The 52,796-nt window shown below is 58.7% G+C and carries 61 protein-coding genes, 2 tRNA genes and 1 pseudogene; 36 read left to right on the top strand and 28 right to left on the bottom strand.

Features of this window, described 5'->3' with window-relative positions:
• The first annotated feature begins 81 nt into the window (after positions 1 to 81).
• Complete coding sequence (locus tag ATY79_RS04385; protein WP_088694958.1) at positions 82 to 723, top strand: DUF47 family protein; 642 nt, start codon at positions 82 to 84, stop codon at positions 721 to 723.
• The gene (locus ATY79_RS04380; protein ID WP_088694828.1) at positions 723 to 1,727 is read left to right on the top strand and encodes an inorganic phosphate transporter; all 1,005 of its coding nucleotides are present in this window, start codon (positions 723 to 725) and stop codon (positions 1,725 to 1,727) included. The genes ATY79_RS04385 and ATY79_RS04380 overlap by 1 nt, the downstream gene beginning before the upstream one ends.
• Here ATY79_RS04380 and ATY79_RS31260 read toward each other — a convergent pair.
• On the bottom strand, positions 1,724 to 2,023 hold the full coding sequence (locus ATY79_RS31260) for a hypothetical protein (RefSeq protein WP_088703139.1): 300 nt from the start codon (positions 2,021 to 2,023) through the stop codon (positions 1,724 to 1,726). The two genes, ATY79_RS04380 and ATY79_RS31260, sit on opposite strands and share 4 nt — an antisense overlap.
• A 117-nt stretch (positions 2,024 to 2,140) precedes the next feature.
• Here ATY79_RS31260 and ATY79_RS04370 point away from each other — a divergent pair.
• Positions 2,141 to 2,215 (top strand) — tRNA-Asn (locus ATY79_RS04370).
• Between the two features lie 221 nt (positions 2,216 to 2,436).
• Complete coding sequence (locus tag ATY79_RS04365; protein ID WP_088694768.1) at positions 2,437 to 2,676, top strand: hypothetical protein; 240 nt, start codon at positions 2,437 to 2,439, stop codon at positions 2,674 to 2,676.
• Positions 2,677 to 3,477: 801 nt separating this feature from the next.
• Here ATY79_RS04365 and ATY79_RS04350 read toward each other — a convergent pair.
• Together ATY79_RS04350 and ATY79_RS04345 are read right to left on the bottom strand one after the other, a co-directional pair.
• Complete coding sequence (locus tag ATY79_RS04350; RefSeq protein ID WP_088694767.1) at positions 3,478 to 4,311, bottom strand: SDR family NAD(P)-dependent oxidoreductase; 834 nt, start codon at positions 4,309 to 4,311, stop codon at positions 3,478 to 3,480.
• A gap of 99 nt (positions 4,312 to 4,410) precedes the next feature.
• Positions 4,411 to 5,073 (bottom strand): ChrR family anti-sigma-E factor, encoded by a 663-nt coding sequence (locus ATY79_RS04345; protein ID WP_088694952.1) that lies wholly within the window; start codon positions 5,071 to 5,073, stop codon positions 4,411 to 4,413.
• Between the two features lie 216 nt (positions 5,074 to 5,289).
• On the opposite strand from ATY79_RS04345, the gene ATY79_RS04340 reads away from it, so the two are divergent.
• The 5 genes from ATY79_RS04340 to ATY79_RS04320 all read left to right on the top strand — a co-directional run bounded on the left by ATY79_RS04340 (position 5,290) and on the right by ATY79_RS04320 (position 9,082).
• Entirely contained in the window at positions 5,290 to 6,330 is a 1,041-nt protein-coding gene (locus ATY79_RS04340) for a cysteine synthase A (protein ID WP_088703138.1), read from the top strand.
• Between the two features lie 6 nt (positions 6,331 to 6,336).
• Positions 6,337 to 7,074, top strand: coding sequence for an alanyl-tRNA editing protein (locus ATY79_RS04335; RefSeq protein ID WP_088694765.1), 738 nt, complete (start codon positions 6,337 to 6,339; stop codon positions 7,072 to 7,074).
• 17 nt (positions 7,075 to 7,091) lie between these two features.
• Entirely contained in the window at positions 7,092 to 7,961 is an 870-nt protein-coding gene (gene sseA, locus ATY79_RS04330; RefSeq protein WP_088694764.1) for a 3-mercaptopyruvate sulfurtransferase, read from the top strand.
• 4 nt (positions 7,962 to 7,965) lie between these two features.
• A complete protein-coding gene (locus ATY79_RS04325) occupies positions 7,966 to 8,529 on the top strand; it encodes a GNAT family N-acetyltransferase (RefSeq protein WP_088694763.1) in 564 nt (187 codons plus the stop codon).
• Positions 8,530 to 8,614: 85 nt separating this feature from the next.
• Positions 8,615 to 9,082, top strand: coding sequence for a DUF1203 domain-containing protein (locus ATY79_RS04320; RefSeq protein ID WP_088703137.1), 468 nt, complete (start codon positions 8,615 to 8,617; stop codon positions 9,080 to 9,082).
• A gap of 62 nt (positions 9,083 to 9,144) precedes the next feature.
• On the opposite strand, the gene ald is transcribed toward ATY79_RS04320, so the two are convergent.
• A complete protein-coding gene (gene ald / locus ATY79_RS04315) occupies positions 9,145 to 10,263 on the bottom strand; it encodes an alanine dehydrogenase (protein WP_088694761.1) in 1,119 nt (372 codons plus the stop codon).
• Between the two features lie 153 nt (positions 10,264 to 10,416).
• On the opposite strand from ald, the gene ATY79_RS04310 reads away from it, so the two are divergent.
• From ATY79_RS04310 to ATY79_RS04295, 4 genes and pseudogenes are all read left to right on the top strand, one after another.
• On the top strand, positions 10,417 to 10,878 hold the full coding sequence (locus ATY79_RS04310) for an Lrp/AsnC family transcriptional regulator (protein ID WP_088694760.1): 462 nt from the start codon (positions 10,417 to 10,419) through the stop codon (positions 10,876 to 10,878).
• 88 nt (positions 10,879 to 10,966) lie between these two features.
• Positions 10,967 to 11,863 carry a DMT family transporter gene (locus ATY79_RS04305; RefSeq protein ID WP_088703136.1) on the top strand — a complete coding sequence of 299 codons (897 nt, stop codon included), beginning with the start codon at positions 10,967 to 10,969 and terminating at the stop codon, positions 11,861 to 11,863.
• A gap of 70 nt (positions 11,864 to 11,933) precedes the next feature.
• Positions 11,934 to 12,260: pseudogene (locus ATY79_RS04300) on the top strand (PilZ domain-containing protein); the annotation flags it as partial.
• Between the two features lie 100 nt (positions 12,261 to 12,360).
• Positions 12,361 to 14,349 carry a bifunctional 2',3'-cyclic-nucleotide 2'-phosphodiesterase/3'-nucleotidase gene (locus ATY79_RS04295; RefSeq protein WP_088694757.1) on the top strand — a complete coding sequence of 663 codons (1,989 nt, stop codon included), beginning with the start codon at positions 12,361 to 12,363 and terminating at the stop codon, positions 14,347 to 14,349.
• A gap of 38 nt (positions 14,350 to 14,387) precedes the next feature.
• Here ATY79_RS04295 and ATY79_RS04290 read toward each other — a convergent pair whose 3' ends face one another.
• A complete protein-coding gene (locus tag ATY79_RS04290) occupies positions 14,388 to 15,356 on the bottom strand; it encodes a LysR family transcriptional regulator (RefSeq protein WP_088694756.1) in 969 nt (322 codons plus the stop codon).
• A gap of 141 nt (positions 15,357 to 15,497) precedes the next feature.
• On the opposite strand from ATY79_RS04290, the gene ATY79_RS04285 reads away from it, so the two are divergent.
• Positions 15,498 to 16,112, top strand: coding sequence for an FMN-dependent NADH-azoreductase (locus ATY79_RS04285; RefSeq protein WP_088694951.1), 615 nt, complete (start codon positions 15,498 to 15,500; stop codon positions 16,110 to 16,112).
• A gap of 47 nt (positions 16,113 to 16,159) precedes the next feature.
• Here the strand turns inward: ATY79_RS04285 and ATY79_RS04280 are convergent, their stop codons facing one another.
• Positions 16,160 to 16,738 (bottom strand): TetR/AcrR family transcriptional regulator, encoded by a 579-nt coding sequence (locus tag ATY79_RS04280; RefSeq protein ID WP_088694755.1) that lies wholly within the window; start codon positions 16,736 to 16,738, stop codon positions 16,160 to 16,162.
• Between the two features lie 104 nt (positions 16,739 to 16,842).
• On the opposite strand from ATY79_RS04280, the gene ATY79_RS04275 reads away from it, so the two are divergent.
• Positions 16,843 to 17,619, top strand: a complete 777-nt coding sequence (locus ATY79_RS04275; protein ID WP_088694754.1) for an SDR family oxidoreductase — start codon at positions 16,843 to 16,845, stop codon at positions 17,617 to 17,619.
• Positions 17,620 to 17,622: 3 nt separating this feature from the next.
• On the opposite strand, the gene ATY79_RS04270 is transcribed toward ATY79_RS04275, so the two are convergent.
• The 3 genes from ATY79_RS04270 to ilvA form a co-directional block, all read right to left on the bottom strand.
• The gene (locus ATY79_RS04270; protein ID WP_189637261.1) at positions 17,623 to 18,894 is read right to left on the bottom strand and encodes a GGDEF domain-containing protein; all 1,272 of its coding nucleotides are present in this window, start codon (positions 18,892 to 18,894) and stop codon (positions 17,623 to 17,625) included.
• 199 nt (positions 18,895 to 19,093) lie between these two features.
• Entirely contained in the window at positions 19,094 to 19,420 is a 327-nt protein-coding gene (locus ATY79_RS04265) for an HlyU family transcriptional regulator (RefSeq protein WP_088694752.1), read from the bottom strand.
• Positions 19,421 to 19,456: 36 nt separating this feature from the next.
• Positions 19,457 to 20,707, bottom strand: coding sequence for a threonine ammonia-lyase (ilvA, locus tag ATY79_RS04260; protein WP_088694751.1), 1,251 nt, complete (start codon positions 20,705 to 20,707; stop codon positions 19,457 to 19,459).
• A 179-nt stretch (positions 20,708 to 20,886) separates the two neighbouring features.
• Here ilvA and ATY79_RS04255 point away from each other — a divergent pair, with 179 nt between their 5' ends.
• The 3 genes from ATY79_RS04255 (at position 20,887) to ATY79_RS04245 (ending at position 22,326) form a co-directional block, all read left to right on the top strand.
• Positions 20,887 to 21,234 (top strand): VanZ family protein, encoded by a 348-nt coding sequence (locus ATY79_RS04255; RefSeq protein ID WP_088694750.1) that lies wholly within the window; start codon positions 20,887 to 20,889, stop codon positions 21,232 to 21,234.
• A 115-nt stretch (positions 21,235 to 21,349) separates the two neighbouring features.
• A complete protein-coding gene (locus ATY79_RS04250; RefSeq protein ID WP_245306921.1) occupies positions 21,350 to 22,174 on the top strand; it encodes a glycosyltransferase family A protein in 825 nt (274 codons plus the stop codon).
• Between the two features lie 66 nt (positions 22,175 to 22,240).
• Positions 22,241 to 22,326: transfer RNA gene (locus ATY79_RS04245), tRNA-Leu, on the top strand.
• Positions 22,327 to 22,670: 344 nt separating this feature from the next.
• Here ATY79_RS04245 and wrbA read toward each other — a convergent pair.
• On the bottom strand, positions 22,671 to 23,267 hold the full coding sequence (wrbA, locus tag ATY79_RS04240) for an NAD(P)H:quinone oxidoreductase type IV (protein WP_088694748.1): 597 nt from the start codon (positions 23,265 to 23,267) through the stop codon (positions 22,671 to 22,673).
• A 213-nt stretch (positions 23,268 to 23,480) separates the two neighbouring features.
• Here wrbA and ATY79_RS04235 point away from each other — a divergent pair, with 213 nt between their 5' ends.
• From ATY79_RS04235 to ATY79_RS04210, 6 genes are all read left to right on the top strand, one after another.
• Positions 23,481 to 24,257 carry a competence/damage-inducible protein A gene (locus tag ATY79_RS04235; protein WP_088703135.1) on the top strand — a complete coding sequence of 259 codons (777 nt, stop codon included), beginning with the start codon at positions 23,481 to 23,483 and terminating at the stop codon, positions 24,255 to 24,257.
• 107 nt (positions 24,258 to 24,364) lie between these two features.
• Entirely contained in the window at positions 24,365 to 25,207 is an 843-nt protein-coding gene (locus ATY79_RS04230) for a universal stress protein (RefSeq protein ID WP_088694746.1), read from the top strand.
• A 182-nt stretch (positions 25,208 to 25,389) separates the two neighbouring features.
• Positions 25,390 to 25,887: a xanthine phosphoribosyltransferase gene (gpt, locus tag ATY79_RS04225; RefSeq protein ID WP_088694950.1), complete on the top strand. Its 498-nt coding sequence runs from the start codon at positions 25,390 to 25,392 to the stop codon at positions 25,885 to 25,887.
• Between the two features lie 194 nt (positions 25,888 to 26,081).
• Positions 26,082 to 26,669, top strand: coding sequence for a hypothetical protein (locus ATY79_RS04220; protein ID WP_088694745.1), 588 nt, complete (start codon positions 26,082 to 26,084; stop codon positions 26,667 to 26,669).
• Between the two features lie 591 nt (positions 26,670 to 27,260).
• Complete coding sequence (locus tag ATY79_RS04215; RefSeq protein WP_088694744.1) at positions 27,261 to 31,082, top strand: vitamin B12-dependent ribonucleotide reductase; 3,822 nt, start codon at positions 27,261 to 27,263, stop codon at positions 31,080 to 31,082.
• Positions 31,083 to 31,236: 154 nt separating this feature from the next.
• Positions 31,237 to 31,620 carry a hypothetical protein gene (locus ATY79_RS04210; protein ID WP_088694743.1) on the top strand — a complete coding sequence of 128 codons (384 nt, stop codon included), beginning with the start codon at positions 31,237 to 31,239 and terminating at the stop codon, positions 31,618 to 31,620.
• A 324-nt stretch (positions 31,621 to 31,944) separates the two neighbouring features.
• On the opposite strand, the gene ATY79_RS30725 is transcribed toward ATY79_RS04210, so the two are convergent.
• Positions 31,945 to 32,088 carry a hypothetical protein gene (locus ATY79_RS30725; protein WP_189637248.1) on the bottom strand — a complete coding sequence of 48 codons (144 nt, stop codon included), beginning with the start codon at positions 32,086 to 32,088 and terminating at the stop codon, positions 31,945 to 31,947.
• Here ATY79_RS30725 and ATY79_RS04205 point away from each other — a divergent pair.
• Positions 32,087 to 32,917, top strand: coding sequence for an alpha/beta hydrolase (locus ATY79_RS04205; protein ID WP_088694742.1), 831 nt, complete (start codon positions 32,087 to 32,089; stop codon positions 32,915 to 32,917). The genes ATY79_RS30725 and ATY79_RS04205 overlap by 2 nt on opposite strands.
• 142 nt (positions 32,918 to 33,059) lie before the next feature.
• On the opposite strand, the gene ATY79_RS30720 is transcribed toward ATY79_RS04205, so the two are convergent.
• On the bottom strand, positions 33,060 to 33,233 hold the full coding sequence (locus tag ATY79_RS30720) for a hypothetical protein (protein WP_189637247.1): 174 nt from the start codon (positions 33,231 to 33,233) through the stop codon (positions 33,060 to 33,062).
• A gap of 212 nt (positions 33,234 to 33,445) precedes the next feature.
• Here ATY79_RS30720 and ATY79_RS04200 point away from each other — a divergent pair, with 212 nt between their 5' ends.
• Both ATY79_RS04200 and ATY79_RS04195 read left to right on the top strand, forming a co-directional pair.
• Positions 33,446 to 33,700, top strand: coding sequence for a DUF2188 domain-containing protein (locus ATY79_RS04200; RefSeq protein WP_088694741.1), 255 nt, complete (start codon positions 33,446 to 33,448; stop codon positions 33,698 to 33,700).
• Positions 33,701 to 33,702: 2 nt separating this feature from the next.
• Positions 33,703 to 34,029, top strand: coding sequence for a hypothetical protein (locus ATY79_RS04195; protein ID WP_007531928.1), 327 nt, complete (start codon positions 33,703 to 33,705; stop codon positions 34,027 to 34,029).
• Positions 34,030 to 34,220: 191 nt separating this feature from the next.
• Here the strand turns inward: ATY79_RS04195 and ATY79_RS04190 are convergent, their stop codons facing one another.
• The 3 genes from ATY79_RS04190 to ftsZ all read right to left on the bottom strand — a co-directional run bounded on the left by ATY79_RS04190 (position 34,221) and on the right by ftsZ (position 36,532).
• Positions 34,221 to 34,418: a hypothetical protein gene (locus tag ATY79_RS04190; RefSeq protein ID WP_088694740.1), complete on the bottom strand. Its 198-nt coding sequence runs from the start codon at positions 34,416 to 34,418 to the stop codon at positions 34,221 to 34,223.
• 82 nt (positions 34,419 to 34,500) lie between these two features.
• Complete coding sequence (locus ATY79_RS04185; protein ID WP_088694739.1) at positions 34,501 to 35,349, bottom strand: oxidoreductase; 849 nt, start codon at positions 35,347 to 35,349, stop codon at positions 34,501 to 34,503.
• A gap of 157 nt (positions 35,350 to 35,506) precedes the next feature.
• Entirely contained in the window at positions 35,507 to 36,532 is a 1,026-nt protein-coding gene (ftsZ, locus tag ATY79_RS04180) for a cell division protein FtsZ (RefSeq protein WP_088694949.1), read from the bottom strand.
• 198 nt (positions 36,533 to 36,730) lie between these two features.
• On the opposite strand from ftsZ, the gene ATY79_RS04175 reads away from it, so the two are divergent.
• Positions 36,731 to 36,946 carry a hypothetical protein gene (locus ATY79_RS04175; protein ID WP_088694738.1) on the top strand — a complete coding sequence of 72 codons (216 nt, stop codon included), beginning with the start codon at positions 36,731 to 36,733 and terminating at the stop codon, positions 36,944 to 36,946.
• Between the two features lie 88 nt (positions 36,947 to 37,034).
• Complete coding sequence (locus ATY79_RS04170; protein WP_088694737.1) at positions 37,035 to 38,042, top strand: 2-dehydropantoate 2-reductase; 1,008 nt, start codon at positions 37,035 to 37,037, stop codon at positions 38,040 to 38,042.
• An 85-nt stretch (positions 38,043 to 38,127) separates the two neighbouring features.
• Here ATY79_RS04170 and ATY79_RS04165 read toward each other — a convergent pair whose 3' ends face one another.
• Complete coding sequence (locus ATY79_RS04165; RefSeq protein WP_088694736.1) at positions 38,128 to 39,285, bottom strand: aminotransferase class I/II-fold pyridoxal phosphate-dependent enzyme; 1,158 nt, start codon at positions 39,283 to 39,285, stop codon at positions 38,128 to 38,130.
• 211 nt (positions 39,286 to 39,496) lie between these two features.
• Here ATY79_RS04165 and ATY79_RS04160 point away from each other — a divergent pair, with 211 nt between their 5' ends.
• The 5 genes from ATY79_RS04160 to aat all read left to right on the top strand — a co-directional run bounded on the left by ATY79_RS04160 (position 39,497) and on the right by aat (position 43,314).
• Complete coding sequence (locus tag ATY79_RS04160) at positions 39,497 to 40,255, top strand: DsbA family protein (RefSeq protein WP_088694735.1); 759 nt, start codon at positions 39,497 to 39,499, stop codon at positions 40,253 to 40,255.
• 144 nt (positions 40,256 to 40,399) lie between these two features.
• On the top strand, positions 40,400 to 40,837 hold the full coding sequence (gene aroQ / locus ATY79_RS04155; RefSeq protein WP_088703134.1) for a type II 3-dehydroquinate dehydratase: 438 nt from the start codon (positions 40,400 to 40,402) through the stop codon (positions 40,835 to 40,837).
• Between the two features lie 22 nt (positions 40,838 to 40,859).
• Positions 40,860 to 41,336, top strand: a complete 477-nt coding sequence (accB, locus tag ATY79_RS04150; protein ID WP_088694733.1) for an acetyl-CoA carboxylase biotin carboxyl carrier protein — start codon at positions 40,860 to 40,862, stop codon at positions 41,334 to 41,336.
• A gap of 10 nt (positions 41,337 to 41,346) precedes the next feature.
• Entirely contained in the window at positions 41,347 to 42,693 is a 1,347-nt protein-coding gene (accC, locus tag ATY79_RS04145) for an acetyl-CoA carboxylase biotin carboxylase subunit (protein WP_088703133.1), read from the top strand.
• 6 nt (positions 42,694 to 42,699) lie between these two features.
• A complete protein-coding gene (gene aat / locus ATY79_RS04140) occupies positions 42,700 to 43,314 on the top strand; it encodes a leucyl/phenylalanyl-tRNA--protein transferase (protein ID WP_088694731.1) in 615 nt (204 codons plus the stop codon).
• Between the two features lie 3 nt (positions 43,315 to 43,317).
• On the opposite strand, the gene ATY79_RS04135 is transcribed toward aat, so the two are convergent.
• From ATY79_RS04135 to gatB, 5 genes are all read right to left on the bottom strand, one after another.
• Positions 43,318 to 43,749 carry a DUF2155 domain-containing protein gene (locus ATY79_RS04135; RefSeq protein WP_088694730.1) on the bottom strand — a complete coding sequence of 144 codons (432 nt, stop codon included), beginning with the start codon at positions 43,747 to 43,749 and terminating at the stop codon, positions 43,318 to 43,320.
• A 108-nt stretch (positions 43,750 to 43,857) separates the two neighbouring features.
• Entirely contained in the window at positions 43,858 to 44,256 is a 399-nt protein-coding gene (locus ATY79_RS04130; RefSeq protein WP_007792741.1) for an NADH:ubiquinone oxidoreductase subunit NDUFA12, read from the bottom strand.
• A 104-nt stretch (positions 44,257 to 44,360) separates the two neighbouring features.
• Positions 44,361 to 44,822, bottom strand: coding sequence for a GNAT family N-acetyltransferase (locus ATY79_RS04125; RefSeq protein ID WP_088694729.1), 462 nt, complete (start codon positions 44,820 to 44,822; stop codon positions 44,361 to 44,363).
• Positions 44,823 to 44,828: 6 nt separating this feature from the next.
• Positions 44,829 to 45,332: a GNAT family N-acetyltransferase gene (locus ATY79_RS04120; protein WP_088694728.1), complete on the bottom strand. Its 504-nt coding sequence runs from the start codon at positions 45,330 to 45,332 to the stop codon at positions 44,829 to 44,831.
• A gap of 5 nt (positions 45,333 to 45,337) precedes the next feature.
• Positions 45,338 to 46,840 (bottom strand): Asp-tRNA(Asn)/Glu-tRNA(Gln) amidotransferase subunit GatB, encoded by a 1,503-nt coding sequence (gene gatB / locus ATY79_RS04115; protein ID WP_088694727.1) that lies wholly within the window; start codon positions 46,838 to 46,840, stop codon positions 45,338 to 45,340.
• A 140-nt stretch (positions 46,841 to 46,980) separates the two neighbouring features.
• Here gatB and ATY79_RS04110 point away from each other — a divergent pair, with 140 nt between their 5' ends.
• On the top strand, positions 46,981 to 47,280 hold the full coding sequence (locus tag ATY79_RS04110) for a DUF1294 domain-containing protein (RefSeq protein WP_088694726.1): 300 nt from the start codon (positions 46,981 to 46,983) through the stop codon (positions 47,278 to 47,280).
• Here the strand turns inward: ATY79_RS04110 and ATY79_RS04105 are convergent.
• Positions 47,272 to 47,784, bottom strand: a complete 513-nt coding sequence (locus ATY79_RS04105; protein ID WP_088694725.1) for a GNAT family N-acetyltransferase — start codon at positions 47,782 to 47,784, stop codon at positions 47,272 to 47,274. The two genes, ATY79_RS04110 and ATY79_RS04105, sit on opposite strands and share 9 nt — an antisense overlap.
• Positions 47,785 to 48,077: 293 nt before the next feature.
• Here ATY79_RS04105 and ATY79_RS04100 point away from each other — a divergent pair, with 293 nt between their 5' ends.
• Positions 48,078 to 48,335: a YjhX family toxin gene (locus ATY79_RS04100; protein WP_088694724.1), complete on the top strand. Its 258-nt coding sequence runs from the start codon at positions 48,078 to 48,080 to the stop codon at positions 48,333 to 48,335.
• 43 nt (positions 48,336 to 48,378) lie between these two features.
• Here the strand turns inward: ATY79_RS04100 and ATY79_RS04095 are convergent, their stop codons facing one another.
• The 6 genes from ATY79_RS04095 to ATY79_RS04070 form a co-directional block, all read right to left on the bottom strand.
• Entirely contained in the window at positions 48,379 to 48,654 is a 276-nt protein-coding gene (locus ATY79_RS04095) for a hypothetical protein (RefSeq protein WP_088694723.1), read from the bottom strand.
• A 24-nt stretch (positions 48,655 to 48,678) separates the two neighbouring features.
• A complete protein-coding gene (locus tag ATY79_RS04090; protein WP_088703132.1) occupies positions 48,679 to 49,143 on the bottom strand; it encodes a GNAT family N-acetyltransferase in 465 nt (154 codons plus the stop codon).
• Positions 49,144 to 49,163: 20 nt separating this feature from the next.
• Positions 49,164 to 50,645: an Asp-tRNA(Asn)/Glu-tRNA(Gln) amidotransferase subunit GatA gene (gene gatA, locus ATY79_RS04085; RefSeq protein ID WP_088694721.1), complete on the bottom strand. Its 1,482-nt coding sequence runs from the start codon at positions 50,643 to 50,645 to the stop codon at positions 49,164 to 49,166.
• A gap of 54 nt (positions 50,646 to 50,699) precedes the next feature.
• Positions 50,700 to 50,987, bottom strand: a complete 288-nt coding sequence (gene gatC / locus ATY79_RS04080; RefSeq protein ID WP_088694720.1) for an Asp-tRNA(Asn)/Glu-tRNA(Gln) amidotransferase subunit GatC — start codon at positions 50,985 to 50,987, stop codon at positions 50,700 to 50,702.
• Positions 50,988 to 51,107: 120 nt separating this feature from the next.
• Positions 51,108 to 51,812, bottom strand: coding sequence for a metal-dependent hydrolase (locus ATY79_RS04075; protein WP_088694719.1), 705 nt, complete (start codon positions 51,810 to 51,812; stop codon positions 51,108 to 51,110).
• Positions 51,813 to 52,084: 272 nt separating this feature from the next.
• Positions 52,085 to 52,796 (bottom strand): IS110 family transposase (locus tag ATY79_RS04070; RefSeq protein WP_141105692.1); only part of this gene is annotated, 712 nt, incomplete at its 5' end.

Below are 52,796 nucleotides of genomic sequence, written 5' to 3'. Positions count from 1 at the left end.
GCCGGTGCAATTGTGACACTTTTATTGCAAGCCCTGCTAATTTATGACGGGCTCCTAAAAATTCTCAAACGGATGGATGGAATGCTCGGCTGGTTTCGTAAACTTCTACCGCGTGAAGACCGCTTCTTTGACCTCTTTTCCCAGCATTCCCAGACGATCGTAGGGGCGGCGGAAGCGCTGAACGAATTGCTTGCCGGCAAGGACACCGAGCGGCATTGCGATCGGATCGTCGCACTCGAAAACGATGCCGACGAGATCACCCGCGAGGTGCTACTCGCGGTTCGCCGAAGCTTCATCACGCCTTTCGACCGTGTCGATATCAAGGATCTGATCCAGTCGATGGATGACGCGATCGATATGATGCACAAGACCGTCAAGACGATCCGGCTCTTCGAGCAGACCCAATTCGATCCCCGCATGCAAGAAATGGGGGCGGCCATCGTGCAGGCTGCCCATCTCATCGGCGAGGCGATCCCCCTGCTCGACCGCATCAACGCCAATGCCCCGCGGCTCATGGCGATTGCGGAGGAGGTCACCCGCGTCGAAGGGCGCTCGGACGAGTTGCACGACCACGGCCTGAAGGAGCTTTTCCTTCGTCACGGTGCGTCAAATGCAATGGCCTACATCGTCGGCAGCGAAATCTACGGTGAACTGGAGAAGGTCGTTGATCGCTTCGAAGACGTTGCCAACGAAATCAGCGGCATCGTGATTGAGAACGTTTGATGGACGCCACCCTCGCCTTTCCGGTGCTCGCCGGCCTGATCGCGGTTGCGCTGTTCTTCGACTTCCTGAACGGCCTTCACGATGCCGCGAATTCGATCGCAACGATCGTCTCGACGCGGGTGCTCCGACCTCACTATGCAGTTGTCTGGGCAGCTTTCTTCAATTTCATTGCGTTTCTGTTCTTCGGTCTCCACGTTGCCGAAACCCTCGGTACCGGCATCATCGATCCCAATATCGTCACACCGCTGGTCATCTTTGCGGCACTGATGGGTGCGATCATCTGGAATATCGTCACCTGGATCTTCGGTATCCCGTCCAGTTCTTCGCACGCGCTGGTGGGCGGGCTGGTGGGAGCCGGCCTCGCAAAAGTCGGCTTCAGCTCAATCGTGTGGAGCGGATTGCTGAAGACAGCGAGCGCCATCGTCATGTCGCCGTTCATCGGCTTCATGTTGGCGCTCTTCCTCGTGCTTGCCGTCTCCTGGATCTTCGTTCGACAGACACCCTTCGCTGTCGATCGCACATTCCGCGTCCTGCAGTTCGTATCCGCCTCTCTCTATTCGCTTGGTCACGGCGGCAATGATGCACAGAAGACGATGGGCATCATTGCCGTGCTCCTCTATTCGCAGGGTTATCTCGGGGGAAGCTTTCACGTACCACTCTGGGTCGTGCTCTCCTGCCAGACGGCGATGGCGCTTGGGACACTCTTCGGCGGCTGGCGAATCGTCCACACCATGGGGTCGAAGATCACCCGACTGAACCCGATGCAGGGTTTCTGTGCGGAGACCGGCGGCGCGCTGACGCTCTTCGGAGCCACATGGCTCGGGATTCCAGTGTCCACGACCCACACCATCACCGGTGCGATCATAGGGGTGGGTGCTGCACGCCGCGTCTCGGCAGTCCGTTGGGGCCTGGCAGGCAACATCGTCGTTGCCTGGGTAATCACGCTTCCGGCGGCTGCGCTTATCTCGGCGCTGTTTTATTGGACCGCAGGTTTGTTCAGCTAATCAAGGGGCGGTTTCCGCCTCTTGCTCCACCAGACAGAGACTCGCCGCCGCATCCGGCGAACGAGATGCAGATCGTGCGACAGCACGATGAATCCCAGCGGGAGCATCCAGAAGCCTAAAATGGGCAAGAATCCCAAAACGCCACCCAGGATCAGCAGAATGCCGATCGTCATTCTACCGAGGCGCGACCGTGGAAACGGAATGCTCACGGAGCCTAGAACGAGATGGCCGGTGTTGTGATTGATGCCAAATCGCTTGGCGCCCGATTTTCCAGTGGTATCATGTGCTTCAGTCATCCACAGGAGATGGGGTTATTCAGAGCGAATACAAGCGGATGTCATTTTTTTGAAAAAACCGCTTGGCAAATCGGGCAAGCATTTGTATTAGGCCACTCACACCGCGGCGAGCGGTGATCCCTGGTAGCTCAGCGGTAGAGCATTCGACTGTTAATCGACAGGTCGCCGGTTCGAATCCGGCCCGGGGAGCCAGTTTCAAAGATAAGCGCCTGCTTTTGTTGATATTCCAAAAGCAGGTGTTTTCTTTCCCCACTTTTGAAATGCTTTCGAACGGTCGGCGCCTGGGATATTCGCACCGACGGCCGTGCGCTGTAGTGTTGCCCAGATTTAGCGCTTTGAACTCTTCACGTCCCAATTGTATCCTGAGGTTCGACGCATTGCGTGTCTCAGGGAATTGGAGAGGGGCAATAGCAATGAAACGCATGTTCCTTCTGGCCGCGGCGCTATGTGCGGTCGCTGCGCTGGCCGGCTGTCACAGTCCGACTCCCGATACCGATGTCAGACGGCCGGAAATTCCTGCGGGGAGTGCAACGGTGAGAGCCGGCTTGCTCCACGCGAAGCAGCAGCAACAGAAACAACAGCAGCCGCTGACCAATTTCCAGACCCGTTGCCAGCGAATGAACGACACCACGCATTGCCAGACGTCGAACTGAGCATCTTTCGATCATGGCTGGCTAACCATGAGAATCTCTTTTCCCACTCTCAGGTGTATCGCTAGATCAGCACCTTGCTCTTCGCCGACCAAGACCCTGCAGCCGTTCGGCCCAACGAATGGCGGCCCCACAAATCCCAGCTCCAGCACCTACGCGGGCGACTATACGAGCGGCGATAACGGCAAACCCGATCACTGTCGCCCCGGTTAACCCAACGCATCACGCCCCAGCCAAAGGCCATGGATTGCCGGGTGCGGCACATGCAAATTCGGGCGTTGATACCCCTGGCGGCGAGAGTGGCGCATCAATCAATGACGCTTGCCGCGAATACGATAACTGATCGGGCCGATATAGATGGCCTCCAAAAGGGCCGGGATAACCGGCCCTCCTCTTGCGCTGGAACCTCTCGAAAATTCTCCGACGACGGCCGAAACGTCTGTTCCGCGCGAGCCCCTGTTTCGTCGCAGGAGCAAAATGCCAATGCGAGATCGCCTAGCCGAATTTGGCGAATTTGTCACTGGCCAGGGACTTCGATTTCAGGTTAGACTATGCTGGTACACTTGCCGAAATGGCGCGAGCGCTTTTGGTCGGCACAGGAGCGTGTTCGCCCATTGGGCTTCGATAAACGCTTCGAACGCCTCTTGGAATTCTGTTTATTGTGAGCAGGCTTCCGCGGCTAGAAATATAGACGTCCGCCAGGTCGTCTTTGTCGCGGAGCTGACGAGAGCGGGTGGCGGCCTGTTGACAGATGACCTCCTGTCTGGCCGCCATCCGCCTCGTCTCTGCCTCAGACAGCAACGGCTACTCTGCCGGATGCGCCATACCTGGCCGTGGGTGCTTTTCCAACGGCCGCTCCCGCCAGCCGGTCGAGCGATTCACCAGCCAGAAATAGAGATTATAAGGCAGCAGATTGACGAGCTTCATCGTGTAGGTGAAACGCTTCGGGAAGGTAATCTCGAAACGCTGAGACTTGAGTCCCGCCGAAATCTGTTCGGCAGCCTCCTCGACCGAGACCAGCGAGGGCATGTGAAATTGGTTTCTCTTCGTTGCAGGCGTATCGACGAAGCCAGGATTGATGAGTTGGATGCGGATGCCCATCTTGTCGAGATCGAATTTCAGGCTCTCCGCCATGTTAATCAATGCGGCTTTCGTAGCGCCGTAAGCGGCACCGGTCGGCAGCCCGCCATAGCCTGAAACCGACGAGACGATGGCGATTTGCCCCTGCCCCTTCACCTTCATGTGCCTTACGGCCGGGACAAGGCAATTCACAACACCCTGCAGATTGACAGCAAAGCTCCGCTCAAAATCTGAAAGCTTCAACTCTTCCGCGTGGATAGGCAAATAAACGCCGGCGTTGAAGACCGCCAATGCCAGCGCACCGTACTCGTATTCGATTGAAGCAAGCACATGCTCCATGTCCTCGGGATTGGTGACATCACCATCGAGCACGATGATGCTGCCGGGCAGATCGGAAGCCTCAACCTGCAATTCGGCAAGCTTTTCATGATCGCGAGCGGTGACAGCCACCTTGTATCCGTCCCCCGCAAGCTTCAGTGCCAAGGCTCGCCCAATTCCTGAACTCGCGCCGGAAATCCAGGCTATTCCATGTTCAGGACGAGCGACGAAATCTTGCATGGCACATATCCTCCGGGCTGTGTTCTGAACGTCAAAACAGGTCCGGGAGTTCCTCGCCATCTCCCGGATTTAAGGCATATCACGCTATTGTGGCTGCTTTCAGCCGATCAGGTCGCCGATGATTTGGCGGAAGGAGCCTGTCAGCTTGATCGGCGCGTCGAGGACCGAAAACGCGACGCATGGACGGTTCTTTTCGGCAATCGGTCGATGGTCAACGCTCTCGTCGGCGACCGAGATATCACCGGGTCCGAAACGGCCGCGGCTGTCGCTGAATGCGCCATCCAGGATCAAGGTGAGTTCCATGCCCTTATGAGTGTGCGCTGGCAGCGCGCGGCCAGCCTTGATCCACATCAGGCTGACTTCGCAGCCATCGAGGTCGGTTGAGTATTGCTTGAAGCCCGGAAGCTTCGTTTTCCAGGGCACAGTGTCCAAGTCATAACCGACGAGATCGCGAATCGCTTTCGGGAAGAAACCTTTTTCCATCCGCAGATTCGTTGCTGTGTGGTTTTCGGCGGGCGGCGCGGAGGAGAAGACGGCCGCGAGCCGCGTAGCGCGGTCACCGATCGCAGCCTCCGGCATCTGCTCGAGAGCCTCGCCGGCCAGAGATTCGAGATCACTCACCAGCAAGCGATGATCCGGCTTCATTTCGAGATGCGATTCCACCAGCACTCGCGCCGGCTGAGGAAGAGATCCGGCGACATAGTGCGCCATCAGTACATCGACCGTGTCGATATGCTCGTGAACCATGACGGTTTCGGTCATTTCCGCTTTTAGAGATTGCTTTGTTGTCATCCGTACGTTGAAAGTCAATCTCCGGATCACAAGGGGCGCAGACGGCTCCGGTTCAATGCCCCTCGACCACGACGAAGTCTAATTTTATCGCTGCGCTCAAAGGGATGGAATAGCATTTCTTGCCAACCTAGCCTTGTGAAGGGAAAAGACCGTTCTTAAACTAAGCGTTCAAAAGAGGCAGAGTCCATGACCGTCCATCCGTCCGTTCTAGAGGCAATCGGCAACACCCCCCTGATCAAGCTCAAGGGCGCGTCGGAAGCGACCGGCTGCACTATTCTCGGCAAAGCGGAGTTCCTCAATCCGGGCCAGTCGGTCAAGGATCGCGCGGCGCTCTACATCATTCGCGATGCAGAGAAGAAGGGCTTGCTGAGGCCGGGCGGCGTTATTGTCGAAGGAACTGCCGGCAATACCGGTATCGGCTTGACCGTCGTTGCGAAGGCACTTGGCTATCGAACCGTCATCGTCATCCCGGAAACCCAGAGCCAGGAAAAGAAGGACGCCCTGAAATTGCTCGGTGCCGAGCTCGTCGAGGTGCCCGCCGTTCCCTACAAGAATCCGAACAATTATGTGAAGGTGTCCGGAAGGCTCGCCGAGCAGCTGGCGAAGACTGACCCGAACGGCGCGATCTGGGCAAACCAGTTCGACAACGTCGCCAACCGGCAGGCCCATATCGAAACGACGGCCCGCGAAATCTGGAACGATATGAACGGCAACGTGGACGGTTTCATCTGCTCGGTCGGCTCGGGCGGGACGCTTGCCGGGGTGGCAGCCGGCCTCAGGGCGTTCAGCAAGGACATCAAGATCGGCATCGCGGACCCTGATGGCGCCGCGCTCTACGAATTCTACAAGAACGGCGAACTCAAGTCGGCCGGCTCCTCAATTACCGAAGGAATCGGTCAAGGCCGGATCACGGCCAACCTGGAAGGCTTCACACCCGATTTTGCCTATAGCGTTTCGGATGCGGAAGCCCTGCCCTACCTCTTCGACCTCGTCGAGCATGAAGGTCTGTGCCTGGGTGGATCGACGGCGATCAACATCGCCGGCGCGGTGCGCCTTGCCAAGGAATTCGGCCCCGGCCATACCATCGTTACAATCCTCTGCGACTACGGCAACCGCTATCAGTCCAAGCTCTTCAATCCTGACTTCCTAACCTCCAAGGGCCTGCCCGTTCCGGCGTGGCTCGCCAAGACGCAAGACATACAGATCCCATACGAACCAGCAGCGTGAGACCCCATGCCCGTCAATGCCCTCTATCGTGACGATTTCTATCTTTCGACATGCGAGGCGGAGGTAACCGCCGTTCACGAAGACGGGGGCATCGAGCTGGATCAGACCTGCTTCTATGCGACGTCAGGCGGGCAGCCGGGCGATACCGGCTTTCTCGAGCGCGCCGACGGCAGCAAGATCACGCTCGGACAGACGAAGCACGGAGCAACCAAGGACATCGTCGTGCATGTGCCGTTCGAGGGCCAGGAACAGCCGGTCGTCGGTGAAAAGCTGGTGCTGCACGTCGACTGGCCGCGCCGCTATAAGCTGATGCGAATGCACACCGCCTGTCACCTGCTCTCCGTCGTCTGCTCCTATCCGATCACCGGTGCGGCTGTCGGCGAAGATGAGAGCCGCGTCGACTTCGACATGACAGAGACGATCGACAAGGACGACGTCACCGAAAAACTCATGGAGCTGGTACGGCAGAACCACCCGGTTTACCTGCAGTGGATCGCCGATGAAGAACTGGCGACCAATCCCGGCATCGTCAAATCCAAGAATGTTCGCCCGCCGATCGGGCTAGGCCGGGTCAGCCTTGTCTGCATCGGCGAGAACTCGGCGATTGACAGTCAGCCTTGTGGCGGCACACATGTCTCCGAAACTCAGGAAGTCGGTCAGATTCACATTGCCAAGATCGAAAAGAAGGGCAAGGAGAACCGTCGCTTCCGAATTCGCTTCGGCGCTCCCGGCGACGAAGCCTGAAGCCCAGGGAGAGCAGAATGAGCGAAGAAAAAAGCCGTTTCGTCGTTTCGGCCGATTGGCTGCAGGCGGAACTGGGCAAGGCGGACTTGCGCGTCCTGGACGCGTCCTTCTATCTGCCGGCACAGAAGCGCGATGCCGACGCGGAGTACGCCACCGGCCATATTCCTGGCGCCGTCCGTTTCGATCAGGACAAGATCGCGGATCACTCCATACCGCTGCCGCACACTATCCCGTCGCCCGAGCTTTTCGCAGCTGAGGTTGGCAGACTCGGGATCGGAGAAAACGATCGTATCGTCGTCTATGACGGGATCGGGATGTTCGCATCACCACGGGTCTGGTGGCTGTTTCGCGTGATGGGCGCGCGGCAGGTATACGTACTCGACGGCGGTCTCGACGGGTGGAAGTCAGAGGGGCGCCCGCTTGAGACAAGCGCGCCTCGCTACGACCCCAAGGTTTTCAAGCCGACCTATGACGCCTCGAAAGTCGTCACTCTTGACACAATGCGGGACATTGTTGCGAGCGGCGCGCTGCAGATCGCCGACGCCAGAAGTGCGGGCCGATTTGCAGCGCTCGAGCCCGAGCCGCGGGCCGGCATGCGCTCCGGCCACATGCCCGGTGCACGCAACCTGCCATCGGGCGTCTTCGCCACTCAGGGTCGCTTCAAGTCGCTGCCGGAGCTTAAGCGGACGATCGAGAACGCGGGCATAGATCTTTCGAAGCCAGTCGTCACATCGTGCGGTTCCGGCATCACTGCCGCAATCATTACGCTGGCGCTGGAGTCGCTGGGGCACACCGACAACAAGCTCTACGACGGCTCCTGGAGCGAATGGGGTGGCCGCGAAGACACGCCCGTCGTTACTGGCCCGCCGGAACCGGTCAAAGCCTGACGCGATGGTGAAGGCGCCCTCTTCTTTGAAAGCCCATATCACCCGCCTGGAAATGACGGCACCGCCGAAGGCAAGCCTCCCGGTGCCGATCAACATCCAGACGGCGATCATGCGGGCACCCGATATTCCGCTGCCCTTCTACCGCTATCTCTACCGCCAGGTTGGGGCCCGGTGGCAGTGGGTGGATCGTTTGCGGATGGCCGACGAGGATCTGGCCAAGACGCTTCACGACAAGCGCAACAATATCAGCGTCCTTTACGTCAATGGCGCGCCCGCTGGCTTCTATGAATACTTCGTCGAGGATGAAGAGACAATCGAACTCAGCCACTTCGGGCTCTTCGAGCGTGCGCTTGGTCTGGGGATCGGAAAATGGTTCCTGCTGCAGTCGCTCTACGCGATCTGGACGCTCAATCCGAAGCGGGTGACAACGACGACCAACAACCTCGATCACCCGCGCGCCTTGCAACTCTACCAGATGTTCGGCTTTTCACCGGTCTCCACCGGTTCGGGCATCGTCCGGCCTCTCAGCGACAAGGAACTTCTAGACCTGAGTAAGAAGGATTGGTGAGCCGGTCAGACGAAACCAAGCAAGAATCGGGTGGCGGGCGCAGGCGCAAGGGCGCATCTCATGGCAATTAGCAAGGAGATCCGCCATGACCGACATCCGCTTTTCCGCCATGCCCACTGCCGACGCTGAGAATCTCTGGAACGGCGGTAGAGACGCCTACGGTTTCTTGCCCGAGACAATGGTCTCAGATGGCTCAGGCCATCCCTGCCGTCATTGCCTGAAGAACATCGATGATGGCGAGGAACTGCTGATTTTTGCATACCGGCCTTTTCCCGAGCTTCAGCCCTATGCTGAGACCGGTCCGATCTTCCTCCACACGCAACCGTGCGAGCGCTATGCTGCGGAAGAGGTCCCGCCGCCGGTCTTGACCAGCCCGGATTTCATCGTGCGCGGCTACAATGCCGAAAACCGCATTGTTTACGGCACGGGCGCTGTGACACTGACGCCCGATATCGGCTCCTATGCCGCCCAGCTCCTGGAGCGGACGGACATCGCCTATGTGCACGTGCGCTCGGCGCGCAACAACTGCTATCAATGCCGCATCGACAGATGACAGCAAAAAGGGCCGGTCGCATGAGAATGCGACCGGCCCTGCCTCACGTGACGCGATGGGATTTACGCTACGTTCAGTACGCTTTCCGGTGCGTAGGCTTCATAGCCCAGAGCTTCGGCCACCGGCTTGTTGGTGACACGGCCCTTGTGGATGTTGAGACCGTTCCTGAGGTGACGATCCTCCGCGATGGCGCGCAGCCCACGGTCGGCAAGCGCCAGACCATAAACCAGCGTCGCATTGTTCAGGGCATGCGCTGAAGTGACCGGCACCGCGCCTGGCATGTTAGCGACGCAATAATGCACCACGTCATCGACAACATAGGTCGGTTCGGAATGGGTCGTCGCATGCGACGTCTCGAAGCAGCCACCCTGGTCGATGGCGACGTCAACGATGACAGAGCCACGCTTCATGCCCGACAGCATTTCACGGGTGACAAGCTTCGGTGCGGCCGCCCCCGGAATGAGCACAGCGCCGATAACGAGGTCGGCCGAAAATACTTCCTCTTCCAGCGCCTGAATGCTGGAATAGCGGGTGTGGACACGACCGCCGAAGATGTCGTCGAGCTGGCGCAGACGCGGAAGAGACTTATCGAGGATGCTGACGTCGGCACCGAGGCCCGCCGCCATCCTGGCTGCATGCAAGCCGACCACGCCGCCGCCGATGACCGTAACCTTGGCCGGCAGCACGCCGGGTACGCCGCCGAGCAGGATGCCAAGGCCGCCATTCGCCTTCTGCAGCGCGGTCGCGCCCGCCTGGATTGACAGGCGTCCGGCGACTTCGGACATCGGCGCCAGGAGCGGCAGGCCGCCGCGATCATCAGTTACAGTCTCATACGCAACAGCGGTGACGCCGGAAGCAAGGAGGCCCTTGGTCTGTTCCGGATCAGGGGCGAGATGGAGATACGTATAGAGAATTTGGCCGTCGCGAAGCTGCGCCCACTCGGAGGGCTGCGGCTCCTTAACCTTTACGATCATGTCACACTTCTCGAAGATTTCCTTGGCCGAGGCAGCAATCTTTGCGCCAGCGGCCGCGTAGGCGGCATCATCGGCACCAATGCCAGCGCCTGCCTTGGTTTCAACCCAGACCTCATGGCCATGAGCGACATATTCACGAACGGATGCAGGTGTCAGGCCGACACGATATTCATGATTCTTGATTTCCTTCGGGCAACCGACACGCATTGGGCGTTCCTCTCTTTTTGTCCGCTTGGCGGAGTGTTTTGACGAGGAAATCCAACCACCACAGCCGCGAAATGTCCTTGCAAAGAAGGTTTGCACCGACGCTGATTTTCGAAGATTATTGCAAATTCGAGCAAATAATCGAAAGTTCTTCGAATGTCCGAACTCGACACCATCGATCTTGCGATTCTGAAGACACTTCAGTCCAGCGCCCGCATCACTAATGCCGATCTTGCAGCCAAGGTTGGTTTGTCGGCATCGGCCTGCTCTCGGCGGCTTGATATCCTGGAAAAGAGCGGTGTAATCAGCGGCTATCACGCGCACGTCTCTCACAAGTCATTCGACTATAAGATGATCGCGGTGGTGCATATCTCCCTATCCGGTCAGTTTGCGAAGACGCTTTCGGAATTCGAGGCCGCCGTTAAACGCTGTCCGAACGTTCTCGTCTGCTATCTGATGTCAGGCGAATATGACTACATTCTCCGTGTTGCCGCCCGCGACCTCGAGGACTACGAGCGCATCCATCGCGACTGGCTCTCGGCGCTTCCGCACGTTGTTAAGATCAATTCGAGCTTTGCCCTGCGGGAAGTCATCGACAGACCAAATGTCGGGCTCTGACTGAAGAGCCAAAAATCGCCAGACAGTTCTTGCATCGGAGTGGCAGCTTCGTTACCCCTTGCCTGATCCTCCGCAGCAAGACGCACGCATGAAATCCAAGACCCAAGGCTATATCTTCGTCCTGCTCGCGATCACCATTTTCTCGCTGCAGGACGGCATCTCGAAGCATCTGGCATCCGCCTACCCGCCCGTCTTCATCACCATGATCCGCTACTGGGCCTTCGCCGCCTTCACCGTAGCGCTTGCTAGCAGGATGAGAGGTGGCTTGAAGCAGACGGCGAAAACCAGGAGGCCGCTGCTGCAGCTGATCCGGGGTATTTTGCTGGCCGCCCAGGTTGTCGTCGTCATCAACTGTTTTGCGCTGATCGGCCTTGCCCACTCACAGGCAATCTTCTCAGCGACGCCGATTCTGATTGCGTTGCTCTCGATGCCCATCCTCGGAGAGCGGGTCGGCTGGCGTCGCTGGACGGCGATTGGTGCGGGTCTCGTCGGGGTGCTGCTGATCCTCAAGCCGGAAGGCGGGTTCTTCGACTTTAAGCTGCTACTTGCCGTCTTCTCGTGCTTCCTCTTCGCCTTCTACGTCATCGCCACGCGCCTCGTCAGCAGGGACGATTCGGCCATGACAAGCTTCTTCTATACGGGCGTCGTTGGCGGCATCGCCATGTCGCTGGTCGGTCCCTTCTATTGGACCTGGATGTCGGGCTGGGATTGGGGATGGATGGCGCTTGTCTGTCTGACCAGCATATCGAGCCACTATTTTCTCATTCGCGCCTACGACATGCTGGATGCAGCGGCAGTTCAACCGCTGACGTATCTACAGCTCGTCTATGCATCGATCATCGGCGTATTGATCTACAATGAGAAGCTGAGCCTGAACATGATCGTCGGCTCGGCAATCGTCGTCGCGGCAGGCATCTTCACCGTATGGCGGGAACATGTCGTTGCACGCAGGTCACGTTCGCAATCGGTATCTCCACAATTTTAGATCGAGCTATTAAAGCATTCTCAACGTTCGCCTCATAGAATTCATCCGTATGTTTCTGGTGGAGCGTAACATGCAACGCAATCTGAATATCATTACCCGCAAGGCCGAGCGCCGGTCCTGCCGCATATTCGGTAAGGTCCGCTACCTCACCAAAGAAGTGGATGCTCGCATCCTCGACATGTCGATTACCGGCATGGCCGTCGAAATCCGGGCGCCGATTCATGCCGCCTCCGGCAGCCGTGTACAGATTCTTGCTGATGATCTGGGCACGCTGCAGGGCATCATCCGCTGGAGCCACAATGGCCGTCTGGGAATTCAGTTCGATCCGAACTCCAATGCCCGTGCGCAGGTGGCATCATACTTCCGATTCTTCCACAAGGAAGTGAAACCGGTCCTGACACGATAATTCCCCTGTCATTTTCAGGGTTTACTCCTTCGCAAATCACCCTAGTCTCGCCTGCGGGGCCGGGCGATCAGTGATTTTCGAAGGAGTTTTCATGTCTTCCATTCTCGATCTGCCGCCAATGACCCGCCGCTCCTTGCTTGGCGGCCTTGCCGCGACGTCCGCACTGATCCTGCTTCATCCCTTTAGCGCGCGCGCAGCCGCCAATCAGGCTCATCTGCGCCTGATGGAAACGACGGACATTCACGTCAACGTCTTTCCCTATGACTACTACGCCGACAAACCGAACGACACGATGGGGCTGGCGCGCACCGCGACGATCATCGACAACATCCGCGCGGAAGCTGCCAATTCGCTGCTGATCGACAACGGCGACGTGCTGCAGGGCAACCCGATGGGCGACTATATGGCCTATCAGAGCGGCATGAAGGACGGCGACGTGCATCCAGTCATCAAGGCCATGAACACGCTCGGCTACACCGTCGGCACACTCGGCAACCATGAATTCAATTATGGCCTCGACTTCATGTTCAAGGTGCTGAACGGGGCGAACTTCCCCTTCGTCTGCGCGAACCTGACGAAGGGCCAACTCGCGTCCGACCCGACGAAGGATGAGCTGTTTTTGAAGCCGTACATCATCGTCGAAAAGACCATCAAGGACGGCGCCGGTAATGAAAGCCCGGTCAAGATCGGCTTCATCGGCTTCGTCCCGCCGCAGATCATGCTTTGGGACATCAAGAACCTTGAAGGCAAGACGCAGACGCGCGACATCGTTGAGGCAGCCAAAGCCTGGGTACCTGTCATGAAACAGGAAGGCGCGGATATCGTGATCGCGCTTTCGCATTCCGGCATCGACGGCGCCGCCCCATCCGAGAAGATGGAGAATGCATCCCTGCATCTTGCCGCAGTCGACGGGATCGACGCGATCTTCACCGGGCACCAGCATCTCGTCTTCCCCGGGCCGAAGACCTGGGACGGCGTTCAGAACGCCGATCCGGTGAAAGGCACATTGCACGGCAAGCCGGCGGTGATGGCGGGCTTCTGGGGCTCCCATCTCGGCCTGATCGACCTCCTGCTGGAGAAGGACGGCAAAGGCTGGAGGATCGTCGACTTCACCTCCGAAGCCCGACCGATCTACCACCGCGATGACAAAAAGAAAGTCGTCGCCGACGTCGCGGACAAAAAGGACGTTATCGACGCCGCAAAGGCCGAGCACGAGGCAACGCTCGCTTATGTGCGTACCCCGGTCGGCAAGACCTCGGCGCCGCTCTATTCCTATTTCGCGCTGGTCGCCGACGATCCTTCCGTTCAGATCGTTAGCCAGGCACAGACCTGGTACATCAAGCAGATGTTGGCCGACACGGAATACAAGGACCTCCCGGTGCTTTCGGCGGCAGCACCCTTCAAGGCCGGCGGTCGCGGCGGCGCGGACTACTATACGGACGTGCCCGCCGGCGACATCGCGATCAAGAACGTCGCTGACCTCTACCTCTATCCCAACACGGTCCAGGCCGTCGCCATCACTGGCGAACAGGTGAAGAACTGGCTGGAAATGTCAGCCGCCATGTTCAACGAGGTGAAACCGGGATCCAAGGATGCGGACCTGCTGAACAACGCCTTCCCATCCTACAACTTCGATGTGATCGACGGCGTCACCTATCAGATCGACCTATCGCAGCCGCGCAGGTTCGATGATGACGGCAAGCTGATCAATGCCGATTCAAACCGCATCCAGAACCTGCAATTTGACGGCAAGCCCATTGATCTCAAGCAGAAATTCGTGGTCGTCACCAACAATTACCGCGCGGGCGGTGGTGGCAAATTTCCGGAAATTGCTGCCGACAAGGTCATCTTCCAGGCGCCCGACACGAATCGCGACGTCATTGTCCGCTTCGTCCACGAGGAGGGCACGATCAATCCCTCGGCCGACGGGAACTGGACGTTCAAACCACTGCCGGGGACGACAGCCGTCTTCCAGAGTGGTCCGAAGGCCAAGCAATTCCTCGCGGACGTGAAAAGCGTCAAGATCGAGGACGCCGGCGAAGGCACCGACGGCTTCTCGAAGTTCAGGCTGATACTCTAGATGTGAGCTTCACGAGGGCGCGGGAAATCCGCGTCCTCTTACTCGGCGGCAATCGGCAAATCAGGCGGCGACAGCTCGGCCAGTTGAGCTGTAAAATCGGCGTGCCTGGGACATTGCTCGAGCCTCACCCGAAACGCATCGATCATCCAACTCGCTGCCGGACCCGGCGGGCTGGCGGTCCGTCTCATGGCGTAGATCGGATATTCTCCCTGCTCGAAAGCCGGCAAGTCGAGATGGACCAAAGCACCGCTTCTCAGATCGTTGCGAATAAGCGAGGCGGGCAAGCCGCCCCAACCCAGCCCACCGCGAATGAGAGAGTGTTTCGTCGCAACGTCGCTTACCCGCCATGTTTTGTAGGAAAGCACATTGAAATCACGGCCTTTTGTTAAGCCCGATGCATCCGTCACCACCAACTGCGTCTCCTCGCGGACATCCGCCAGGGTCAACGGTCTACCGATCTTCGCGAGCGGATGATCATGTGCGGCAACGGGCATCATGAAGGAGTGTCCTATTTGTTCTGCAACAAGCGCGTCATGTTGCTTGAGCAGAGCGCCGCCAATGCCAATCGTTGCCTTGCCGCTCAAGACGAGATCCATCACCACGCCAAGTTCGCCCACCGTCAAACTGAGCGCCACGGACGGGAATTTGTCACGGAACCCGCGCAGCACGTCGACGACCGCGTGCGACGGCACCATGACGCTGATCGCGACGGAGACTTCGGCCTCCAGCCCTTCCTTCAGCCCTTTCACGCGGGCGCGCATTACCTCGAGATCGGAGACAAGCCGCCGCGCATCTTCGAGGAGCGCCTTGCCCGCCTCCGTCAGCTTCGGCTGCCTTGCGCCGGAGCGCTCGAAAAGCGGCACTTCCAATTGAGCTTCAAGGTTGGCGATCGTGTAGCTGATGACCGATTGAGCACGGTTTAGCGAGCGCGATGCGGCCGAAAAGCTGCCCGTTTCCGCAACGGTGAGGAACACCTGCAACTGGTCGAGTGTGGGATTCGGAAGCATCTTCCATCCAATCTATCGATGATTTCGATCGACATTATCACAGTTTTTTCGATAGTCAGCCAGACCTATTTTCTGCCTCGAAACAGCGGCTCGAAGCTCCCTACAAGAGCCGAGAACTCCAATTCGAGAGGAAATTCAATCATGTCTTCCATCCTGCTTCTGACGTCCAGCCCGCGTGCAGACTCGCTTTCCACCACGATCGCCGTTGACCTTGTCGAAAAGATCAAGGCCCAGCAGCCAGGCAGCGCCGTCGTTCGTCGCGACCTCGCCGCCAACCCGCTGCCGCACATTGATGATCTCTTCACCGCTGCCATCCGCAAGCCCGCCGATGACCGCACCGCCGCCGAAGCCGCAGCCGTGAAGACGTCGGACGAACTCGTTGCTGAACTGCTTGCAGCCGATACGATCGTCATCGGTACCGGCCTCATCAACTTCAACATCTATTCGTCGCTGAAGACCTGGATCGACAACGTCGCCCGGGCCGGCCTTACCTTCAAGTACACCGAAAGCGGCCCGGTTGGCCTTGCCACCGGCAAAAAGGTCTACGTCGTTCTTGCTTCCGGTGGCGTCTACTCGCAGGGTCCGGCAGCTGGCATGAACCACGCGGTTCCGTATCTGAAGTCGGTCCTCGGCTTCCTCGGTATCACCGATATCGAAACGATCTACGTTGAAGGCCTCGCCTTTGGTCCGGAAGCTGCCGAGAAGGCAATTGGCGCCGCAAAGGCCCGCGCCGAGGAAATCGCCCTCGCCGCCTAACAGGTGTCAGAATTGATGTTGAAACGGCCGGAACTCACCGGCCGTTTTCATTTTGTGCAGAAGTCGTTCACGAAGACCTTTACGGTATCGAGTATCTCGCCGGCAAAGGCTTCATCGTTCGAGATCCGGGCAAGACCCAACGCGCCTGTCATGAGGCAGGACGCAATAATCGCCTGGCGGCGGGCTTCTGCCGCGTCCGTGGGGTTCATCCGCGCCTGCATGTTGCGCATGTTCGTTTTTATTTGGTCGGTCGCGAGCGACCGACATTTCTCGCCGCTGCGCGCCATATCAGCCGCGAGGGCCGCGAACGGGCAGCCGCCGGCCGTATCGTCTCGATGTTCCCCGCTCAGGTATGTCGCCGCATACTCCTGCAACGTAATGTCCTCCGGAGCCCGCCCTTCCGCCCGGACCTTCGCGGACCAGGCGCCGAAGGCCGATTGCATCGCTTCGGCCACCAGTTCGTCACGCGACGCGAAATGCTTGTAGAAGCCGCCGACCGTCAGCCCCGCCTCCTTCATCAGATCCGCGACGCCCACGCCTTCCAGCCCCTTCTCGCGCAGACGTCTCGAAGCGATCTCAACGATCCTCTCGTGCGTCTTCCGTTTATCCTGCTGTGAGTGACCCATGAAAATTCTCTCCGGCACTTATTGACGCATGAGGATTATAATCGTAATCCTTGAGGATATTGATCATAATCCAGATCGCGAAAGTTTCCAATAGGAGTCATTCAATGCGCCTGCAGAACAAGGTCGCCCTCATCACGGGCGGAAACAGCGGTATCGGTCTTGCCACTGCCAAGGTCTTCCTTGACGAGGGGGCGAGGGTGATCATTACAGGCCGCAATCCCGAGACCCTCGCGGCCGCCGAGAAGGCTTTGGGCAGCAACGTGCTCACGCTGAAGCTCGACGTGACTGATGTAGCTGCCACGGAACGGGCATTTGCGGAAGCAGCTGCCAAATTCGGGAAGTTTGACGTGCTTTTCGCAAATGCAGGGATCGGTGGCGCCACTCCGTTGGGCGCAACGTCGCTGGAGCAGTTTAACACCATTATCAACACGAACCTCACGGCCGTCTTCTTTACGGTCCAGGCCGCGCTTCCGCATCTGAACGACGGCAGCTCCGTCATCCTCAACGGATCGGTGCATTCGGTGCTTGGTGCGCCCGGCTGGTCGGCCTATGCCGCTACGAAGGGTGCGGTACGTGCCATGACCCGCAACATGGCTTCCGAGCTGGCCCCGCGCGGCATCCGCGTCAATCAGGTCACGCCGGGTGGCACCAAAACACCGATCTGGCAACCAATGGCGTCGACGGCGGATGCAATGTCCGCGCTTGAGGCCAGGCTGGGCGGCATGAGCCCGCTCGGACGCATGAGCGAAGCGGAAGAGATTGCCAAGGCTGCGCTCTATTTTGCCTCAAGCGACTCGAGCAACGTCACAGGGATCGAAATTGTGGTCGATGGCGGCGCGACAAGCGCACCCTCCGGCGCCAAGATATTCCGCGCCAGTTAAACGCTAGCCGGTCTTCACAAGGCCAGGCTTGCCAACAACGCAATTGCGGCCGCCTTTCTTTGCCTGATAGAGCCTTTCATCCGCGGTCGAAAGAACAGTTGTGAAGCTTACTCCGTCGGTGTCGGCTGTCGCCACACCGACGCTGACGGTAACGGGCTTGCCATCCGGCGTCTTCACGCTGCTCGCAATCGTCCAGCGCAAGCGCTCGGCAAGTCGCATTCCCTCGGCATGGTCGGTTGCCGGGCAGACCGCGACAAATTCCTCGCCACCAAAGCGGAAGACACGGTCGGCCGATCGCAAAATGGTCCCTAAGCGAAGCGTGATCGCCTTCAACACCTCATCTCCCTGCAAATGCCCGAAGCGGTCATTGACCTCCTTGAAATGGTCTGCGTCCAGAATGATCACCGTAGCGAACTGCCCTTGCCGCAAGGCTTCGCGGACCATGACCGGCGCTTCCATTTCCATGCGCGTGCGATCGTAAACGCCGGTCAGAACGTCCCTGCCCGTCCGGTTCAGCAGATCGTTGTAACGCTCACGAAAGGTCAGGTCGCTGAAGATATCGCTGATCGGCCGCATGCTCGCCGGAATACCGTCGCGGCGTATCCAAATCTCGTAGACTGCAAAGAGCACGGTGTAGACACAGACGGCGAACATCTTTGCCCTCCACCCGTCCCAGAAGGCGGAGGCCGGAATCTCAAGGAAATAGTGCAATGCACCGAAGAACCCGATCTGATCGAAAGTCAGGAGGACGAAGCCACAGATCATGAAGCGTAAAATGATCCTGTGCCTCAGATAGCGACCGAGGCGCTCGTACATCAAGATGATGCCGATGGAATCGAGATACAGGAGCGTTGTGCCCCACACCATGAGCCAGCCCATTTCCTTGAGGAAATCGAAGTTCGCTCCGTCGCCGCGGGGGAGATCGATCGGCGTATGCAACTGAAGCAGCCACGCTACGGCCACCGTCAGGATGTTGCCGAGAAACAAGCCGTAGATCGGTTGGCGAACCGTAGCGGCATCTTCTTGCAAATACAGCATCAGGATCATCATCAGCTTGCCGGCGAAGAACACCGACGAACCGGGCGACGCAACGCCGAATGGCAGCGCCACGTAAAACACTGCAGCAAGATAAGTTTCCATGAAATGCATGACGCCGAGGGCAGTGAGAAACACGCCCAAGCCGAGGCGATGACGGAAATGCAAGAGCGTTACCATGAGCGTGAAATAGCCAACAGCTTCAATGGCAAACAGCAGCAGGTTAAAGGCTTGCATCAGGCGCCTCTCGCATCAGCGCCCGAGACGGCGCCGCGCCAAGAATCAGCGGCTGCGAACATGAGTGGCTGTCTGTGTGTATTGTAAGGCACGTGGTTGTCCTGCAAGGCTCCAGACACCAAGATTCCTCGCAATCCTTTAAGATTACGTGAGGATTAATGCCGTCAAGTCTGACACCGAAGAAGCGGTGTCAGAAGCCAGGTCAGACCTGGCGAACCTTTGCGCCATCGTTGAATAACGATGGACCATTCTGATCGATGATCTGCTGTGCTTTGCGCACCGTGCACTCGATCGCATCGTCGGAGGACCCGAACATGTCGGCGCGAATGAAATTGCGTATGAGGACTTCCCCACCTACCGTCTTCTCGATCCGGCCGGCAAGGCGATACTGGCCACCTTCCTTCTGCGGCTCGGCGTAGATCGTGCAGTCGCCGTAGAGCTGCGGCTCGGAAGAAACGCCTGCCGGGGCGTCAGCCGATTTGCCACCGCCTGAAAACCTTGAGAAAATGCTGGAGAAGATCGAAGCCATACTTCGCCTTTATCATGGCAGCTCGTGCCGGAAAAGTTAAATGATGAGGTTTGCAAGGATCTCGTTTTCGGTGATGTCCTCGAAGCCAATGGCGGCGTTGTCGAAGTTCGCGATGAGTTGCGCGAAATTCTCGGGCGCCTTGGTCTCAATACCGATCAGCACCGAGCCGAAGTTGCGTGCTGTCTTCTTCAAATATTCGAAGCGAGCGATATCGTCGTCGGGGCCGAGCAGATTCAGGAAGTCACGCAAAGCGCCCGGTCGCTGCGGCATTCGCACGATGAAGTACTTCTTCAAGCCGGCGTAGCGCATCGCGCGCTCCTTGACATCGGGAAGGCGCTCGAAATCGAAGTTGCCGCCAGAAACGACGGCGACGACAGTCTTTCCTCTGAGCACTTCCGGATCCATCGCAGCGATCGCGGTCAGCGACAGTGCCCCTGCCGGCTCGAGAACAACGCCCTCTACATTCAGCATCTCGCTAATGGTCACGCAGATCGCGTTCTCCGGCATCAGCATGACCTGTTCGGTCGGGAACCTTTCCAAGGCCGCGAAGTTCAGATCGCCGATCCGCGCCACGGCCGCACCGTCGACGAAATTGTCAACCTTGGTGAGCGTCACCACGCCCCCCGCCTCAATGCTTCGCTTCAAGCTCGGCGCTCCAGCCGGCTCCGTAAAGATGAAGCCGGATTTTGGCAAAACGCCCTCGAGATAGCCGGTGATGCCAGCCGCGAGGCCACCGCCCCCCACAGGCATCACCACCAAATCAGGTAGCGTTCCCCCAGGCAGCTGTTGCAGAATTTCCGCAGCAACTGTCGCCTGCCCCTCGATGATATCGGCATGGTCGAACGGCGGTACCATCACACCGTCGATCGCCTCGACGTGATCGCGGGCGGCCTGGTAGCACTGATCGAAGAAATCACCGGTCAGCTTAATCGTGATGAATTCCGCGCCAAAGATGCGTGTCTTGTCGATCTTCTGCTGCGGCGTCGTTACCGGCATGAAAACAACACCAGGCACTCCGAAATAGCGGCAGACAAAGGCGAAGCCCTGAGCATGATTGCCGGCCGAAGCACAAACGAAGGTCTTGCCGCCAGCACCCTCGGCGATCGCCTTCCGGAAGAAATTAAACGCTCCGCGAATCTTGTAGGAGCGCACGGGCGAAAGGTCTTCGCGCTTCAGCCAGATGTCCGCGCCATAGCGCGCAGACAGGTGCTCGTTCAGTTGCAGTGGCGTTTCTGGAAAGAGGCTGCGCATGGCCACCTCGGCGCTCTCGACATCCTGTCTGGTCACGATCGTTCGTCCATTCCTGTTTCGCTTTCGCTATCGCACAAGTGGGAGGAGCAAAAAAGCCCATATCCACCAATATTGTTTACTTCAAAAGTCACCTTTTAACTCAAATCTCTAGATCCCCGGTCGGATAACGCAATTGTGCGCTATCAATTCGCCCGCGATGCGGCTAAATCACTCTGATGATCTCGAGCAAATTTGCAAAGCCGGTTGCCTGGTTGCTTCTCGCGGCCATTATTTTCGTCACGCTGTCACCGATCGGACTGCGGCCGCATACCGTGACCTCGGTCAATCTCGACCGCGCACTCGCCTATGTGTTGGTCGGCTTCATGTTCGCACTGGCCTATCCCAGGCATTGGCTCGCTGTCGCCGTGCTCTTGATCGTTGGCGCATTTGCAATCGAATATCTTCAATATCTGTCGCCAACGCGCCATGCGCGCCTGCACGATGCGCTCGTCAAGATCCTCGGCGCATCTGCGGGAATATTCGCGGCCCGCGTGTACGCAAAATCCGCAGCTGGCGCCTCATAAATACCCACACCTATCCCGCTCTTCTCACTGGTTCGGCTTGGTTGACTTAGCGCAACTCGGAATGGGATAGTACCATCCAACTTTCGTCAATGGTTTACATCGGATGCCGACGACATTGCGCATCATCTCGCTCTCTACTATCCCTCCACGTTTCTCCAAGCTTGCACCGACACTTAACAGCCTAATAAAGCAGAACGGCGCGGTGGATGAGATCCGGCTCTACGTTCCCAAACGATATCGGCGGTTTCCCGACTACGATGGATCGGTTCCGTCAGTCCCCACCGGAATCACGATAGTTCGCCCTGAAGAAGACATGGGACCTGCGTCCAAGGTGTTGTTTGCCGCACGCGAGTTCCGCGGGAAAAAGGCACAGATTCTATTCTGTGATGACGACAAGATGTTCTCGCCTAATTGGGCCTCTCAGTTGTTCGCGGCACAGGACGAGCGACCAACAGAATGCGTAGCCCTCATCGGCAAGGACGTGCCGACCCATATAGCGAAACCCTCCGCCTTCGTGCCGAAAGCAGTGCGGAGGCGGAGAATGGATCTTTTGCTCCGCGCCCGCCGACTACGGCATAAGGTCGCTTCCATGGTCTTGCGTTTGGACCAGCCGAAACCGATGCGAAGGCTGGTTGCAAAGGGGGGCTATGTGGATGTGCTTCAAGGGCTCGGTGGTGCCGTGGTGCGTCCGGAGTTTTTCGATGACATCGCATATGACATCCCTGATGTCATATGGGCAGTTGATGATGTTTGGTTGTCAGGCATGCTTGCGCTGAAAGGTATCCCGATCTGGCTCCCTGCTGGGCTGGAAGAACCACAGACGACCGCAGCACACGATGTCGCCTCACTATACCTCGCCACCATCGAGGGTGCGCGTCGCAGCGAAGCCAATCGCCGGTGCATCGAGTACATGCAGCAGCATTTCAATATATGGCAGTAAATTGCACCACGATTGGTGCGCAGAGCTTCCCAAAACAGATTCGCTAAGTTATTGGGATCGTTGAACGCGAGCGTGGCGAAACTGGTAGACGCAAGGGACTTAAAATCCCTCGGCCTTAGGCTGTACGGGTTCGATCCCCGTCGCTCGCACCATCATGCCGGTCTCCACCAACTCCGGCGAACCCGCCATTGCCCTTTATCATCGCTTGCGAATGTGCTTCTATGCGCGCGCCAGAAGGACCGCGGTTGGGGCTGCGCATAGTTGTAAGCTTGTCTTGTGGGAGTAAGGCGATGGTTTACGATTGGGATGGCACGAGAACGCGACGTCTCAAATTGCTCCGGGCGGGAACGACATTCATGATCGCGGTTGCGATTGTCGGCATACCGCTTCTTTTCTGCGCAGCGAAACTGCACGAACTTTACGGCTGACGCAATCGGCTACTCTGGTGTAAGCGGGCGCGACCCCGATGGCCGCGCCTATCACTGAAGGGAGCCGGTCAGCCCAGCTTGGCAGCAATCTTGGCGACGTGAGCGCCCTGATACTTGGCCGCTTCCAGCTCGATTGCGGAAGGCTGACGCGATCCGTCACCGTCCGTGATGGTCGACGCGCCATAGGGCGAGCCGCCCTTGATTTCATCAACGCCCATCTGGCCCTGGAATGCATAGGGAAGGCCGGCGACGATCATGCCCTGGTGCAGGAAGGTTGGAATGAAGCCGAGAATGGTGGACTCCTGACCGCCGTGCTGCGTTGCCGACGAGGTAAATACGGAGCCCACTTTGCCGACCAGCTTGCCAGAAAACCAGAGGCCGCCCGTCTGATCCCAGAAATTGCGCATCTGCGAGGCGACCGTCCCGAAGCGCGTACCCGCACCGACGATGATTGCGTCGTAATCGGCAAGTTCGTCGACAGTGGCGATCGGAGCAGACTGATCCATCTTGTAGTAGGACGCCTTGGCGACCTCTTCCGGAACCAGCTCCGGAACACGCTTGACGGTGACTTCCGCGCCAGTCGACCTTGCGCCTTCGGCAACGGCGTATGCCATCGTTTCGATGTGGCCGTAAGCCGAGTAGTAGAGCACCAGTACCTTAGCCATTACCTATCTCCATCAATTCTATTTGAATTCGTAACGGCTGGAGTCTTAGCAGCGGAGTGTGTCGAACATAGCCCTGCGCCGCAGCACGCACTGTTCAATAGCCATAGACGAAAAATTGCTTGTAGCATTGCTCGAGTTGTCGGCAGCGACACGGTTTGCAAGACCAGCGAACGGCGCTACCTATGCTAGGATCCAAATATTCGGAAATTTCCAATGACCAATCAGACAATCGTCACCGCCGCCATGCTTGCCATTGGCGACGAACTCCTATCCGGCCGCACCAAGGACAAGAACATCGGGCACCTGGCCGATATGCTGACGCTTTGCGGCATCGATCTCAAGGAGGTCCGCATCGTCGGCGACGAGGAAGACGCGATCGTCGAGGCACTCAATACGTTGCGTGCAAAATACGACTACATCTTCACCTCGGGGGGCATTGGACCGACCCATGACGACATCACCGCCGATGCCGTGTCCGCGGCATTCGGGTTGCCTTGCGAATATGACGCCGACGCCATGGCTTTGCTTGGCGAAATGTATGCACGCCGTGAGCTTGATTTCACCGATGCCAGAAAGAGAATGGCGCGCATGCCGAAAGGCGCGCGCCATATCCCCAACCCGGTCTCGACAGCGCCCGGCTTTATCATCGGCAACGTTCATGTCATGGCCGGCGTTCCGCAGGTCTTCCAGGCCATGGTCGACGCCGTCATCCCGACCTTGCGCACCGGCACGCGCGTGCTCTCGCTCGGCATCTCCTGCCCTTACGGCGAGGGTGACATCAGCACGCCGCTTGCCGCCATCCAGAAAGCCCACCCGGAGACGAGCATCGGCTCCTACCCCCGCTATATCGGCCAGGCATTCTCGACTGAAATCGTCATCCGCAGCCGCTCGCAGGATGCGGTCGATGCCGCGGGAATCGACGTGCGTGCCATGATCGAGACCATCCGCCAAGCAAAGGAGGTCGCTGAAAACCGTTCGGCAGAGGCGTAGCATAGAGGAGATCCGGTTAGCCCTTGATATGCATCAAGGAACCGGCGCCCCTGCCGGCGCATTCTCGTTGAAGATAGCCGATTTCATCCGCGTAAGGAGAATTGTTTATGTCTTACAAAACCATACTCGCCATTCTCGATACCGTCGATAACGCCAAAGCCGTGGCCGATTTTGCTTTTGCCATTGCCGCGCAGACCAATGCCCACGTTATCGGCCTTCATGCGGAAACCGTCGCAGTCGTGCCACTTGTCGCGCCGATGGAGATACCCGACCCCGTCGCTGTGCAGGCGCTTCAGGACATGGCCCGTGCGGAAACGGTCGAGGTCGAGCGCATCTTCCGCAGAAAGGCACAGGCTGAAGGCGTCTCCTATGAATGGCGGAACTTTGCCTCATCGACCGGCTACGGCACGGCGCCGTTGATCGAAAGCGCCCGAAGCGCTGACTTGCTGATCGCGTCACAGGCCAATCCAGCGAAGCCGTCGGACAGTCACGTCGACATCGACAACTTTCTCTTCGAAAGCGGTCGCCCGGTCATGATGATCCCCTTTGTGCTGCGCCAACCGAAGCCGATCAAGCGTGTTCTTATCGCCTGGAACGGCTCAAGGGAGGCAGCGCGCGCCGCGTTTGATGCCTTGCCGATACTGAAGGCCGCTGACGAAGTCGAGATTTTCTCCGTCGACCCCGTCGACAATGCACTCCAGTCTGCGGCTGTTGCGGGCGCGGACATTGCATCGGCTCTCTCCCGTCACGGCGTCAAGGTCACCCTGGCGACCGCCCAAAGCGTAGACAAATCCGCGTCGACAGTCATCGAAAACCGCCTCTCCGACAGCAGCATCGACCTGCTGGTCATGGGCGCCTACACCCATTCGCGACTCTGGCAGATGATTTTCGGCGGCACCACGAAAACGCTGCTCCAGTCGATGACTGCATTGACGCTGCTGTCACGATAAGAATCACGAGGGGCTTGCGTTTTGTCCCCGGAATCCGTTAATTGCGGCGACCGATGACGAGCTCCGGCTTCGGTCCTCCTATCGCGCAGTCTCGGCTGCGCGATTTGCGTTTGGCCGATCGCGGAATGCCTTGTCCGGCCGCCGGCAAACGGCGTGTCATCATTCATGCCGCGGAGCAAACCATGTCCCTTCCCGATAAAGCCTTTCCCGTTTCCTGGGATCAATTCCACCGCGATGCGCGTGCCCTTGCCTGGCGCCTCGCTGGTTTGAAGCGCGATTTCAAGGCAATCGTCTGTATCACGCGTGGCGGCCTCGTGCCGGCGGCGATCATCTCGCGCGAACTTAACATCCGACTGATCGAAACGGTCTGCGTCGCGTCCTACCACGACTATGTGAACCAGGGTGAAATGATGCTCCTGAAGGGCATCGCGCCGGAACTGACCGCTGATGAAGGTGAAGCTGTCCTCGTCATTGACGATCTGACCGACACCGGTAAGACGGCCTCGGAAGTTCGCTCGATCCTGCCCAAAGCACACTTTGCCTGCGTCTACGCAAAGCCTCAAGGTGTGCCGACGATCGATACGTTCGTTACGGAAGTCAGCCAGGACACCTGGATCTATTTCCCTTGGGATATGGGGTTCACCTATCAGGAGCCGATCTCCAAGGCCGGCCGCGGCTAAAGGTCGGCTGTCGCAGGCCAATGAGCCCGCACAATTTCAGATTGTGCCAATCTTTGTTTAACTAACGCATTGGATTCCGCTATCGCGCCGCTCCCTCAGGCCTTATCCTTCTAGCCAACAGTCCAGCGCGGCAACGGCACCGCGCTGTGGACTGGGTTGGAAGTCTAGTCGCCGGGCGCGACGTTGGAACGAATATGATGCGTTGGGGCTACGTCGGGACGGTTGCGGCTTTAGGACTCAACCTTTGTCTCTCGCCTTTGGCCGCTTCGGCGGAACCGGCCTATGTTTCCGTCGTAAGGGAATATGTCGAGACCGTCGTCAAGCCGATGGTGAATACGCCAATCGTCCGGAAGGCGATTGAAGATCAGAACGCCAAGTTCGACAATATCACCGATGCGAACATCCAGGTGCTCGATAATACGTACCGCGCCGAGGTGCAGAGCGGCGGCTGGGAGATGGTCCGGCGCCTGCTCAACAAGCCGGTGTCGCGATACCTCAAGACCAAACAGGATGATTCGCAGGGCATCATCATCGAGTTTTTCGTGACCGATCGTCATGGACTCAATGTCGGCCAGGGCACGATGACCACCGACTATTGGCAAGGTGATGAAGACAAGTTCTTGAAAACATTCGCGAAGCAGTCGGACGAGATATTTATCGACCGGGCTGAGCGCGATGAACAGACACAATTGCTGGAAACGCAGGCGAGCTTTGTCATCAAGGATGAAAACGGACAGCCTATAGGTATCGCAACGGTGACGATTGCGATTGACGCATTGTGATCAAAATTGTCTCAACGAATCGGCTGCCGCATTTGGCCGGCAAAAGCTGCAACCAAATCAACACGGTCGCAACTTTTCTTAGATTTTTTAGGCTCTGGGGCGACGAAGGCGCGCAACCCATTGAATTTCTTAGACGACTTTCTTTTCCCCATTCTCCACAGCCCGATCCACAATATGTTGTGGTGAACACTTCATTAAAAACAACCCCTTGACGGAATCGCCTGTTTCCAACTTAATAGAGTCCGATGTTGCGACGGCAGTTGGGCCGGAATGAACGAGGCCGGTTCCCTCCAAAAAATCGAGCGTAGAATCAGGGTGTTGCGTCCATGAAGGGCGACCGCCATGAGGGGTTTCGTGCGCGATTTTTATCTTCCGAAAAAAGTGACATCCGGGGCTGGCGATAATAAGCTGTTAACACTATATTTAGTGTTTGCAGCCACGATCACCACAAGATACAGGAGCAATCATCTCCGGATGACACTCCTGTGATGATACGGAACGAGAACTGGCTGCGCTCCTCACGGCGCTGCCGGAGGTGGAAACTTGCGCCTTGGTCGACGGGGACGAGGCGCGCAGCTAGAGGTTAGAGAAATGCGCATAGAACGCCGTTTCACGAAGGCAGGACAGAGCGCTTACGCGGATATCGAATTCCGCAAGGCGACGAGCGAGATCAAGAACCCGGACGGGTCGATCGTATTCCGCCTCGAAAACATCGACGTTCCGGCGCAGTTCTCGCAGGTCGCGGCCGACATCCTGGCACAGAAGTATTTCCGCAAGGCCGGCGTTCCCGTGAAGCTGAAGAAGGTCGAGGAAAACGACGTTCCTTCCTTCCTGTGGCGTTCGGTTGCTGACGAAACAGCTCTGAAGGATGTTCCGAAGGACCAGCAGTACGGTTCCGAAACCGACGCCCGCCAGGTCTTCGACCGTCTCGCCGGAACCTGGACATACTGGGGCTGGAAGGGCGGCTATTTCTCGTCCGAAGAAGATGCCTCTGCCTTCAAGGACGAGCTTGCCTACATGCTGGCCACCCAGCGCGTTGCACCGAACTCCCCGCAGTGGTTCAACACGGGCCTGCACTGGGCCTACGGCATCGACGGCCCCGGCCAGGGTCACTTCTATGTCGACCCCTTCACCGGCAAACTGGTGAAGTCGAAGTCTGCCTACGAGCATCCGCAACCGCATGCCTGCTTCATCCAGTCCGTTGAAGATGATCTCGTCAACGAAGGCGGCATCATGGACCTGTGGGTCCGCGAAGCTCGCCTCTTCAAGTACGGCTCCGGCACCGGCTCGAACTTCTCCTACCTCCGCGGCGAAGGCGAAAAGCTTTCCGGTGGCGGCCGTTCCTCCGGCCTGATGAGCTTCCTGAAGATCGGCGACCGTGCAGCGGGCGCCATCAAGTCGGGCGGCACGACGCGCCGTGCGGCGAAGATGGTCGTTGTCGACATCGACCATCCAGATATCGAGGAATATATCAACTGGAAGGTGAAGGAAGAACAGAAGGTTGCCGCCCTCGTCACCGGCTCCAAGGTCGTCGCCAAGCACCTGAAGGCGATCATGAAGGCCTGCGTCAACTGCGAGGCCGACAATGGCGACTGCTTCGACCCGAACAAGAACCCTGCCCTGAAGCGCGAAATCCGCGCTGCCAAGAAGGACCAGGTTCCTGAGAACTACATCGGCCGCGTCATCCAGTTCGCCCGCCAGGGCTACAAGGACATGGAGTTCAAGACCTACGACACGGACTGGGACAGCGAAGCCTACCTCACCGTATCGGGCCAGAACTCCAACAACTCCGTCTCGATCAAGGACGACTTCCTGCGCGCAGTCGAAAACGACGGCGACTGGCAGCTGAAGGCCCGTAAGGACGGTAAGGTCATGAAGACCTTGAAGGCACGCGACCTCTGGGAGTCGATCTCCTACGCTGCATGGGCATCGGCCGATCCGGGCCTGCACTTCAACACGACGATGAACGACTGGCACACCAGCCCGGCTGCCGGCGCGATCCGCGCATCCAACCCATGCTCGGAATACATGTTCCTCGACGACACGGCCTGCAACCTTGCCTCGCTGAACCTCATGCAGTTCAAGGATGCTGCCACCAAGCGCATCAACATATCAGACTACGAGCATGCCGTTCGCCTGTGGAGTGTCGTTCTCGAAATCTCCGTGATGATGGCGCAGTTCCCGTCGAAGCGGATTGCCGAGCTCTCCTACGAATACCGCACGATCGGCCTCGGCTACGCCAACATTGGCGGCCTGCTGATGTCCTCGGGCATTCCCTATGACAGCGACGAAGCTCGCGCCATCGCCGGCTCGCTGACCGCAATCATGACCGGCATCTCCTACGCCACCTCGGCCGAGATCGCCTCCGAGCTCGGACCGTTCCCGATGTTCGCGCCGAACCGCGAGAACATGCTGCGCGTCATCCGCAACCACCGCCGCGCCGCTTACGGCGAGACGTCGGGCTATGAAGGCCTGTCGATCAACCCGGTCGCGCTCATCCACTCGGAGAACCCGGACCAGGATCTGGCGGCTCACGCCAAGAGCGCCTGGGACAAGGCTCTCGAGCTCGGCGAAAAGCATGGCTACCGCAACGCCCAGGCAACCGTCATCGCTCCAACAGGCACGATCGGCCTCGTCATGGATTGCGACACAACAGGTATCGAGCCCGACTTCGCGCTGGTGAAGTTCAAGAAGCTTGCCGGCGGCGGCTACTTCAAGATCATCAACCGCGCCGTTCCGGAAGCGTTGCGCACGCTCGGTTACTCCGAAAGCCAGATCGCCGAGATCGAAGCTTACGCTGTTGGCCACGGCAACCTGAACCAGGCACCTGCTATCAACCCCTCGACGCTGAAGGCCAAGGGCTTCACCGACGAGAAGGTCGATGCCGTCAACGCCGCGCTGAAGTCGGCCTTCGACATCAAGTTCGTCTTCAACCAGTGGACGCTCGGCACCGACTTCCTGAAGGGCACGCTGAAGGTTTCCGACGAGCAGCTCGCCGACATGAGCTTCAACCTGCTCGACCACCTCGGCTTCTCCAAGAAGGATATCGAGGCTGCGAACATCCACGTTTGCGGTGCGATGACGTTGGAAGGCGCACCGTTCCTGAAGAACGAGCACTTGCCCGTCTTCGATTGCGCCAACCCCTGCGGCAAGATCGGCAAGCGTTACCTCTCGGTCGACAGCCACATCCGCATGATGGCTGCCGCCCAGCCGTTCATCTCGGGTGCGATCTCCAAGACGATCAACATGCCGAACGACGCAACGGTCGACGATTGCAAGAGCGCCTACATGCTTTCCTGGAAGCTCGGCCTGAAGGCAAACGCCCTCTATCGTGACGGCTCCAAGCTGTCGCAGCCGCTGAACGCCTCGCTGATCGAAGATGAAAGCGATGAGGACGCACTGGACGATCTGCTGCAGCAGCCGGTCGCCGCCCAGGCCGTCACCATCACCGAAAAGATCATCGAGCGTGTGGTCGAGCGCGTCACCCGCGAACGCGAAAAGCTGCCGAACCGCCGCCAGGGCTATACCCAGAAGGCTGCCGTTGGCGGACACAAGGTCTACCTGCGCACCGGCGAATTCGGTGACGGCCGCCTCGGCGAAATCTTCATCGACATGCACAAGGAAGGTGCCGCCTTCCGTGCGATGATGAACAACTTCGCCATCGCCATCTCGCTCGGCCTGCAGTACGGCGTGCCGCTCGAAGAATATGTGGAGGCCTTCACCTTCACCAAGTTCGAGCCGGCAGGCATGGTCATCGGCAACGACGCGATCAAGAACGCCACATCGATCCTCGACTACGTGTTCCGCGAACTCGCCGTCTCCTACCTCGGCCGCCACGACCTGGCGCATGTCGATACGTCTGATTTCTCGAACACGGCACTCGGCAAGGGCATCCAGGAAGGCAAGACGAACCTCGTCTCGACCGGCTGGACCCGCGGCTACAAGCCGACGCTGGTTTCGAACGGCGAACGCCAGGCATCAGGCGAGCCGAAGGGCTCGGCAACCGCCGCCCCTGCCCGCGCCTCCTCGACGGGCACCGTGACGTCATTCGCAGGCGCCGCGGCCCGCAGGATCGAGCCGACCGTTGCCATCTCCAGCTCCGAAATCGTTGCCTTCAAGCGCGATTACGAGGAGCGGGCAAAGGAACTGGCCGAAGAGATCGCCGAAGAGGTACTCGGCGAGGTCGCCAGCGAAAGTCAGCAGCAGGCAACCGCCCTCTTCTCCGACAAGGCAGCCGCCGACGCGGCATCGGCCAAGACGGAGGCCAAGAAGGTCGAAGCCGAACGCCGCGCCCGCTCGATCATGCAGGGGTACACCGGCAACATGTGCTCCGAGTGCCAGAACTTCACAATGGTCCGCAACGGCACCTGCGAGAAGTGCGACACGTGCGGCGCAACGAGCGGGTGCTCTTGATGATGCGGTGATCATCGCAGTCTGGGAAGCCAATGGGTTTGTCCCAGAACCGATGAGCGTGTCCTAAAAGAGAAACTTCCGGGCGCCTCGGTGCCCGGAGATGTAGGGAGCCACTAGGTTTGTCACTGCGCCATTTCGATGACATTGAACTAGAATGAGCGAGCACGAATTCGAAAAAGAAGCGAAGGCTCTTCTTCGAAATTGCCCTGAAACCTACGATGAAATTCTTAGCGGCCGCGTTGGCAATCGCCGGCGTGAGAAGGATTTCCAAGCGAAAACCGGTCAAGAAGCAGTGATTGTTTCCATCGGTGAAAAACAGCGGGAACACATCAACATGTTTGCTGTGAAGCTAACTGTCGCGACTTTCTATCAGATTTCAGGACGAATTTTAACGGACGAAGAAGCCATCACAGTATTCGTGCATACGTCAGCCAATGTGGTCGACGGAACCTTCCCCGAAATGCTTTCAATTCTAGGAGGTTATCGAACCATGCGACAAGGGAATTGGAGCGTTGAGTCGCAATTCGCCTATAGATAGGCGCTAACTAATGACCAGCATGCCGGTGTGTTTCACGTCGTCCTCCAAGATAATTTTTCACTAGCAACCTTCGTCTTTGATAAGAGCGATCTGAGATTTCAGCGGGACGACCTTCCTCGTCTCTCTATAGAGAGTATTCGGGCGGTGTCGGATGACCTTCGCAACCCTTATCCCAGTCTCTCAATGAAACTAGATATCGCCGGCTCCTAGGAAGTACCTGCTCTCTTCGTCTGCACAGGGCCCACCCCCTTGTGGCCGCCATTCTCCAAAACGCCCTTCCCTTCTCGATGATTTGCATCACATTACCGTTGGCTCGCAGCGCCGCTAAAGCCGCATCATGATGATGATGACGTAGTACGGCATGTGAGCCAGCTCTGCCGGACGCCCCAGAACATGGGCGCCGGAAGGATGCTCGCGTGCCTTTACCGCAATCGAAGCAATCACATCCAGAAAGAGGGACCTGATCATGCCATTCATCAAGACCGCCGACGGAACCGAAATCTTCTACAAGGATTGGGGTCCGCTCGATGCCCAGCCCGTTGTCTTTCATCACGGCTGGCCGCTCAGCGCCGACGACTGGGATGCACAGATGATGTTCTTTCTGGACAAGGGCTATCGGGTGATCGCCCATGACCGGCGTGGGCACGGCCGCTCCAGCCAGACGTGGCAGGGCAACGAGATGGACACCTATGCGGCCGATGTCGCCGCGCTTACCGATGCGCTCGACCTCAAGAATGCGATCCATGTCGGTCACTCGACCGGCGGTGGTGAGGTCGCCCATTACGTCGCGCGTGCAAAGCCCGGCCGCGTCGCCAAGGCCGTGCTGATCGGCGCCGTACCGCCGATCATGGTCAAGTCGGACAAAAACCCCGGCGGGCTTCCACTCGAAGTTTTCGACGGTTTCCGTGCGGCGCTCGTCGCCAACCGCGCGCAGTTCTTTCTCGATGTGCCGGCCGGCCCCTTCTACGGCTTCAATCGGCCAGGCGCCAAGGTCAGCCAGGGCATCATCGAGAACTGGTGGCGGCAAGGGATGATGGGCGGGGCGAAGGCGCATTACGATTGCATCAAAGCCTTCTCCGAAACGGATTTCACCGAGGACTTGAAGCAGATCACTGTGCCGACGCTGGTAATGCACGGTGACGACGATCAGATCGTTCCCTATGCCGATTCAGCACCGCTTTCGGTCAAGCTCCTGAGACACGGAACGCTGAAGACCTATGCCGGCCTCCCGCACGGCATGTGCACGACGCATCCTGATATCATCAACGCCGATCTACTGGAGTTCTTCCTGGACTAATATGGACCGAGCCGTCGGCCTGCTTTATCTGGAGCCGAGACCTTGGGATTGACGCAATATCGAGAAGCCAAGGCGGGTGCCCTTGTTCCCGCCTGGCGGCCAGGAGGTGTGCTATCGGCGGCGGCTGATCGGCCTCCGCGGATTATCGCACCACAGCAGTTTCCGCCGGAGCTGCGGCCGGTTGGGGCGACTCTTCCGCAATCTCTTCGGCAACGGCCGAGAGATCGAGGTTCCCCCAGATCGACGCGGACTGGCGACGCTCGGCGCGGCGGGAGGATTTGACTTCGACGATGAACGACTTCGACTGAGCGCGCATGGGATTCCTATTAAGAGGCGTTGAACGAATCCATCAACCAGCCAAGCCTATGAAGCGTTGCGCGCTCACGCAAGATCGTGCCGCGCATTGAATCCAGCCTCGCACAGGTCAGGCCGCGACGGAACAAGCATCGGGCGAGCGGCGTTTGAGCTTTTCAATCTGCGTGGCGCCTGGATGCAAATTCCTGCGAAAAGTTCTTGAAGGAAAGATCGATGTCGATTACCTACCACGTCGCCGAACACGATGGCGCCTGGGCTTACCGCCTGGACGATGTCTGGTCGGAAACTTTCCCAACTCACGAAGAAGCACTGGCAGCGGCCAAACACGCCGCAGAGCGACAACAGCTCGGTGGCCAGGATGCGGACATTACATATCAGCGTGCAGACGGCAGCTGGACAACGGAACGGTCGAACCGAGGCGACCGCCCCGAGGCTGATGTCGTCGATGACGCCAAGGAAAAAGACTAGGAATGACCATTAAAGAACGCTTTCTGAAGCAGCAGCATGCCTGGATGCTCGGCGCATGCTACTCCCGCAAACATCCCGACTTCCATCGCTTTGGTGGCGTGGATGTTTCAATCTCTCCTCGCTGGAAAGACAGCGTTGAAACCTTCGTCAATGATATGATCGACACCCTGCCGCGCAGCCTCTCCGAGCGCCGGATGGCATTGAGAAACCCGCGTCGCCCGTTTGAGCCTGGCAATGTGGAATGGGTGTTTGCAAGCAAGCACTACGGCCTTCGCGCTCCTGACGGGACGCGGCCCGACATGGCGGACGCTCGTTCGCGCCGCGCGTAAGCGCTCTTTACGGATCACATCTTTCGCCGGCGGAAGCTCGCTCAGAGGCTTCTTTCGCCGGCGAATTATTTTAGAGGCTCGGACGCGCAAGAATGCCCTGCCTGCATCCAGATCAAATGTCGCCAACTGGCGACACATGCCGCGCCAGTCTGTTGACTGCGGCAGCTCAAGCCACATGGGCGCCTCAATCGCTACCGGTGCTGTGCGTTTCTCGTCACCACAATCACAACAATTCCGACGATCGTTGCGAGCGCGCCCCAATAGACCCAGGGCGTCTGGTTGATCATGAAGCTTTCTTGCGGATAGGGAAAATAGCCGCTGCCCTGCCCCATCCAGACCACTCCGATCAGGATCAGCAGACTGGCAACAAGATAGCCAAACTTCACCATTCGATATCCTCCACCACAGCGGCGAGATGCCAGTTTTCAGGTTGCTCCGCTTGCGCGGACGTCAGTATTTCCCGAGACGATTTTACGCCTTCGGGAAATCAGCCCCGAGGCTCGTTTCGCGCCATTCCTCTATCTGCGCCAGTCGCTCGCGCAACTTGTTCGTGACGTTGTTATAGCCGATTTCACCGAGCACGAGATGGCGTGGCGGTTCTTCCACTTGCGTGACCCGGATCATCGCCTCGCCGCCGCGCACGGGATCGCCGGCCTGCTTGCCGCTATATTCGGATGTCTGCCTCATCCGTGCCGCCGCGGTATCGGCATAATCGGAAATCGTGCTCTTCGTTTGCCTGAGTGACCGGCCGGCCCAATCGGTGCGGAACGGGCCGGGTTCGACGCAGGTTACCTTGATGCCGAGCGGCTTGCCCTCGGCGTAAAGTGCATCGGAAAAGCCTTCTACCGCGTGCTTGCTCGCGGCATAGAAGCCGGAACCGGGAAAGCCCATGAAGCCGGCAACCGAGGTGATGTTGATGATGTGGCCATGCCGGCGTTGCCGCATACCGGGCAGGACGGCGCGGGTCATCGAAAACAAGCCAAACACATTCGCCTCGAACTGATCGCGGATTTCCTGCTCTTCGGCTTCCTCGACCGTCGACTGATAGCCATAGCCGGCATTGTTGACGAGAACGTCGATGCGGCCGAAGCGCTGCTCGGCTGCCGTGACCGCCGCCTTGACTTGTGCGCGATCCGTCACGTCAAGATCCAGCGCCAGCGTGTTCGCTTCGTGACCTAAGGTGAGATCTGCGAGGCGAGCCTTGTCGCGCGCGGTGACGACCGTTGGCCAACCGCGGGCAATGGTAAGTTTCGCTAGCTCGCGGCCGAAGCCGGTGGAGCAGCCGGTGATGAACCAGACGGGCAATGTGTCTTGGGGCATGAGATTTTCCTGATTTTGTCGGGAACGCCTTGGCGGGCGAAGGGGCGAGAGCGGATTTAGGGCCGCTGCCTGACATTTCCAGGACAACGGCAAGCCTACGCCGAAACGACATCAATCAGGAAGCCTGCGCACCGATCGAGCGCGCAGGCGATAGGGTCTACTGCAGCGTACGCGTCTGCATGTCCTGGCCGAGCGCCACGCCCTGATGGGTCCGCGTTCCAACCGTCCCGTCAAGGCCTGTGGCGACGACCGAGACGCGGAACTTGCCATCGAGGTTGCGGTCGAAGATCGCGCCAACGACGATGTCGGCCTCTTCCTGAACCTCATCGCGGATGCGGCTTGCCGCTTCATCCACCTCGAAGAGCGTCATATCGGAGCCACCGGAAATCGAGATCAGAACACCCCTGGCGCCCTTCATCGAGATATCATCGAGCAGCGGGTTGGCGATCGCAGCTTCGGCGGCCTTCATTGCACGCCCCTCGCCCGAAGCCTCGCCCGTGCCCATCATCGCCCGGCCCATGCCACGCATAACGGATTTCACGTCGGCGAAATCGAGGTTGATAAGGCCTTCCTTGACGATCAGGTCGGTGATGCAGCCGACACCAGCATAAAGCACGCGGTCGGCTGTCATGAAGGCGTCGGCGAAGGTGGTCTTTGCGTCTGCGATGCGAAACAGGTTCTGGTTCGGGATGACGATCACCGTGTCGGCCGCCTCGCGCAGCGCCTCGATACCGACATCGGCCGTCTTCATGCGGCGGTTCCCTTCGAAGGTGAAGGGCTTCGTTACGACTCCGACCGTCAGAATCCCGGCGTTGCGGGCAGCCTGCGCAATCACAGGCGCAGCGCCAGTGCCGGTGCCGCCGCCCATGCCTGCGGTGACGAAGCACATATGCGAGCCAGCCAGATGATCCATGATCTCGTCGATGGATTCTTCGGCGGCCGCGCGCCCTACTTCCGGCAGCGAACCAGCGCCCAGCCCTTCGGTCACATGCGCACCGAGCTGGATGCGGCGGGATGCCTTGGAGGTCGCCAGGACCTGCGCATCGGTATTGGCCGCGATGAAATCGACACCTTCGAGATTTTCCGCAATCATGTTGTTGATGGCATTGCCACCGCCGCCGCCGACACCAATTACTGTAATTCTCGGTCGCATTTCGGAAATCCCGTTCTTGGCGTTCGTCATCGCAATCTCCTTCGTGCGTTTTTCGTCATGGCTCCGCCTCTTGTCGGGAACCGAATCGAGCATCAACCTAGTCGCGCAACAAGGCAGAGCCGGGGCGAAAGAACAAGATGAAGCGTTCTTGAAACTTTATCCGGAACCTTTTTTGATCTCGCGCTTTATTGTGAATCATCCCCTGCCAGAGAGAGGAGTACCGCGCAGATGCCTACGCTTGCCACCCGCCCGTCAGTTACCCCTCCGAATGATCACATTCTTACCGCCCAAGAGGCCTTGGAACCGCTGTTCTTAAAGATCGAAGAGGAAGCCGAAGTTCGGATGATCGCCGCGGCCATCCGCGCCGGCTGGTCTGCGGACGATGCGGTGGCTGCGATCGACGAGCTTCGTCGCAACGAGCTTCTTCCCGGCTCCAACCAATAAAAGCATCGACCGGCTTCAAAAATCACTCGCCTTGAGGGACGGATGACCTAAGTTCAGCGCGACCAGTCAATCGCGGAAAGATCATCGCATGCCCTTCAAGAACATCTGCATCTTCGGCGCCGGTGCCCTCGGCGGCGCCATCGCGGCCAAGCTTGCCTCGTCACTCGGCGCAGAGGCCACGGTCTCGGTCGTTGCCCGCGGCGCTCATCTCGCGACTATCCGGGACGATGGGTTGCGTCTCATTGAGGCTGGCGCTGATTTTCCCTTTCGCGTGTCGGTAACAGCCACAGACGATCCAGCGGAACTGCCGCCACAGGATCTCGTTATCACCGGACTGAAGGGCCATCAACTCAGCGCGGCGGCGGAAGGAATTGGCCATCTATTGAAGGATGGCACGCGTGTCTTGATGATCCTCAACGGCATTCCGTGGTGGTATTTCCATCGCGATCAGGACAGCGCGCATGCGGAGCTCCAATTCGAGGAACTCGATGAAGGCGGCAGGCTCTGGCAGTTTGTCGGCCCGCAGCGGGTGATCGGCTGCGTCGCCCATCAGGGTGCCGAAGTCAGCAAACCCGGTGAGGTCAGACTCAGCAACAAGGGCCATTTCATTCTCGGCGAGCCCTCCGGTGAGATCTCTGCAGATTTGCGGGAGATTGAAGCATTGCTGCGACGCGCAGATATCGAGGTGAAGCTCTCTAGCCGGATCCGCGACGATATCTGGAGCAAGCTGATGGGCAACGCATCCTTCAACCCGATCAGCGCGCTGACGCGTTCATTGATGTCGGAGCTGATGGCGGATGCCGCGATCACTGACCAGATCGGAAAGGTCATGAAGGAGGTAAAGGCCGTAGGAGAAGCGCTCGGCGCGAATGTTGGGATGTCCGTCGAGCAACGACTTGAGCAGGCGCAACAGATCGGGCCAGTTCGCACGTCGATGCTGCAGGACCTTCTCGCTGGCAAATCGCTGGAACTTACACCGCTGGTGGGAATGGTCGTTTCGCTAGGTCGCCTGACAGCAGTGCCAACACCAGTTTCAGAAACGATCCTGGCGCTGGTGTCGCAGCTTGACCGTGAGAACTGCCGAGCGACCAAATAAAGGGCCTTAACGGTCGAGCGGCCTCCGGCAGGCTGCTCAGACACTGAATCAGCAAGTCTCCGCAAGCTCCTATAACGGAAGAGATTTATTTCAGCCACACAGCGATGCGCTCGACTGCTTCAATGATCTCGGCTTCGGAACCAGCATAGGACATGCGCATCGAGCGATCGCCTTCCAGGGGGTCAAAATCCAGACCTGGCGTCGCGGCAACGTTGATCTCCGCCAGCATCCGCTTGGCGAACGCCATGCTATCATTGGTAAAGCGAGTCACGTCGACATAGGCGTAGAAGGCGCCGTCCATCGGCGATGCAATCGATAGGCCAATTTCCGGCAGACGCTTCAGCAGGAATTCGCGGTTGGCTGAGTAGCTCGCCTTGTACACGTCGAGTTCTGCGCTCGCTCCCAGCGCCGCCGTCGCTGCGATCTGCGAAAGTTCGGGCGGCGAGATGTAGAGGCTTTGCGCAACACGCTCGATCGGACGCACCAGTCGCTCGGGCAGTACCATCCAGCCAACCCGCCAGCCCGTCATGCAATAGTATTTGGAGAAGGAGTTGATAACGATCGCCTCGTCGGTCAATTCCAGCACACTGGTCTCTTCCCCGGCAAACATTAGGCCATGATAGATTTCATCTGAAATGAACGCGATCGAATTGGCCGCGCAATAGTTCGCCAACTCCTGCAGGCCTTGGCGGCCAGTCACAGTGCCCGTCGGGTTGGCGGGGCTCGCCAGAAGAACGCCCTTCAGCTTGACGTTGTTTGCCGCTTGCGCAGCCTCAAGGCTCTCGGGCGTCAACGTGAAATGCGTCTCGGCCGTTACCGGGACCTCTATAACCTTCAGCCCGAGCGCGCCGAGGATGTTGCGATAGGCAGGATAGCCGGGACGGGCAATGGCGACCGCATCACCGGCATCAAACAGGGAGAGAAAGGCGAGATTGAAGCCGGCGGAAGAACCGGTGGTTATTGCGATACGCGCAGGATCAATTTCCAGCCCGTGACGGTCGCGATAATGCCCGGCCAGCGCTTGTTTCAGCCTTGTCGTGCCGAGCGCATCTGTATAGCCGATATTGCCTTCCACAAGCGCCGCCTGCGCCGCTTCGAGCGCAGCGCGCGGAGCCGGATGGGATGGCTGCCCGACAGCCATGGAAATGACCGGGTGACCGCTCGCTCGCCGCTTCGTCGCTTCGGCCAGAACATCCATGGCGTGAAAGGGCTCGACTTCACTGCGTTTGGAAATGGAAAACAAGATCGGGTCTCTCTAACTTTTGCTTGCGGCCAGACAATTGCCGCAATAATCGGATCATCACAATCCCGCGATTGAACAGTGGATACGAAAATACCTGTTTGAAGACGATCGGGCGCACCGTAATTTGGCGACACCGGACTGCCGCCGTTAACCGGGCAGTGTTATCCGGCGCCTAGAAAGATACATACGAACTGCCAAAAACGAGGATATGATGGCCATACTTCCGAAAATCTTCACCGCACTGGCGCTCACCGCCTCGGTCGCCACGGCCTATCCGGCGGCAGCGCTCGATGACGCACAGAAGAAGGAGTTCGGCGAGTTCATCAAGCAGTACCTGATCGAAAATCCGGAGATCATGCTGGACGTTCAGGACGCCCTGCAGAAGAAGCAGGATCAGGCGCGCCTTGTTAAAGCCAACGCGGTGATTGCTGACAACAAGTCAACGATCTTCAATTCGAGATATGACATGACGATCGGCAATCCGAAGGGTGACATCACGATCGTCGAGTTCTTCGACTACAACTGCGGCTATTGCCGCCACGCGCTTTCCGACATGCAGACGATGCTGGAAAAGGACAAGAACGTCCGCTTTGTGCTCAAGGAATTCCCGATCCTAGGGCCGGAATCGGTCGCAGCCCACAAGGTGTCGGATGCATTCCGGAAGCTGGCACCAGAGAAATATAGCCAGTTCCATATTGCACTTCTCGGCAGCGACGGTCGCGCCGATGAAGCCAGCGCGATCGAAGTTGCCGAGTCGCTTGGCGTCAGCGAAAAGCAGATCCGCGACGAGATGGCCAAGAGTTCGAGCGATGCTTCCGTCAAGGAAACCTACCAGCTTGCTCAGAGTCTCGGCATCACAGGTACGCCATCCTATGTAATCGGCAATGAACTGGTTCAAGGCGCGGTTGGCTTCGACGACCTTGAGGCCAAGGTCAAGAACATGCGCGCCTGCGGCAAGACAAGTTGCTGATACGGCGCCCATCAAATCGCCAAAATCGAAGTGTTTCAGCCATGTGGACAAATGTGGCGTGATTCGGGCTGCGCTTTCCAAAGGGCTTTCATTAGGTCCGCTGGGAGTCTATAGGTTGCCGTCTCGCATCTACTGGAACATTCGATGACGCAAACGATATTCGTCCTGAACGGGCCCAATCTGAACATGCTCGGCAAAAGAGAGCCCGGCATCTATGGCGGCAAGACGCTTCAGGATATTGAGGCTGACTGCAAGGCGGCCGGGCGCGAGCTCGGCTTCGACATCGATTTTCGCCAAAGCAATCACGAAGGTACGCTCGTTGATTGGTTCCATGAAGCCAACGACAAAGCGGTCGGTGTCGCGATCAATGCAGGCGCCTACACGCATACGTCTGTCGCGCTCCACGATGCAATTCGCGCTATTTCCATCCCGGTGATAGAACTCCATATCTCCAACGTTCATGCGCGGGAAGAATTCCGCCACAAGTCGATGATTGCGCCAGCGGTGAAAGGCGTCATCTGCGGCTTCGGGCCTTACAGCTATATTCTGGCGCTGCATGCGCTGAAGAATCTCACGGCATAAAAAGAAGACAGGGCACATACTCATGGCTGAGAAGAAAAACGGTATCGACCAGGCGCTGATCCGCGACCTCGCGAACATCCTCAACGACACGGATCTCACGGAAATCGAAGTCGAGCAGGACGATCTGCGCATCCGCGTTTCGCGTGCCGGCAACACCCAATACGTCCAGGCTCCGATCGCCGCGCCCGCATTTGCAGCCGCGGCTCCGGCAGTGGCCGCCCCAGCTGCAGCGCCCGCGGCTCCTGCAGCTGCTGCGCGCAACCCTGCAAATACCGTCAGCGCGCCGATGGTCGGCACGGCCTATATGGCTCCGGCTCCGGGCGCACGTCCCTTCATCGAGCTCGGCGCGACCGTCAAGGAAGGCCAGACGCTGCTCATCATCGAAGCGATGAAGACCATGAACCAGATCCCTTCGCCGAAGTCCGGCAAGGTCACCGAAATCCTCGTCGAGGACGGAAGCCCCGTCGAATACGGCCAAGCCCTCGTCGTTATCGAATAAGGCGAGCGTCATGGTCTCGAAAATCCTCATCGCCAATCGCGGGGAAATCGCGCTTCGCGTTCTGCGTGCTTGCAAAGAGCTCGGCATTCCCTGCGTCGTCGTTCACTCGACCGCCGACGCCGATGCCATGCATGTACGCCTGGCCGACGAAAGCGTCTGCATTGGCCCTCCGCCTTCGCGCGACAGCTATCTGAACATCCACCAAATCGTGGCTGCCTGCGAGATCACCGGCGCCGATGCAGTTCATCCGGGCTATGGCTTTCTCTCCGAGAACGCCAAATTTGCGGAAATCCTCGAAGCGCACGGCATCACCTTCATCGGCCCCACGGCGGAACATATCCGCCTCATGGGCGACAAGATCACCGCCAAGACGACGGCGCAGGAACTCGGCATCCCCGTCGTTCCGGGTTCGGACGGCGAGGTGAAGACCGAAGAAGACGCGCTACGGACTGCTGCTGAAATCGGCTATCCGGTCCTGATCAAGGCGACTGCCGGCGGCGGCGGACGCGGCATGAAGGTCGCCAAGTCCGAGGCCGACCTGATCGAAGCCTGGTCGACGGCACGCACCGAAGCCGCTGCCGCTTTCGGCAATGATGCTGTCTACATGGAAAAGTACCTTGGCAAGCCGCGCCACATCGAAATCCAGGTGTTCGGCGATGGCGAAGGCAATGCGATCCATCTCGGTGAACGCGACTGCTCGCTGCAGCGCCGCCACCAGAAGGTCTGGGAAGAAGCGAATTCCCCTGCCCTCAACGTCGAACAGCGCATGAAGATCGGCCAAGTTTGTGCCGACGCCATGAAAAAGCTGAAGTATCGCGGCGCGGGCACGATTGAGTTCCTGTACGAGAATGGCGAGTTCTATTTCATCGAAATGAACACCCGCCTGCAGGTCGAGCACCCGATCACTGAAGCGATCACCGGCATCGACCTCGTTCACGAGCAGATCCGCGTCGCGTCCGGCGGCGGACTCTCTGTCAAACAGGAAGACATCAACTTCCACGGCCACGCCATCGAGTGCCGCATCAACGCCGAGGACGCGCGGACCTTCGTGCCCTCGCCCGGCACGATCACGCACTTCCATGCGCCGGGTGGTCTTGGCGTTCGCGTCGATAGCGGCGCTTACCAGGGTTACAAGATCCCGCCCTACTACGACAGCCTCATCGGCAAGCTTATCGTCTTCGGCCGCACGCGCGTCGAATGCATGATGCGCCTGCGTCGCGCGCTCGACGAATTCGTCGTCGACGGCATCAAGACGACGCTTCCGTTGTTCCAGGATCTGGTGGACAATCAGGACATCGCCAACGGCGACTACGATATCCACTGGCTTGAAAACTATCTGGCCAAGAAATCGGCGTAACAGAGAATGGCAGGATCGCGCAGGAAGTCTCCAGGCATAACACCGGAAATCCTCCTGCGCGCCTATTCCATCGGTCTCTTTCCGATGGCCGAATCGGCTGATGACCCAGAAATATTCTGGGTCGAGCCTGATCTTCGCGGCGTCCTGCCGCTCGACGAATTTCACGTTTCCAAAAGCCTCGCCAAGACGATTCGGCGCAAGCCGTTCGAAATCCGCTTCAACTACGATTTCGATGCGGTCATCGCAGCCTGCGCGGCAGAGACCGGGAACAGGCCGAGCACCTGGATCAATCAGACTATCAAGACGCTCTATTCGACGCTGCATCGCATAGGCCATGCCCACACCGTCGAAGCCTGGGACGGCGGCGAGCTTGTCGGCGGGCTATATGGCGTTTCGCTTGGCTCGGCATTCTTCGGCGAAAGCATGTTCTCGCGGCGGACGGACGCCTCGAAGATCTGCCTCGTTCATCTCGTCGAGCGGCTGCGCGCCAAGGGCTTTACTCTGCTCGATACACAGTTCACGACCGAGCACCTGAAGACGTTCGGAGCCATCGATGTTCCGAAGGATGAGTATGCTCACATACTCGCGGCGGCAATGGAATCACCGCACCTCAAATTCTGAGAATTAGTTAGCTGCCTTGTCGGGCGCAGGAACGTCCGAGTTCTGCTTGCAGTCTTTCAGCCAGACGTCATAGATCGGATGCTCGACGGCGTTGAGGCCGGGGCTGTCGGCAAACATCCAACCCGTAAAGATGCGGCGGATCTTGCGGTCGAGCGTGATCTCGTCGACTTCCACGAAACCATCAATCTTCTGCGCTTCGGCCTGATCACGCGAATAGCAGGCCTTCGGCGTGACCTGCAGGGCGCCGAACTGCACGGTCTCGTTGACATATACATCGAAGGTCGTGATGCGACCGGTGATCTTGTCTAGGCCGGAGAAAACGGCGACCGAATTCTCGATGCGGGCAGCGGTAGCGACCTGTGGCAGAAGCGTCGAGCCAAGCACCAGGGAGAGCCCGGCGGCACGCAGGAGCTGGTTCCGCGTGAAAAGCTTCATGTCTGCCCGTCTCCACAGCATCTTAAAATCGGAAGGCCGCAGTCGCTGCGGCCATTCTGCGGGTAATGGTCAATTGTGGCTAAAAGCGGGGCCGGTCAGGCCGCCTGCTTAGTTGCCAGGCGTCCAAGCGTCGTAGTCGCCGGTAACCCGAGGACGCTCGCCAGGAACGACCAGCGAGCCGGGCGGGCGATAAGCCTGTGGCGAACCGGTCGGGTTTGCGCGATGCGGCTTCTGCCATTCCTTGGCGACGTAGTTTTCCTGGCTCGGCGGAACGTTTGTGCGGTGATGCATCCAGCCGTGCCAGCCCGGCGGAATTGCCGAGGCTTCGGCGTAGCCCTTGTAGATCACCCAACGCTTCGGAAGGCCGTAAGACGACATGCCGCCTTCGTAGTAAACATTACCCAATTCGTCTTCACCGACGCGCTTGCCAAAACGCCAGGTCGCGAAACGCGTACCGATCGTCTGACCGTTCCACCAGGTGAAGATTTGCACGAGGAGATTCTTCATGTCTTTTCCTTGAGCTAGCCAGACGGCAAGCGGGACCAGAATTTGATCCCTCGCTTATGCCGCCAGCGATCCGCATTGTCCAGTGATTCCGGCGCCACACCAGCTCATTTCAGCGCCATCTTGAAGCCGAGATGCGATTGCCTGAAGCCGAGCCGCTCGTAGAAACGGTGCGCATCCTTGCGGCTGGCGTTCGAGGTTAGTTGAACAAGGCGCAGGCCGCGACGTTTTGCCTCCGCGATGGCGAACTCGATCATCTGAGCGCCAATGCCCTGCCCACGCATGTCAGCGCGCGTCTGCACCGCTTCGATAATCATCGACGACGAGCCACGACCGACCAGTGACGTCACGATCATCGTCTGGAACGTGCCGACAACCTGTTCCTCGCGTTCGGCGACGTAGAGCGTCTGATCGCGTGACGAGGCGACCCGCTCGAAAGCTCTGAGATAATCGCCCAAGGCTTCGGTAGCAGTCGTATCGCCGTGACCGCCGAGATCATCAGAGGCAAAGATCGCGACAAGCGCAGCAACGTCAGCGCTACGCGCCTCGCGAATGATGGTTTTGCTCATGATTGGCTAGCGCAGTTCGAGAGTTTTTTCGAGGATCAGTGTCGGGATGCCGGATTGTCCCGGCCCGTCATTTTCGTTGCGACCGACATCCTCGAAGCCATGGGCATGATAGAAGGCGATTGCCGTAGTGTTCCGTGGCTCGACCTCGAGGCGCATGATCTCGGCGTCGGGAAAGCAGGTTTCCAGCTCGGCAAAAATCTCGCGCCCGATGCCCTGGCGATGCAGCGGCGGTCGGACATATAGCAGATGGAGCATGACGGTCTTCGTCATTTCATCCGACATGGCGGCATAGCCGACCCCGCCGATATCCTTGCCGTTGTCGGCAACGAGGAACTCTGCATTCTTCTTCGCCAGGCGCGCCTGCAGCGCCGCCGGCGAAAACAGATGCGCAATGAGCTCTTTCACCTTCGCTTCGCCGTAGAGGCCAGCGTAAGTCGCGCGAAAGCCCTCATCCAGCAAAGTGCGCATCTTGCTAAGATCACCCTCGCTGGCAGTGCGCACGAAATACACGGTCCCTACTCCTCGATGCCGAGCTTCGCCTTCACGAGAGCCTGGACGGCCTGCGGGTTTGCTTTGCCGCCGGTCGCCTTCATGACCTGACCGACAAACCAGCCGGCAAGAGTCGGCTTGGCCTGAACCTTTGCGACCTGATCGGGGTTGGCGGCGATAATTTCGTCCACGGCCCGTTCGATCGCACCAGTATCGGTCACCTGTTTCATGCCGCGGGTTTCGACAATCTCGGCCGGATCGCCGCCCTCATTCAGCACGATTTCGAACAGGTCCTTCGCGATCTTTCCGGAAATAGTCTCCGCTTTGATGAGGTCAATGATCGCACCAAGCTGAGCCGGCGAAACAGACGTCTCTTCGATGCTCTTGCCGGTCCTGTTCAGCGCACCGAGCAGATCGTTGATGACCCAGTTGGCGGCTGTCTTGCCATCGCGGCCCTCAGCCACGGCTTCGAAATAGTCGGCGATCGCCTTTTCCGAGACGAGAACGGAAGCGTCGTAGACCGAGAGGCCGAGTTCGCGCACGAAGCGCTCCTTCTTGTCGTCGGGCAATTCCGGAAGGTCGGCTTCGAGCGCCTTGACGAAGGCATCGTCGAACTCGAGCGGCAGCAGGTCCGGATCCGGGAAGTAACGGTAGTCGTGCGCATCTTCCTTGGAACGCATCGAACGCGTCTCGCCCTTGTTCGGGTCGAAAAGACGGGTCTCCTGCTCGATCGAGCCACCGTCCTCGAGAACGCCGATCTGGCGGCGGGCTTCGTATTCGATCGCCTGACCGATGAAGCGGATGGAGTTGACGTTCTTGATCTCGCAACGCGTGCCGAAGCCTTCGCCCGGGCGGCGGACGGAGACGTTGACGTCGGCGCGCATCGAGCCCTCGTCCATGTTACCGTCGCAGGTGCCGAGGTAGCGTACGATCGAGCGCAACTTCGTCATGTAGGCCTTGGCTTCATCGGAAGAGCGCATGTCAGGCTTGGAGACGATCTCCATCAGCGCAACACCCGAGCGGTTGAGGTCAACGTAGGACATCGTGGCATGCTGGTCGTGCAGCGACTTGCCGGCGTCCTGCTCCAGATGCAGGCGCTCGATGCCGATCTCGATGTCCTCGAACTGCCCCTGACGATCCGGGCCGAGCGAGATGATGATCTTGCCTTCGCCGACGATCGGATCCTTGAACTGCGAGATCTGATAGCCCTGCGGCAGGTCTGGATAGAAATAGTTCTTGCGGTCGAAGATCGAGCGCTTGTTGATCTGCGCCTTCAGGCCGAGACCGGTGCGGACCGCCTGGGCGACGCATTCCTCATTGATGACGGGCAGCATGCCGGGCATCGCGGCATCGACGAGCGAAACGTTGGAATTCTGCGGCTTGCCGAATTCGGTCGCGGCACCCGAGAACAGCTTCGAATTCGACAGCACCTGCGCATGGACTTCCATGCCGATGATGACTTCCCAATCGCCAGTGGCGCCGGGAATGAAGCGTTTCGGATCAGGCGTGCGAACGTCGACAATGGTCATTGGGATGCTCTTTTTGAGGCTGTTCTTTTCAACTGGTGAGGTAACGGAAATGGCTTGCCGGTGCAAGGCTTTCGGCTGTGCGTCGCAGCGACGCCAGCCGGTTTGGCGCGTGTTAACTCAATGTCGCTAGCGTGACCCGCATGACGACAGCGGATATTTTCAAGATCATCGCGCTTTTCATGGCACTGAATGCCTTCGTGTTCTCGGTCTATTTTCTCGACAAGCAGGCCGCTCGCCACCATTGGAGGCGGACCAGCGAAAAGACCTTACTGACGCTTGCATTGGTTGGCGGCAGTCTAGGCGCCGTTTGCGCGCAGAAACTGCTACGTCACAAGACACAGAAAGAGCCGTTCCGCTCGATCCTGAGGGCCATCGTCGTCTTTCATGCCGCAGCCGCTCTGCTGTTATCGGCCGCCCTCGGTTACGTCGTACTAGGCTAAGGCTAGGCCGTATGTGCCGTCATCCGCGGCTTCCAGAGACTTTGACAGACCGACGGACGGCACATCACGATCGAGCTTGGGATTGTAGACGATCGATAGCCAATGAATTGTGTATCCCCGCTTCTGGAAGAAGCCGATCGCTTCGGAGTTCCCTGAGTGCGTCTGCATCATCGCCGTATCGAGGCCCTGCGCGGCGATGTCTTTTTCGATATTTTGCAAGAGCGCCGTCCCAAGACCATGACCGGTGAAGGCGGGATCGATCCAGAAATCTGAAATCTTCTCGTCGAGGGTCTCGCGCGCTGCCCATCCGGCCGGATGTCCGTTCCATTCGATGACGGTGACGGTGATCCAGCTACTTGCGACGAAATTGAAGAAGGCGCTCCGCGCGGCATCGACCATAGCATCCCCTTCGCCGATGGATGCCATCGCCTTCTGCCAGGCCCTCACTCCGATCTCGCTCAGGAGTTCCGCTTCGTCTTCGCGGGCATTGCGAATATGGATCAACGGTACCTCCGCGTTTCCACTGAAGTAAAACACCGAATCACCGCATTATCAAAGCCTCGCGTTAGGCGCGTGGCTCGTTGCAAGATCCCCCATCGGTTGCAAGAAACTTGACGGGATGTCGAGCAGCCGATATGACGACCACATGTTGAACTTGTCTTCTCAGACCCGGTAGAGGCCCCTGCCCGCAGGTTTTGCTTGCGCGCACGGGCCCGAAAAGAACGAAGCCCTGACGTCCGATCGGACGCCAGATCGTTTTTGTACGCCCTAGGGCGCTACCACCGGATCAACATTCCATGGATATTTCACGTACGGAGCAGCGTATCCTGCACCTATTGGCCCAGGGTGGCCGCATTGAAATCGAACGCTACGAAAACCGAAAGATCGAGGCGGTGAAGTGCTTCACACGCGATGGCTGGGTTTATCCCGGCTTCGGCCTCGAGCTGTTTCGCAAGCTGAAGCAGAAGCGGGCCATCAAGTCCTCGGGCGGCAGACCCTATCGCATCACCGAACGGGGATTGGTTCTGGTGAGAGCGGAACAGGATAACAGGTAGCTTTTCGATTTTGGCCGCGCATCGCTTCGGCGCGCGGCTTTTCTTAACGATGGGTGGAAAGCTCGGCCCTCATCGCTGACCACTCCTCGGCCACCGTGCCGTTCTCGCGGCGCTTGCCCGCTCGCCGGTACCAGTAGTCCGAATTCCAGTCGTCGCCTTCGATACGGTGGCAGAGCGCGTGCCCCCAGTCGAAAGGCGCCTCACCTTCATGCGCCTGGCAGATCTCGTGAACGGCCTGCCATTCCGCACCCATCGTGAAACCCACCGCCGCGAGGCAGTCGAACGCTTCGATCATATCCGCCAGATTCTGTTTGGACATTAGCCTCCTCCCGAGATTGCGGCCTTAGCCGAGACGCTTCTCCAGATGCACCTTTTCGAGCGGAATACCGAGTGCCGCATCGAACTTCTCATCACGCCAGATGATCGAGAAACCCGCTCGCTCGTAGAGCCGGATGGCGCCGGCATTGGTAGCTCGGGTGTCGATTTTTGCAACCTTGAAGCCGTCGGCGGCAATGCGTTCAATGAAATAGCGAATAAGGGCGGAGCCGCTGCCACGGCCCTGGCAAGCGGGATCGATCCAGATGTCCGATATGTGATTGGGCTCGTTTTCCCGGCCGCCCCAGCCGACTATCCTGCCTTCGAGTTCAGCGACGGCGACATCGCCCTTTGCCGCAGCGGGATAATCGAAGAATGCTTTGCGGGCATGTTCGATGACGTGTGCCTGGTGGAAGCCAACCTCTTTGGCGCCGCTGGATTTCCAGGCCGTAAAACCGACTTCGCCGACCATGTGATGGTCGGCGACGGTCATTTTCCGGACTTTAAGCTCGCTTACCACCACTTGGCGGGCGTGAACTTGCCTGCCGCCTGTTCGATCACATGCGCCGTCTTGAACAGCGTCTCTTCGTCGAAGGGCTTGCCGATCAGCTGCAGGCCGAGCGGGAGGCCCTTGTGGTCGAGACCAGCCGGAACGGCAATGCCCGGCAAACCGGCCATGTTCACCGTTACGGTGAAGATGTCGTTCAGGTACATCTTCACCGGATCGGAAGCGAGATTTTCGTCAGCGACGCCGAAAGCCGACGACGGGGTCGCGGGCGTCAGGATCGCGTCGACACCGGCATTGAACGCCAGTTCGAAGTCACGCTTGATCAGCGTGCGGACCTTCTGGGCCTTGATGTAGTAGGCGTCGTAGTAGCCGGCGGACAGAACGTAGGTGCCGATCATGATGCGGCGCTTGACTTCCTTGCCGAAGCCGGCAGCACGCGTCCTTTCATACATGTCGACGATGTCCTTGCCATCGACGCGCAGGCCGTAGCGGACGCCGTCATAGCGCGCGAGGTTCGACGAGGCCTCCGCCGGAGCGACGATGTAGTAGGCCGGCAGGGCATACTTGGTGTGCGGCAGCGAGATGTTGACGATCTCGGCGCCGGCATCCTTCAGCCAGGCAATACCCTGCTGCCAGAGCGTTTCGATCTCCTCCGGCATACCGTCGACGCGGTACTCGTTCGGAATGCCGATTTTCATGCCCTTCAACGACCGACCGAGCGCCGCCTCATAATCAGGAACCGGCAGGTCGACCGAGGTCGTGTCCTTGGGATCGACCGACGCCATCGACTTCAGCAGGATCGCGGCATCGCGTACGTCGCGCGCAATCGGGCCGGCCTGATCGAGCGAGGATGCGAAGGCGACCGTACCCCAGCGCGAGCAGCGACCATAGGTCGGCTTGATGCCGACCGTGCCGGTGAAAGCGGCAGGCTGGCGGATTGAGCCGCCCGTGTCGGTTGCCGTGGCGCCAGCGCAAAGGTGGGCTGCAACGGCAGCCGCCGAGCCGCCCGAGGAACCGCCAGGTACCAGCTGCTGATTGGAGCCAGCCGACCGCCAGGGATTGATCACCGCCCCGTAATAGGAGGTTTCATTGGAAGAGCCCATGGCGAACTCGTCCATGTTGAGCTTGCCGAGCATAACGGCGCCATCGTCCCACAGGTTCTGCGTGACTGTTGACTCGTAGTGCGGCTTGAAACCATCGAGGATGTGGCTGCAGGCCTGGGTATGAATGCCCTCGGTGGCAAACAGATCCTTGATACCGAGCGGGATGCCTTCGAGCTCGCCGCCCTTGCCGCCGGCGAGCCGTGCGTCGGAGGCTTCCGCCATCTGCAACGCCTTCTCGGGCGTGACCTTGATATAGGCGTTGAGCTTGTCGTTGGCCGCTTCGATCGCCGAAATATAAGCTTCGGCCAGTTCGGTCGCTTTGATTTCCTTGGCGCGCAGCTTCGTGCGGGCTTCGGCAATGGTCAGGCTGGTGAGTTCGCTCATGGTAATTCGCTTCAAATCTGGAATGGCAACGGAGGTCGGAAAGCGGCGAAAGCCTTATTCGACGACTTTGGGTACCAGGAAGAAATTCTGATCGGTGACAGGCGCATTCGAGACGATGTCGGCGGCCTTGTTACCATCGGTCACGTCGTCCGTGCGCTTCTTCATCTCCATCGGCGTAACCGATGTCATTGCCTCGACGCCCTCAACATCGACCTCGGAGAGCTGTTCGACGAAGCCGAGGATGCCATTCAGCTCACCCACCATGCGATTTGCCTCTTCTTCGGAGACGGCAATACGGGCAAGGCGCGCTACGCGCTTAACGGTGGCAAAGTCGACGGACATGGTATTCTCCGGATAGGATTTTTCCTACCCGCTATAAAGGCCATGCCCGCTATGCGCAACGGGCATGGCCTTTGGATAGCGTAGAATTCCGCCTCCAAAATCGAAGCGATTTCGGTAGACCTAGAGAGAAAAGCTTTCGCCCGGCTTCGGCGTCTTCACCGCTGTCTTCGATCCCTCCATGCCGGAGACGAACTTCTCAGGCGTCGGGTCGATGATCGGGAAGGTGCCATAGTGACAGGGAATGGCCGTCTTGAAGTTGAAGTAGCGCTGGCAGGCGAGTGCCGCCACCGCGCCGCCCATGGTGAAGCGGTCACCGACCGGCACGAAGCCGATATCCGGCTGATGCAGTTCGTTGATCAGCGCCATGTCCGAAAAGATGTCGGTATCGCCCATGGCCAGAATAGAAGCTTCCTCATCGAAGTGCAGCATCAGGCCGTTGGCATTGCCGAGGGCGTGTGAAACGCCGTCCTCGGTGATCTGCGCGGATGAATGCAGCGCATTGGTAAAGGTCGCAGAGAAACCGTCGAACGAAATCGTACCGCCGGTGTTGCCCGCTTCGATTTTCTTCAGGCCTTTCGAGCCCAGCCAGGCGGCAAGATCGGCGTTTGCGAGAACGACGGCGCCGGTCTCCTTGGCAAGTGCTACGGTATCGCCGACATGATCGCCGTGACCGTGCGTCAGCAGGATATGGGTGACACCGCTCGCGACATCCTTTGCATTCTGCCCTGCAAAGGACGGATTGTGCGTGAGAAACGGATCCAGCAGGATTTTCGCCTTTCCGATCTCGATACGGAAAGCGGAATGACCAAGCCAAGTGATCTTCATGAAAATTCTCCAATGAAAGAACACAAGGGACAAAACACCGCCATTTGCCGGCTTCTCCTTGGGTTCGGTTATGGTTTGACCGGCGTTTTGGCCGATCGGCTAAATCTTCTCCGTCCGCTGGACAGGTTGTTTGCGTCCGTCGGTTCGTGAACCATGCTCCAATGCGTGACCCTGATGCCCTGTGGCTTCGGTCACAGTATGGCGTTCGGCTCCCGGTTTCCCATTCTCCTTGAGGAGCGCAGCCCAGACCTGCCGGGCTCGCTGGACGATCATCAGGACAACCGGGATATCGCCGACGCGCCTTCCGTGGGGCTTTCGCCGCGCGGCTCGTAGGCGCGCTGGTCACGCAGGATCTGGAAGGCGATCGTCAAAAGCTTGCGCGCGATCGCAACACGCGCCTTGTTTACTCCGCTAAACTTCAGGTGTTCGTACTGGGCGCGCAGTTGCGCATCGCTGGCGATGGCCGGCGAGACCGCTTCCACGAAAGCCCAGCGCAGCCACTTGTTGCCCTGTTTGATGATCTTGCCATGGAAGGTCTTGCCGCCATTGGAATAGGTCGAGGGTACAAGGCCGGCATAGGCGGCAAGCTTCTTGGCATTGCGAAACCGCGATATGTCATCGATTTCCGCGTCGATCAGCCGGGCGAAGAACTCGCCGATGCCGGGGATTGTCTTCAACAGCCTCACATTGGCATTGGCCTTGGTCATGGCCCGGATCGTTGCTTCCGACTGCTTGATCCGCCCATCGATGTCGCCGATGAAGGCGAGACCACGATCAATCTGGATGCGGTCGATCTCTGAGACGTTGACCTGCGCCAGCTGGACGCGGCCGGCCTTGCCGAACAGGTCGCCGAGCGTCTTCAACTGCGCCGTCTGCTCCGGATAGCGATCGAACACCGTGACGATGCGGTTCTTGGTCATCGTCCGCAGCCGCACGTAAAACATCCGCTCGCGCAGCGCCACGCGCAGTTCTCGGGCCTTGTCG

Origin of the sequence: Rhizobium sp. R693 (assembly GCF_002211315.1) — a bacterium.
Taxonomy (GTDB): domain Bacteria; phylum Pseudomonadota; class Alphaproteobacteria; order Rhizobiales; family Rhizobiaceae; genus Rhizobium.
The sequence above is the reverse complement of the archived record's forward strand: the minus strand, read 5'-3'. Positions and strand labels throughout refer to the sequence as shown.

Excerpts from the sequence above, each read along its gene's own strand:
- ATY79_RS04385 (WP_088694958.1), top strand. The coding sequence starts at position 82 with ATGCTCGGCTGGTTTCGTAAACTTCTACCGCGTGAAGACCGCTTCTTT.
- ATY79_RS04380 (WP_088694828.1), top strand. The coding sequence starts at position 723 with ATGGACGCCACCCTCGCCTTTCCGGTGCTCGCCGGCCTGATCGCGGTT.
- ATY79_RS31260 (WP_088703139.1), bottom strand. The coding sequence starts at position 2,023 with ATGACTGAAGCACATGATACCACTGGAAAATCGGGCGCCAAGCGATTT.
- ATY79_RS04365 (WP_088694768.1), top strand. The coding sequence starts at position 2,437 with ATGAAACGCATGTTCCTTCTGGCCGCGGCGCTATGTGCGGTCGCTGCG.
- ATY79_RS04350 (WP_088694767.1), bottom strand. The coding sequence starts at position 4,311 with ATGCAAGATTTCGTCGCTCGTCCTGAACATGGAATAGCCTGGATTTCC.
- ATY79_RS04345 (WP_088694952.1), bottom strand. The coding sequence starts at position 5,073 with ATGACCGAAACCGTCATGGTTCACGAGCATATCGACACGGTCGATGTA.
- ATY79_RS04340 (WP_088703138.1), top strand. The coding sequence starts at position 5,290 with ATGACCGTCCATCCGTCCGTTCTAGAGGCAATCGGCAACACCCCCCTG.
- ATY79_RS04335 (WP_088694765.1), top strand. The coding sequence starts at position 6,337 with ATGCCCGTCAATGCCCTCTATCGTGACGATTTCTATCTTTCGACATGC.
- sseA (WP_088694764.1), top strand. The coding sequence starts at position 7,092 with ATGAGCGAAGAAAAAAGCCGTTTCGTCGTTTCGGCCGATTGGCTGCAG.
- ATY79_RS04325 (WP_088694763.1), top strand. The coding sequence starts at position 7,966 with ATGGTGAAGGCGCCCTCTTCTTTGAAAGCCCATATCACCCGCCTGGAA.
- ATY79_RS04320 (WP_088703137.1), top strand. The coding sequence starts at position 8,615 with ATGACCGACATCCGCTTTTCCGCCATGCCCACTGCCGACGCTGAGAAT.
- ald (WP_088694761.1), bottom strand. The coding sequence starts at position 10,263 with ATGCGTGTCGGTTGCCCGAAGGAAATCAAGAATCATGAATATCGTGTC.
- ATY79_RS04310 (WP_088694760.1), top strand. The coding sequence starts at position 10,417 with ATGTCCGAACTCGACACCATCGATCTTGCGATTCTGAAGACACTTCAG.
- ATY79_RS04305 (WP_088703136.1), top strand. The coding sequence starts at position 10,967 with ATGAAATCCAAGACCCAAGGCTATATCTTCGTCCTGCTCGCGATCACC.
- ATY79_RS04295 (WP_088694757.1), top strand. The coding sequence starts at position 12,361 with ATGTCTTCCATTCTCGATCTGCCGCCAATGACCCGCCGCTCCTTGCTT.
- ATY79_RS04290 (WP_088694756.1), bottom strand. The coding sequence starts at position 15,356 with ATGCTTCCGAATCCCACACTCGACCAGTTGCAGGTGTTCCTCACCGTT.
- ATY79_RS04285 (WP_088694951.1), top strand. The coding sequence starts at position 15,498 with ATGTCTTCCATCCTGCTTCTGACGTCCAGCCCGCGTGCAGACTCGCTT.
- ATY79_RS04280 (WP_088694755.1), bottom strand. The coding sequence starts at position 16,738 with ATGGGTCACTCACAGCAGGATAAACGGAAGACGCACGAGAGGATCGTT.
- ATY79_RS04275 (WP_088694754.1), top strand. The coding sequence starts at position 16,843 with ATGCGCCTGCAGAACAAGGTCGCCCTCATCACGGGCGGAAACAGCGGT.
- ATY79_RS04265 (WP_088694752.1), bottom strand. The coding sequence starts at position 19,420 with ATGGCTTCGATCTTCTCCAGCATTTTCTCAAGGTTTTCAGGCGGTGGC.
- ATY79_RS04255 (WP_088694750.1), top strand. The coding sequence starts at position 20,887 with ATGATCTCGAGCAAATTTGCAAAGCCGGTTGCCTGGTTGCTTCTCGCG.
- wrbA (WP_088694748.1), bottom strand. The coding sequence starts at position 23,267 with ATGGCTAAGGTACTGGTGCTCTACTACTCGGCTTACGGCCACATCGAA.
- ATY79_RS04235 (WP_088703135.1), top strand. The coding sequence starts at position 23,481 with ATGACCAATCAGACAATCGTCACCGCCGCCATGCTTGCCATTGGCGAC.
- ATY79_RS04230 (WP_088694746.1), top strand. The coding sequence starts at position 24,365 with ATGTCTTACAAAACCATACTCGCCATTCTCGATACCGTCGATAACGCC.
- gpt (WP_088694950.1), top strand. The coding sequence starts at position 25,390 with ATGTCCCTTCCCGATAAAGCCTTTCCCGTTTCCTGGGATCAATTCCAC.
- ATY79_RS04220 (WP_088694745.1), top strand. The coding sequence starts at position 26,082 with ATGATGCGTTGGGGCTACGTCGGGACGGTTGCGGCTTTAGGACTCAAC.
- ATY79_RS04215 (WP_088694744.1), top strand. The coding sequence starts at position 27,261 with ATGCGCATAGAACGCCGTTTCACGAAGGCAGGACAGAGCGCTTACGCG.
- ATY79_RS04210 (WP_088694743.1), top strand. The coding sequence starts at position 31,237 with ATGAGCGAGCACGAATTCGAAAAAGAAGCGAAGGCTCTTCTTCGAAAT.
- ATY79_RS04205 (WP_088694742.1), top strand. The coding sequence starts at position 32,087 with ATGCCATTCATCAAGACCGCCGACGGAACCGAAATCTTCTACAAGGAT.
- ATY79_RS30725 (WP_189637248.1), bottom strand. The coding sequence starts at position 32,088 with ATGATCAGGTCCCTCTTTCTGGATGTGATTGCTTCGATTGCGGTAAAG.
- ATY79_RS30720 (WP_189637247.1), bottom strand. The coding sequence starts at position 33,233 with ATGCGCGCTCAGTCGAAGTCGTTCATCGTCGAAGTCAAATCCTCCCGC.
- ATY79_RS04200 (WP_088694741.1), top strand. The coding sequence starts at position 33,446 with ATGTCGATTACCTACCACGTCGCCGAACACGATGGCGCCTGGGCTTAC.
- ATY79_RS04195 (WP_007531928.1), top strand. The coding sequence starts at position 33,703 with ATGACCATTAAAGAACGCTTTCTGAAGCAGCAGCATGCCTGGATGCTC.
- ATY79_RS04190 (WP_088694740.1), bottom strand. The coding sequence starts at position 34,418 with ATGGTGAAGTTTGGCTATCTTGTTGCCAGTCTGCTGATCCTGATCGGA.
- ATY79_RS04185 (WP_088694739.1), bottom strand. The coding sequence starts at position 35,349 with ATGCCCCAAGACACATTGCCCGTCTGGTTCATCACCGGCTGCTCCACC.
- ftsZ (WP_088694949.1), bottom strand. The coding sequence starts at position 36,532 with ATGACGAACGCCAAGAACGGGATTTCCGAAATGCGACCGAGAATTACA.
- ATY79_RS04175 (WP_088694738.1), top strand. The coding sequence starts at position 36,731 with ATGCCTACGCTTGCCACCCGCCCGTCAGTTACCCCTCCGAATGATCAC.
- ATY79_RS04170 (WP_088694737.1), top strand. The coding sequence starts at position 37,035 with ATGCCCTTCAAGAACATCTGCATCTTCGGCGCCGGTGCCCTCGGCGGC.
- ATY79_RS04160 (WP_088694735.1), top strand. The coding sequence starts at position 39,497 with ATGGCCATACTTCCGAAAATCTTCACCGCACTGGCGCTCACCGCCTCG.
- aroQ (WP_088703134.1), top strand. The coding sequence starts at position 40,400 with ATGACGCAAACGATATTCGTCCTGAACGGGCCCAATCTGAACATGCTC.
- accB (WP_088694733.1), top strand. The coding sequence starts at position 40,860 with ATGGCTGAGAAGAAAAACGGTATCGACCAGGCGCTGATCCGCGACCTC.
- accC (WP_088703133.1), top strand. The coding sequence starts at position 41,347 with ATGGTCTCGAAAATCCTCATCGCCAATCGCGGGGAAATCGCGCTTCGC.
- aat (WP_088694731.1), top strand. The coding sequence starts at position 42,700 with ATGGCAGGATCGCGCAGGAAGTCTCCAGGCATAACACCGGAAATCCTC.
- ATY79_RS04135 (WP_088694730.1), bottom strand. The coding sequence starts at position 43,749 with ATGAAGCTTTTCACGCGGAACCAGCTCCTGCGTGCCGCCGGGCTCTCC.
- ATY79_RS04130 (WP_007792741.1), bottom strand. The coding sequence starts at position 44,256 with ATGAAGAATCTCCTCGTGCAAATCTTCACCTGGTGGAACGGTCAGACG.
- ATY79_RS04125 (WP_088694729.1), bottom strand. The coding sequence starts at position 44,822 with ATGAGCAAAACCATCATTCGCGAGGCGCGTAGCGCTGACGTTGCTGCG.
- gatB (WP_088694727.1), bottom strand. The coding sequence starts at position 46,840 with ATGACCATTGTCGACGTTCGCACGCCTGATCCGAAACGCTTCATTCCC.
- ATY79_RS04110 (WP_088694726.1), top strand. The coding sequence starts at position 46,981 with ATGACGACAGCGGATATTTTCAAGATCATCGCGCTTTTCATGGCACTG.
- ATY79_RS04100 (WP_088694724.1), top strand. The coding sequence starts at position 48,078 with ATGGATATTTCACGTACGGAGCAGCGTATCCTGCACCTATTGGCCCAG.
- ATY79_RS04095 (WP_088694723.1), bottom strand. The coding sequence starts at position 48,654 with ATGTCCAAACAGAATCTGGCGGATATGATCGAAGCGTTCGACTGCCTC.
- ATY79_RS04090 (WP_088703132.1), bottom strand. The coding sequence starts at position 49,143 with ATGACCGTCGCCGACCATCACATGGTCGGCGAAGTCGGTTTTACGGCC.
- gatA (WP_088694721.1), bottom strand. The coding sequence starts at position 50,645 with ATGAGCGAACTCACCAGCCTGACCATTGCCGAAGCCCGCACGAAGCTG.
- gatC (WP_088694720.1), bottom strand. The coding sequence starts at position 50,987 with ATGTCCGTCGACTTTGCCACCGTTAAGCGCGTAGCGCGCCTTGCCCGT.
- ATY79_RS04075 (WP_088694719.1), bottom strand. The coding sequence starts at position 51,812 with ATGAAGATCACTTGGCTTGGTCATTCCGCTTTCCGTATCGAGATCGGA.